At 69.2% G+C, this 56,803-nt stretch carries 54 protein-coding genes and 1 pseudogene (2 of these 55 cut by a window edge); 30 read left to right on the top strand and 25 right to left on the bottom strand.

Going from position 1 to position 56,803, the window contains the following annotated elements:
• The 6 genes from AC07FA_RS12220 to AC07FA_RS12195 all read left to right on the top strand — a co-directional run.
• Positions 1-373 carry the 3' portion of a copper chaperone PCu(A)C gene (locus AC07FA_RS12220; protein WP_479074988.1) on the top strand. 74 nt of this gene lie to the left of the window's left edge, so the window shows 373 of its 447 coding nt (coding positions 75-447); its start codon lies beyond the left edge, outside the window; its stop codon occupies positions 371-373.
• A gap of 14 nt (positions 374-387) precedes the next feature.
• The gene (locus tag AC07FA_RS12215; protein ID WP_479074986.1) at positions 388-2,343 is read left to right on the top strand and encodes a copper resistance CopC/CopD family protein; all 1,956 of its coding nucleotides are present in this window, start codon (positions 388-390) and stop codon (positions 2,341-2,343) included.
• A gap of 17 nt (positions 2,344-2,360) precedes the next feature.
• Positions 2,361-3,692 carry an iron uptake transporter deferrochelatase/peroxidase subunit gene (gene efeB / locus AC07FA_RS12210; protein WP_479075177.1) on the top strand — a complete coding sequence of 444 codons (1,332 nt, stop codon included), beginning with the start codon at positions 2,361-2,363 and terminating at the stop codon, positions 3,690-3,692.
• A gap of 63 nt (positions 3,693-3,755) precedes the next feature.
• Positions 3,756-4,691 (top strand): prephenate dehydratase, encoded by a 936-nt coding sequence (pheA, locus tag AC07FA_RS12205; protein WP_479074985.1) that lies wholly within the window; start codon positions 3,756-3,758, stop codon positions 4,689-4,691.
• Between the two features lie 627 nt (positions 4,692-5,318).
• Positions 5,319-6,596 carry a serine--tRNA ligase gene (serS, locus tag AC07FA_RS12200; RefSeq protein WP_479074983.1) on the top strand — a complete coding sequence of 426 codons (1,278 nt, stop codon included), beginning with the start codon at positions 5,319-5,321 and terminating at the stop codon, positions 6,594-6,596.
• On the top strand, positions 6,593-7,408 hold the full coding sequence (locus AC07FA_RS12195; protein ID WP_479074981.1) for an HAD family hydrolase: 816 nt from the start codon (positions 6,593-6,595) through the stop codon (positions 7,406-7,408). Before serS ends, AC07FA_RS12195 begins: the two co-directional genes overlap by 4 nt.
• Before the next feature lie 140 nt (positions 7,409-7,548).
• Here AC07FA_RS12195 and AC07FA_RS12190 read toward each other — a convergent pair whose 3' ends face one another.
• From AC07FA_RS12190 to AC07FA_RS12170, 5 genes are all read right to left on the bottom strand, one after another.
• Positions 7,549-8,229 (bottom strand): hypothetical protein, encoded by a 681-nt coding sequence (locus AC07FA_RS12190; RefSeq protein ID WP_479074979.1) that lies wholly within the window; start codon positions 8,227-8,229, stop codon positions 7,549-7,551.
• Positions 8,230-8,522: 293 nt separating this feature from the next.
• The gene (locus AC07FA_RS12185; RefSeq protein WP_479074977.1) at positions 8,523-9,242 is read right to left on the bottom strand and encodes an ABC transporter permease; all 720 of its coding nucleotides are present in this window, start codon (positions 9,240-9,242) and stop codon (positions 8,523-8,525) included.
• 30 nt (positions 9,243-9,272) lie between these two features.
• The gene (locus tag AC07FA_RS12180; RefSeq protein WP_479074975.1) at positions 9,273-10,184 is read right to left on the bottom strand and encodes an ABC transporter ATP-binding protein; all 912 of its coding nucleotides are present in this window, start codon (positions 10,182-10,184) and stop codon (positions 9,273-9,275) included.
• Positions 10,181-11,089: an ABC transporter permease gene (locus tag AC07FA_RS12175; RefSeq protein WP_479074974.1), complete on the bottom strand. Its 909-nt coding sequence runs from the start codon at positions 11,087-11,089 to the stop codon at positions 10,181-10,183. Before AC07FA_RS12175 ends, AC07FA_RS12180 begins: the two co-directional genes overlap by 4 nt.
• Positions 11,089-12,135: an ABC transporter ATP-binding protein gene (locus AC07FA_RS12170; protein ID WP_479074972.1), complete on the bottom strand. Its 1,047-nt coding sequence runs from the start codon at positions 12,133-12,135 to the stop codon at positions 11,089-11,091. Before AC07FA_RS12170 ends, AC07FA_RS12175 begins: the two co-directional genes overlap by 1 nt.
• A gap of 219 nt (positions 12,136-12,354) precedes the next feature.
• Here AC07FA_RS12170 and AC07FA_RS12165 point away from each other — a divergent pair, with 219 nt between their 5' ends.
• The 6 genes from AC07FA_RS12165 to AC07FA_RS12140 all read left to right on the top strand — a co-directional run bounded on the left by AC07FA_RS12165 (position 12,355) and on the right by AC07FA_RS12140 (position 18,592).
• Positions 12,355-13,206 carry a M24 family metallopeptidase gene (locus AC07FA_RS12165; protein WP_479074970.1) on the top strand — a complete coding sequence of 284 codons (852 nt, stop codon included), beginning with the start codon at positions 12,355-12,357 and terminating at the stop codon, positions 13,204-13,206.
• Positions 13,203-14,975, top strand: coding sequence for an SDR family oxidoreductase (locus tag AC07FA_RS12160; protein WP_479074969.1), 1,773 nt, complete (start codon positions 13,203-13,205; stop codon positions 14,973-14,975). The genes AC07FA_RS12165 and AC07FA_RS12160 overlap by 4 nt, the downstream gene beginning before the upstream one ends.
• Complete coding sequence (locus AC07FA_RS12155) at positions 14,972-15,925, top strand: MerR family transcriptional regulator (RefSeq protein ID WP_479074968.1); 954 nt, start codon at positions 14,972-14,974, stop codon at positions 15,923-15,925. Before AC07FA_RS12160 ends, AC07FA_RS12155 begins: the two co-directional genes overlap by 4 nt.
• Before the next feature lie 155 nt (positions 15,926-16,080).
• On the top strand, positions 16,081-16,623 hold the full coding sequence (locus tag AC07FA_RS12150) for an RNA 2'-phosphotransferase (protein WP_479074966.1): 543 nt from the start codon (positions 16,081-16,083) through the stop codon (positions 16,621-16,623).
• A 109-nt stretch (positions 16,624-16,732) separates the two neighbouring features.
• The gene (locus tag AC07FA_RS12145; RefSeq protein ID WP_479074965.1) at positions 16,733-17,629 is read left to right on the top strand and encodes an LLM class flavin-dependent oxidoreductase; all 897 of its coding nucleotides are present in this window, start codon (positions 16,733-16,735) and stop codon (positions 17,627-17,629) included.
• A gap of 117 nt (positions 17,630-17,746) precedes the next feature.
• Positions 17,747-18,592, top strand: coding sequence for a Cof-type HAD-IIB family hydrolase (locus AC07FA_RS12140; protein WP_479074964.1), 846 nt, complete (start codon positions 17,747-17,749; stop codon positions 18,590-18,592).
• Between the two features lie 39 nt (positions 18,593-18,631).
• Here the strand turns inward: AC07FA_RS12140 and AC07FA_RS12135 are convergent, their stop codons facing one another.
• From AC07FA_RS12135 to hisC, 6 genes are all read right to left on the bottom strand, one after another.
• Positions 18,632-19,774 carry a M23 family metallopeptidase gene (locus tag AC07FA_RS12135; protein WP_479075176.1) on the bottom strand — a complete coding sequence of 381 codons (1,143 nt, stop codon included), beginning with the start codon at positions 19,772-19,774 and terminating at the stop codon, positions 18,632-18,634.
• Positions 19,775-20,047: 273 nt separating this feature from the next.
• Positions 20,048-21,754, bottom strand: a complete 1,707-nt coding sequence (locus AC07FA_RS12130; protein WP_479074963.1) for a GAF domain-containing sensor histidine kinase — start codon at positions 21,752-21,754, stop codon at positions 20,048-20,050.
• Positions 21,755-21,860: 106 nt separating this feature from the next.
• Positions 21,861-25,376, bottom strand: coding sequence for a thiol reductant ABC exporter subunit CydD (gene cydD, locus AC07FA_RS12125; RefSeq protein WP_479074961.1), 3,516 nt, complete (start codon positions 25,374-25,376; stop codon positions 21,861-21,863).
• Positions 25,377-25,415: 39 nt separating this feature from the next.
• Positions 25,416-26,417, bottom strand: a complete 1,002-nt coding sequence (gene cydB / locus AC07FA_RS12120) for a cytochrome d ubiquinol oxidase subunit II (protein WP_479074960.1) — start codon at positions 26,415-26,417, stop codon at positions 25,416-25,418.
• Between the two features lie 20 nt (positions 26,418-26,437).
• Complete coding sequence (locus tag AC07FA_RS12115) at positions 26,438-27,949, bottom strand: cytochrome ubiquinol oxidase subunit I (protein ID WP_479074959.1); 1,512 nt, start codon at positions 27,947-27,949, stop codon at positions 26,438-26,440.
• Between the two features lie 297 nt (positions 27,950-28,246).
• Positions 28,247-29,326 (bottom strand): histidinol-phosphate transaminase, encoded by a 1,080-nt coding sequence (hisC, locus tag AC07FA_RS12110; protein ID WP_479074957.1) that lies wholly within the window; start codon positions 29,324-29,326, stop codon positions 28,247-28,249.
• A gap of 404 nt (positions 29,327-29,730) precedes the next feature.
• Between hisC and AC07FA_RS12105 the strand changes: the two genes are divergently transcribed.
• The 3 genes from AC07FA_RS12105 (at position 29,731) to AC07FA_RS12095 (ending at position 33,080) form a co-directional block, all read left to right on the top strand.
• A complete protein-coding gene (locus AC07FA_RS12105; protein ID WP_479074956.1) occupies positions 29,731-30,852 on the top strand; it encodes a LacI family DNA-binding transcriptional regulator in 1,122 nt (373 codons plus the stop codon).
• Positions 30,853-31,011: 159 nt separating this feature from the next.
• Positions 31,012-32,085: a metallophosphoesterase gene (locus tag AC07FA_RS12100; RefSeq protein WP_479075175.1), complete on the top strand. Its 1,074-nt coding sequence runs from the start codon at positions 31,012-31,014 to the stop codon at positions 32,083-32,085.
• Between the two features lie 182 nt (positions 32,086-32,267).
• The gene (locus tag AC07FA_RS12095; protein WP_479074955.1) at positions 32,268-33,080 is read left to right on the top strand and encodes a hypothetical protein; all 813 of its coding nucleotides are present in this window, start codon (positions 32,268-32,270) and stop codon (positions 33,078-33,080) included.
• Positions 33,081-33,126: 46 nt separating this feature from the next.
• On the opposite strand, the gene thiC is transcribed toward AC07FA_RS12095, so the two are convergent.
• Positions 33,127-34,929 (bottom strand): phosphomethylpyrimidine synthase ThiC, encoded by a 1,803-nt coding sequence (thiC, locus tag AC07FA_RS12090; protein ID WP_479074953.1) that lies wholly within the window; start codon positions 34,927-34,929, stop codon positions 33,127-33,129.
• 197 nt (positions 34,930-35,126) lie between these two features.
• On the opposite strand from thiC, the gene AC07FA_RS12085 reads away from it, so the two are divergent.
• On the top strand, positions 35,127-36,458 hold the full coding sequence (locus AC07FA_RS12085) for a YibE/F family protein (RefSeq protein WP_479074951.1): 1,332 nt from the start codon (positions 35,127-35,129) through the stop codon (positions 36,456-36,458).
• 14 nt (positions 36,459-36,472) lie between these two features.
• On the opposite strand, the gene AC07FA_RS12080 is transcribed toward AC07FA_RS12085, so the two are convergent.
• The 4 genes from AC07FA_RS12080 to AC07FA_RS12065 all read right to left on the bottom strand — a co-directional run bounded on the left by AC07FA_RS12080 (position 36,473) and on the right by AC07FA_RS12065 (position 38,678).
• Positions 36,473-36,910 carry an SsgA family sporulation/cell division regulator gene (locus AC07FA_RS12080; protein ID WP_383788776.1) on the bottom strand — a complete coding sequence of 146 codons (438 nt, stop codon included), beginning with the start codon at positions 36,908-36,910 and terminating at the stop codon, positions 36,473-36,475.
• Between the two features lie 101 nt (positions 36,911-37,011).
• Complete coding sequence (locus tag AC07FA_RS12075) at positions 37,012-37,782, bottom strand: IclR family transcriptional regulator (protein ID WP_479074949.1); 771 nt, start codon at positions 37,780-37,782, stop codon at positions 37,012-37,014.
• A gap of 239 nt (positions 37,783-38,021) precedes the next feature.
• Positions 38,022-38,234, bottom strand: coding sequence for a DUF5326 family protein (locus AC07FA_RS12070; RefSeq protein WP_479074948.1), 213 nt, complete (start codon positions 38,232-38,234; stop codon positions 38,022-38,024).
• 126 nt (positions 38,235-38,360) lie between these two features.
• Positions 38,361-38,678, bottom strand: coding sequence for a cupin domain-containing protein (locus tag AC07FA_RS12065; RefSeq protein WP_479074947.1), 318 nt, complete (start codon positions 38,676-38,678; stop codon positions 38,361-38,363).
• A 67-nt stretch (positions 38,679-38,745) separates the two neighbouring features.
• On the opposite strand from AC07FA_RS12065, the gene AC07FA_RS12060 reads away from it, so the two are divergent.
• From AC07FA_RS12060 to AC07FA_RS12020, 9 genes are all read left to right on the top strand, one after another.
• On the top strand, positions 38,746-39,123 hold the full coding sequence (locus tag AC07FA_RS12060) for a phage holin family protein (protein WP_479074946.1): 378 nt from the start codon (positions 38,746-38,748) through the stop codon (positions 39,121-39,123).
• 66 nt (positions 39,124-39,189) lie between these two features.
• Positions 39,190-40,314, top strand: a complete 1,125-nt coding sequence (locus AC07FA_RS12055) for a cystathionine gamma-lyase (protein WP_479074945.1) — start codon at positions 39,190-39,192, stop codon at positions 40,312-40,314.
• Positions 40,315-40,524: 210 nt separating this feature from the next.
• Positions 40,525-41,421 carry a LysR family transcriptional regulator gene (locus AC07FA_RS12050; RefSeq protein ID WP_479074943.1) on the top strand — a complete coding sequence of 299 codons (897 nt, stop codon included), beginning with the start codon at positions 40,525-40,527 and terminating at the stop codon, positions 41,419-41,421.
• 52 nt (positions 41,422-41,473) lie between these two features.
• Positions 41,474-41,953, top strand: a complete 480-nt coding sequence (locus AC07FA_RS12045; protein ID WP_383788794.1) for an NUDIX domain-containing protein — start codon at positions 41,474-41,476, stop codon at positions 41,951-41,953.
• Between the two features lie 221 nt (positions 41,954-42,174).
• Positions 42,175-42,702, top strand: a complete 528-nt coding sequence (locus AC07FA_RS12040) for a DUF2269 domain-containing protein (protein WP_479074942.1) — start codon at positions 42,175-42,177, stop codon at positions 42,700-42,702.
• Positions 42,703-42,707: 5 nt separating this feature from the next.
• Positions 42,708-43,595 carry a GNAT family N-acetyltransferase gene (locus AC07FA_RS12035; RefSeq protein ID WP_479074941.1) on the top strand — a complete coding sequence of 296 codons (888 nt, stop codon included), beginning with the start codon at positions 42,708-42,710 and terminating at the stop codon, positions 43,593-43,595.
• Positions 43,596-43,719: 124 nt separating this feature from the next.
• Positions 43,720-44,178 (top strand): MarR family winged helix-turn-helix transcriptional regulator, encoded by a 459-nt coding sequence (locus tag AC07FA_RS12030; RefSeq protein ID WP_479074940.1) that lies wholly within the window; start codon positions 43,720-43,722, stop codon positions 44,176-44,178.
• A gap of 28 nt (positions 44,179-44,206) precedes the next feature.
• Complete coding sequence (locus AC07FA_RS12025) at positions 44,207-44,659, top strand: GNAT family N-acetyltransferase (RefSeq protein ID WP_479074938.1); 453 nt, start codon at positions 44,207-44,209, stop codon at positions 44,657-44,659.
• Positions 44,660-44,789: 130 nt separating this feature from the next.
• Positions 44,790-45,953 (top strand): winged helix DNA-binding domain-containing protein, encoded by a 1,164-nt coding sequence (locus AC07FA_RS12020; RefSeq protein ID WP_479074936.1) that lies wholly within the window; start codon positions 44,790-44,792, stop codon positions 45,951-45,953.
• A 62-nt stretch (positions 45,954-46,015) separates the two neighbouring features.
• On the opposite strand, the gene AC07FA_RS12015 is transcribed toward AC07FA_RS12020, so the two are convergent.
• Together AC07FA_RS12015 and AC07FA_RS12010 are read right to left on the bottom strand one after the other, a co-directional pair.
• Positions 46,016-47,398 (bottom strand): serine hydrolase domain-containing protein, encoded by a 1,383-nt coding sequence (locus tag AC07FA_RS12015; protein WP_479074934.1) that lies wholly within the window; start codon positions 47,396-47,398, stop codon positions 46,016-46,018.
• A gap of 98 nt (positions 47,399-47,496) precedes the next feature.
• Positions 47,497-48,081 carry a dihydrofolate reductase family protein gene (locus AC07FA_RS12010; protein ID WP_479075174.1) on the bottom strand — a complete coding sequence of 195 codons (585 nt, stop codon included), beginning with the start codon at positions 48,079-48,081 and terminating at the stop codon, positions 47,497-47,499.
• A gap of 150 nt (positions 48,082-48,231) precedes the next feature.
• Between AC07FA_RS12010 and AC07FA_RS12005 the strand changes: the two genes are divergently transcribed.
• Positions 48,232-48,804, top strand: a complete 573-nt coding sequence (locus AC07FA_RS12005; protein WP_479074932.1) for a TetR/AcrR family transcriptional regulator — start codon at positions 48,232-48,234, stop codon at positions 48,802-48,804.
• Between the two features lie 142 nt (positions 48,805-48,946).
• The gene (locus AC07FA_RS12000) at positions 48,947-49,294 is read left to right on the top strand and encodes a DoxX family protein (RefSeq protein ID WP_479074930.1); all 348 of its coding nucleotides are present in this window, start codon (positions 48,947-48,949) and stop codon (positions 49,292-49,294) included.
• A 14-nt stretch (positions 49,295-49,308) separates the two neighbouring features.
• Here AC07FA_RS12000 and AC07FA_RS11995 read toward each other — a convergent pair whose 3' ends face one another.
• Positions 49,309-49,902: a BLIP family beta-lactamase inhibitor gene (locus tag AC07FA_RS11995; protein WP_479074928.1), complete on the bottom strand. Its 594-nt coding sequence runs from the start codon at positions 49,900-49,902 to the stop codon at positions 49,309-49,311.
• A gap of 143 nt (positions 49,903-50,045) precedes the next feature.
• Positions 50,046-50,402: a VOC family protein gene (locus tag AC07FA_RS11990; protein WP_479074926.1), complete on the bottom strand. Its 357-nt coding sequence runs from the start codon at positions 50,400-50,402 to the stop codon at positions 50,046-50,048.
• A gap of 809 nt (positions 50,403-51,211) precedes the next feature.
• On the opposite strand from AC07FA_RS11990, the pseudogene AC07FA_RS11985 reads away from it, so the two are divergent.
• Positions 51,212-51,325 (top strand): annotated as a pseudogene (locus tag AC07FA_RS11985) (zinc-binding dehydrogenase); the annotation flags it as partial.
• A gap of 65 nt (positions 51,326-51,390) precedes the next feature.
• Here the strand turns inward: AC07FA_RS11985 and dnaB are convergent.
• Positions 51,391-52,866: a replicative DNA helicase gene (dnaB, locus tag AC07FA_RS11980; protein ID WP_479074925.1), complete on the bottom strand. Its 1,476-nt coding sequence runs from the start codon at positions 52,864-52,866 to the stop codon at positions 51,391-51,393.
• Between the two features lie 459 nt (positions 52,867-53,325).
• On the opposite strand from dnaB, the gene AC07FA_RS11975 reads away from it, so the two are divergent.
• Complete coding sequence (locus AC07FA_RS11975; protein WP_479074923.1) at positions 53,326-54,663, top strand: MATE family efflux transporter; 1,338 nt, start codon at positions 53,326-53,328, stop codon at positions 54,661-54,663.
• 112 nt (positions 54,664-54,775) lie between these two features.
• Here the strand turns inward: AC07FA_RS11975 and rplI are convergent, their stop codons facing one another.
• The 4 genes from rplI to rpsF form a co-directional block, all read right to left on the bottom strand.
• Entirely contained in the window at positions 54,776-55,222 is a 447-nt protein-coding gene (gene rplI, locus AC07FA_RS11970; RefSeq protein ID WP_018553905.1) for a 50S ribosomal protein L9, read from the bottom strand.
• Positions 55,223-55,240: 18 nt separating this feature from the next.
• On the bottom strand, positions 55,241-55,477 hold the full coding sequence (gene rpsR / locus AC07FA_RS11965; protein WP_003967857.1) for a 30S ribosomal protein S18: 237 nt from the start codon (positions 55,475-55,477) through the stop codon (positions 55,241-55,243).
• Between the two features lie 43 nt (positions 55,478-55,520).
• A complete protein-coding gene (locus tag AC07FA_RS11960; protein WP_479074921.1) occupies positions 55,521-56,150 on the bottom strand; it encodes a single-stranded DNA-binding protein in 630 nt (209 codons plus the stop codon).
• Between the two features lie 74 nt (positions 56,151-56,224).
• Complete coding sequence (rpsF, locus tag AC07FA_RS11955) at positions 56,225-56,515, bottom strand: 30S ribosomal protein S6 (protein ID WP_006604399.1); 291 nt, start codon at positions 56,513-56,515, stop codon at positions 56,225-56,227.
• Between the two features lie 278 nt (positions 56,516-56,793).
• Between rpsF and AC07FA_RS11950 the strand changes: the two genes are divergently transcribed.
• Positions 56,794-56,803: the 5' portion of a hypothetical protein gene (locus AC07FA_RS11950; RefSeq protein ID WP_479074919.1), read on the top strand. The gene runs 305 nt beyond the window's last position; 10 of the gene's 315 nt are visible here — the first part of the coding sequence; its start codon is at positions 56,794-56,796; its stop codon lies off the right edge, out of view.

The raw sequence follows: 56,803 nt of genomic DNA, 5'->3' as shown, positions 1-56,803 counted from the left end.
CAACGAGCCGGAACTGAAGGTGATCGGCGCCTTCATGCCGCAGCCCATCAGCGACATGGCTGCCGGTTTCCTCGTCGTACAGAACAGCGGGGACGCCGCCGACCGCCTCACCTCCGTGACCAGTCCCCTGTCGGACAACGTCACGATCCACGAGACGAGGAACCAGACCATGCGCATGGTCAGTTCCTTCGAGGTTCCCGCGGGCGGCGAACTGGATCTTGAACGCGGTGGCAGCCACATCATGTTCATGAAGCTCAAGGAGCGGCCCAAGCAGGGCGAGACGGTCTCCCTGGAGCTGCACTTCGAGAAGGCCGGCCCCATCAAGGTCGACGTTCCCGTGAAGGAGACCACCCACAACCCGAAGAAGCAGTGAGGGACTGACACACCATGACAGCCACCGCCCCGCGCTTCGGGCCGCATCCGATACGCCGGCCGCTCGCCGCCTTCGCGCTCCTCGCCACGGTCCTCGGCCTGCTGTTCGGCCTGGTGCTGGCCGGCGCGAGCCCGGCGTCCGCGCACGCCGCCCTCACCGGCAGCGACCCGCAGGACGGGGCGGTGGTCGACACCGCGCCCAAGGAGGTCACCCTCACCTTCTCCGAACAGATCGCCGTGGGCGACGACTCGATCCGCGTCCTCGACCCCGACGGGCGACGGGCGGACACCGGTGCGCCACGCGAGGTCGGAAGCGGCGGCGCCGTGCAGTACGGCGTGCGGCTCCTCGCCGGTCTGCCCGACGGCACCTACACCGTGGCCTGGCAGGCCGTCTCCGCGGACAGCCACCCGGTATCCGGCGCCTTCACGTTCTCCGTGGGCGCTCCCTCGGAAACCACCGTCGCGCTGCCCTCGGGCGGGGCCGGCGGCGGACTGGTCGGCACGCTCTACGACATCGCGCGCTACGCCGCGTACGCCGGCTTCATCCTGCTGGCGGGCGGCTCGGCCTTCGTGCTCGCCTGCTGGCGGCGGGGGGCGGGCGAGCGCCCGCTGCAACGCCTCGTCGTGCGCGGCTGGATCACACTGACGGCCGCCACGCTCGCCATGCTGGTGCTGCGCAACCCGTACACCGGCTCCGGCAAGCTCTCGGACGCCTTCGATCTCAATGGTCTGCAAGCGGTACTCGACACCAAGCCGGGCGCCGCGCTGGTCTCCCGGCTGCTGCTGCTCGGCGCCGCCGCGCTCTTCGTCGCCGTCCTGTTCGGCGGGTACGCCAAGCGCGCGGACGAGACGGAGCAGAAGGACCTCACCTTCGGCCTCGCCATCGGCGGCACGGTCGTCGCCGCGGGCATCGCCGGAACCTGGGCCCTCGCGGAGCACGCGTCGACCGGCATTCAGCCGGGTATCGCCATGCCGGTCGACGTCCTGCATCTGCTGGCCGTCGCCGCCTGGCTGGGCGGTCTCGCCGCGCTGCTGGTCGCCCTGTACCGGACGCCCGCCGTCGAGAGCTCCGCCGTACGGCGCTTCTCCCGCGTGGCGTTCGCGAGCGTGGTCGTCCTCGCCGCCACCGGGATCTACCAGTCCTGGCGCCAGGTCGGCTCCTGGTCCGCGCTGACCGGCACCCGGTACGGGCAGCTCCTGCTCGTCAAGGTGGCCCTGGTGGCCGTCCTCGTCGGTGTCGCCTGGATCTCCCGCCGGTGGACCTCACGGCTGACGGAGAGCACGGCACCGGCCGAGGCCGTGGAGGCGTCGGACGCCGAGGAGGGGAGCGAGGACGCGAGCGAGGACGGTGAGCCCGTCGCGGTGGCGGCGGGGGCAGGCGCCGGGGACATCGCCCCCGGCCGTGCCGCCCAACTCGCCCGTCAGCGTGCCGCGCTGACGGCCACCAGGAAGAAGCGCGCCCGCGATGCCGACCCGGACCGTTCGGGCCTGCGCCGCTCGGTGCTCACGGAGGCCGGCATCGCCGTCGTCCTCCTCGCCGTGACGACCGTGCTCACTGCCACCGAGCCCGGGCGTACGGAGGAGGAGGCCTCCCGCAGCTCGGCCGCGGCGACCGTTCCCGCGGCCGGGACCCCGGTCCATCTGAGCCTGCCTTTCGACACCGGCGCCCCGGACGGCAAGGGAACCGTGCGGCTGGACATCGAGCCCGGCCGCATCGGCGCCAACCAGCTGCACATCTGGGTCGACGGCGAGAACGGCCGGCCTCTGGACGTCCCCGAGGTGAAGGTGGCCCTCACGCTGAAGTCCAAGGACATCGGCCCGCTGCCGGTCGTCCCCGACCACCTCGCCGATGGCCACTGGACGGCCGACGGCATCCAGGTCCCGATGGCGGGCGACTGGACGATCGCCGTGACCGTACGGACCTCGGACATCGACCAGACGACCATCGACAAGAACGTCAAGATCGGCTGAGCAGGTTGAGCAAGAACATGAAGGACGAGGCCCCGAAGGACGCGAGAAGCGGCTCCGGTACGGGTGGTGGTGCGGGTGCCACCGGGACCGTCTCCCGGCGGCGGCTGCTCGGCACCGCCGGAGCGGCCGGAGCGACCGGGCTCGTGCTGGGTGCGGCGGGCGGCGCCGCGGGCTACGCCGCCACCCGCCCCGACGAACCGGCGGCGCTGACCACCGTCGGGTCGACCCGGGCAATGTTTCACGGGAAACATCAACCGGGGATCACCACTCCGCTTCAGGCCCGTGGCCATCTGATCGCCTTCGACCTGGCGCCCGGCGCGGGACGCAAGGAGGCCGCCGCGCTGATGCGCCGCTGGTCGGCCACGGCCGAGCGGCTGATGGCGGGCCGGCCCGCCGGGGAGGGAGACGGTCACGACACCGGGATCGCGCTGGACGCCGGACCGTCCTCGCTGACGGTCACCTTCGGCTTCGGCCGGACCTTCTTCGAACGTACGGGCCTGACCGGCCGTCGGCCCCCCGGCCTCGACCCGCTGCCGCCGTTCTCCTCCGACCACCTCGACGCCAAGCGCTCCAACGGTGACCTCTGGATGCAGATCGGTGCCGATGACGCGCTCGTCGCCTTCCACGCGCTGCGCGCCCTCCAGAGGGAGGCCGCCACGACGGCCCGGGTGCGCTGGCAGATGAACGGCTTCAACCGCACCCCGGGCGCCACCGACCGGCCGAGGACCGCCCGGAATCTGATGGGTCAGATCGACGGCACCGGCAATCCGAAGCCGTCCGACAGCGATTTCGACCAGCGGATCTTCGTACCGTCGAACCCGGGGGCCGACAGCACCTCGCCCGACTCGGGTCCGGCGTTCGACTGGCTCGCGGGCGGCTCGTACGCCGTCGTCCGGCGCATCAGAATGCTCCTCGACGACTGGGAGAAACTCCCGGTGGAACGCCAGGAGCGGGTCATCGGGCGCCGCAAGGCGGACGGCGCCCCGCTCAGCGGCGGCAGCGAGACGACCGAGATGGACCTCGACAAGGCCGGACCCGACGGCCGCCTGGTGATCCCCGACAACGCCCATGCGCGGATCTCCTCTCCCGAGAAGAACGGCGGCGCGGCGATGCTGCGGCGCCCCTTCTCGTACCACGACGGCATCGCGGCGGACGGCACCCCGGACGCCGGGCTCCTCTTCATCTGCTGGCAGGCGGACCCCTTCCGGGGCTTCGTGCCGGTACAGCGCAAGCTCGACCGGGGCGATGCGCTCTCGCCGTTCATCCGGCACGAGGCGAGCGGCCTCTTCGCCGTACCGGGCGGCGCCGCGAAGGGCGAGTACGTGGGACAGCGGCTGCTGGAGTCCTGACCGCTGCCCGGTCGCATCCTGAGACGGCGCTGCCCCTCGCGCACGGCGCATTAGGGTGACCGTATGTCAGCCACGCGCTACGCCTATCTCGGTCCCGAAGGCACCTTCACCGAGGTCGCCCTCCGTACGCTCCCGGAAGCCGCCACCCGCGAGCTCGTCCCGATGGTCTCCGTACCGGCGGCCCTGGACGCGGTGCGCAGCGGCGAGGCGGCGGCAGCGCTCGTACCGATCGAGAACTCCGTCGAGGGCGGGATCACCGCGACGCTCGACGAGCTGACCACCGGCGAACCGCTCATGATCTACCGCGAGGTGCTGCTCTCCATCACCTTCGCGCTGCTCGTGCGTCCCGGGACCAAACTGACCGACATCAAGACGGTCACCGCTCACCCGGCCGCGCAGCCGCAGGTACGCAACTGGATGGCGGCCCACCTCCCGAAGGCCGTGTGGGAGTCGGCCGCGTCCAACGCGGACGGTGCGCGGCTGGTCCAGGAGGGGCGCTACGACGCCGCTTTCGCCGGAGAGTTCGCCGCGGCGACCTACGGCCTGGAACCGCTGGTGACGGAGATCCACGACGCCGAGAACGCCCAGACGCGCTTCGTCCTGGTGGGCCGCCCGGCCCGGCCGTCGGCGCCGACCGGTGCGGACAAGACCTCGGTGGTCATCTGGCTGGGTGACGACCACCCGGGGGCGCTGCTCGAACTGCTCCAGGAATTCGCGGTCCGCGGGGTCAACCTGATGCTGATCCAGTCCCGGCCGACCGGTGAGGGCATCGGCAACTACTGCTTCGCCGTGGACGCCGAAGGCCACATCGCGGACCGGCGGGTCGGTGAGGCTTTGATGGGGCTGAAGCGCATCTGCCCGAACGTGCGGTTCCTGGGTTCGTATCCGCGTGCCGGAGTGACGGCGGAGGACGTACGCGCGCTCCGCGCGGGGACCTCGGACACGGACTTCACCGAGGCGTCCGACTGGCTGGCCCGCAGCCAGGACGGCCGGGTCTGAGGCACAAACGCCGGCTGCGGCCGGTATGCGGCGGGGGTGCGGCTGGGGTGCCCTGTGCGTTGCTCACCGGTCCTACCTGCAGATTTTCATTTACCCACAGAGTTATCCACAGGCTCCCGTCTCGACCTGGGGACAAGTCGACACCGTAATGCGACATGGTCGACAAATCGGCTCAGTGGCATCAGATCGGTCCACAGGGCCACAGGTCGTCGTGTGTCACCCCAATTGCATTGATCAACTCTTTAGAGCACCGAATTCCCACCCGAATGAGTGTGTGAACTGTGTTTGAGCGGGGAATCCATGGCCCTTCATGTGGCTTTCGGAACGATCTCTTCCGGCATCCACAGATCTTCCTCACAGCCTGTGGATAACTAATTCGAACCGCGCCCGCCTGTGGACAACACCCCGCCTCCGCCCCCAACTTCCGCCCCCCGCAAGCCCGGTGCGTCAAGGAGTAAGGGCCGGTTGAACCCTTTTCGGGGGAATGGGCTCGTTTATTGACCCCCTCGGCCCCGCCCGGCCGGGCGATTCTCCTCCCAGGATTATCAATTCCGGCAATTCGGGCAAAGTGACACGCTCATCGATATCGGTTCGAGCGGGGGAACCCCACACCGGTAGCCTTGAGGGGTGATTGACCTTCGCCTGCTCCGTGAGGACCCCGACCGTGTTCGCGCCTCCCAGCGCGCCCGTGGAGAGGACGTCGCGCTCGTCGACGCCCTTCTCTCCGCCGACGAGCTGCGCAGGTCGTCCGGCGTCCGCTTCGACGAACTCCGCTCCGAGCAGAAGTCGCTCGGCAAGCTGATCCCCAAGGCAAGCCCGGACGAGCGTGCCGAGCTGCTGAAGAAGGCCGATCAGCTGAAGGCCGAAGTCAAGGCGGCCGACGCCGCTCAGGACGAGGCCGACGCCGAGGCCAAGCGGCTGCTCCTCCAGCTCGGCAACATCGTCCACGAGGACGTGCCCGTGGGCGGCGAGGAGGACTTCGTCGTCCTCGAGACGCACGGCACCATCCGTGACTTCGGAGCCGAGGGCTTCGCCCCGAAGGACCACCTGGAACTCGGCGAGTCGCTGGGCGCCATCGACATGGAACGCGGCGCCAAGGTGTCCGGCTCGCGCTTCTACTACCTGACGGGTGTCGGCGCGCTGCTGGAGCTCGCGCTGGTCAACGCCGCGATCGCGCAGGCCACCGAGGCCGGCTTCATCCCGATGCTGACGCCCGCCCTGGTCCGCCCGCGCGCCATGGAGGGCACCGGCTTCCTCGGCCAGGCCTCCGCGGACGTCTACCACCTGGAGAAGGACGACTTCTACCTCGTCGGCACCTCCGAGGTCCCCCTCGCCGCGTACCACATGGACGAGATCGTCGAGGCCGACAAGCTGCCGCTGCGGTACGCGGGCTTCTCGCCCTGCTTCCGCCGCGAGGCCGGCACGTACGGCAAGGACACCCGCGGAATCTTCCGCGTCCACCAGTTCGACAAGGTCGAGATGTTCTCGTACGTCGACCCGGCGGACGCCGAGGCCGAGCACCGGCGCCTCCTCGACTGGGAGAAGCAGTGGCTCACCGCGCTGGAGCTGCCCTTCCAGGTGATCGATGTCGCCTCGGGCGACCTGGGGGCCTCGGCCTCCCGGAAGTTCGACTGCGAGGCGTGGATTCCGACGCAGGGCAAGTACCGCGAGCTGACCTCCGCCTCGAACTGCGACGGCTTCCAGGCGCGCCGCCTCTCCGTCCGGATGCGCGACGGAAAGAAGGTCCAGCCGCTGGCCACACTGAACGGCACGCTCTGCGCCGTACCGCGCACGATCGTGGCGATCCTGGAGAACCACCAGCTGGCGGACGGTTCGGTGCGGGTGCCCGAGGTGCTGCGGCCGTACCTCGGCGGCCGTGAGGTCCTGGAGCCGGTCTCCAAGTGACGACCTTCCCGTACAAGCTCATCGCGACCGACCTCGACGGCACGCTGCTGCGTGACGACGGCACGGTCTCCGAGCGCACCCGCGAGGCGCTGGCCGCGGCCACCGCGGCCGGCGCGGCGCACATCATCGTCACCGGACGCGGGGTCCCGTGGACCCGGCACATCCTGGACGACCTGGGCTACGAGGGCCTCGCGGTCTGCGGCCAGGGCGCGCAGGTCTATCACGCGGGCGATCACAAGCTGCTGACCTCGCTCACCCTGGACCGGCAGCTCGCCGGTCTGGCGCTGTCCAAGATCGAGGCGGAGATCGGCCCGCTGGCGCTGGCCGCCAGCCGTGACGGGCTGGAGGGCGAGGTGCTGGTCGGGCCCGGTTACCAGGTGCAGGACGGGCCACTGCCCGCCGTCTTCGTGGACGACGCCGCCGAGATGTGGACCGCCCCGCTGAACAAGGTCTACATCCAGCATCCGGAGCTCGGCGACGACGCGCTGACGAAGGCCGCCCGGGAGGCGGTCGGCAGTCTGGTGGACGTGGTCATGGCGGGTCCGGGCGTGGTGGAGATCCTGCCGCTGGGGCTGAGCAAGGCGACGGGGCTGTCCCTGGCCGCCCGCCGGCTCGGCGTGAAGGCGGCGGACACGCTGGCCTTCGGCGACATGCCGAACGACATCCCGATGTTCGGCTGGGCGCAGCACGGTGTGGCGATGGCGAACGCGCACGACGATCTGAAGGCCGTGGCCCACGAGATCACCGCGTCGAACCAGCACGACGGCATCGCCGTGGTCCTGGAGGAACTCCTCAGGACGGGACGCTCCTGACGCACGGGGGAGCCGGCCGGCCCCGGCGGCCGGCGGCTTCCCACTGAGTCACCGCGGCGCACCACCCGTGCCCCCCGTCAACTCGCGGTCCGCACCCCTGGGGACGGACCGCGAGCAGCCGGGTGCCGGTCAGGAGCGGGTCAGCCGCGCAGGTCCTTGAGCTGCTGGGCGAGACCGTCCATGCGTGCGTCGATACGGCCGATGTCCTGGGAGACGTCCGAGAGCTTCACACTCATGGCGCCGACGACCTGGTACGTGGCGTCCAGCTTCCGGTCGAGGCTGTCGAGCCGCTCCGACATCCTGCCGAGCACCGGTCCGAGCTCCTGGAGCGCGCTGCCGACACCGGCGAGGCACCCCTCGATGCCGGTGACGCGCTGATCGAGCGAGCGGTACGCCACTCTCAGCTCCTCCTCGGCGTCGAGGAGATACGTACGCACGCATCGGGCGATGTCGCTGTCGCGAAGAAGCATGGCGACGTTGAGCACGGTTCTGCGGGTGTAGAGCCGCAGCCGTGAAGCCGCCTGTGGATAACTTTCCGGCGCCTCACCCTTCCATAGCGACAGCATGTCGCTATGGAAGGTGCGCAGCTCAGAGCCACGAATGACCCGCATCCCGTTCTCGATGAGCTCGGGCTGATGCCTGTCGGTCAACCTTCTGACCGAGGCTGTGGATACTTCGAAGTAGCGAGCGACATCCTCTGTGCGAACGTGAATTCCATCCGGGAGCATGACAAGACTCTTGATCTTGTCGAGGACGTCGACGCGCCCCATCCGCTCGACGCGCAGAGCGCGCGATTCGAGCAGGGCGACTTCCGTGGGCATGGTCATGCCTTTCGTGCGCGGGAACGGCGGGGGACAGCCCTGTCCCCGGGCGTCAGGGGTGGAGGACGCTCACGGTTGCCACTCACTCAATGACCGACCCGGCCGGCACTGCCTCACCGGTGTCGGCGATCCCCGCATTCACGAAAGCTCGACGCCACGGATTCCCACTGCCTCCACGCACCCTGGCCAACGAGCCGATAACCGTACAGTTACGCGTACCACTGTCCGTTCATAGGACACAGAACAACCCCCGCCCATCGGACGGGGGTTGCGCAGTTCCGGGATGGGCCGGCTCACTCCTCGCCGGCGAGCTTCAGCGCCCGCAGCTTCTGACCCGCGTACCAGGTGGCAGCCACCGTGATGCCCGCCAGCAGCACCGTCGCCAGCGGCAGTCCGACGTCCGAGGTGATGGCACCCTCCGCGCCCACCTTCTCGGCGACCGCGAGGGACCACTGCTGCACACTCAGCGTCCGCGCGCCCGGCACCAGACTGCCGAAGAGCGCTTCCCAGACGAGCGCGTAGACCAGACCGAAGACGACGGCGTGCCGGCTGACCGTACCGAGCAGCAGGAACAGCGCGCTGTACGCGATCGAGGCGACCAGCGCCGCGATCGTGTAGGCCACGGCGATCTGCTGGCCGTTGCCGTTGAGGACCAGGCCCGCGATCAGCGTCGGCAGTGCCGAGAACACCATCGTGACCGCGATGGCCACGATCAGCTTCGTGACGATGATCGTCGGACGCTTCACCGGCTTGGCCAGGAGGTAGACGATCGAGCCGTCATCGATCTCGGGCCCGATCGCCCCGGTACCCGCGATGACACCGATCAGCGGAACCATCGTGGCGATGGCGAAGCCGCCCAGCACGTTGGCGGCGACCTGGTCGTCCGCCCCCGCGAACGCCCGTACCGCCACGGCGATGACGACCAGCAGGACGGGCAGGATGAAGAGAATGGCAGCCCGGCGCCGGCCGAGCAGGGCCCGGTAGGTGAGCCGAGCGACTGTGGGGTCGTACATGACGCTTCACAGCTCCTTTCAGGCCACTACTCAGGCCGCTACGAGATAGGAAAAGACCGATTCGAGGGACTCGTCGGACGGCGAAACGGTCAGCAGCCGGATGCCGTGCTCGCGTGCCACCTTCGGCAGCAACGCGGTGAAGCGCCCGAAGTCGACGGCCTGGATGCGCAGGGCCTGTTCGCTCAGGTCGACCTCGATGCCCGCGGTGGACGGGTCGGCGATGAGCGCGGCAGCGAGGGCGCGGTCGTCGCTGGACCGTACGAGATAGCGGTGCGGCCGGTCCGTCATCAGCCGGCGGATGCGCCGGAAGTCTCCGGACGCGGCATGCCGGCCGGCCACGATCACCTCGATGTGCGAGGCCAGTTGCTCGACCTCTTCGAGGATGTGCGACGAGAACAGGACCGTACGGCCCTCCGCGCCCATGCGCCGCAGCAGCTCCATCAGCTGCATGCGCTGACGCGGGTCCATCCCGTTGAACGGCTCGTCGAGCAGCAGCACGGACGGCTCGTGGACCAGCGCGGACGCCATCTTCACGCGCTGGCGCATGCCCTTGCTGTACGTCGAGATCTTGCGGTCCTGCGCGTGCTCCATCTCGACGGTGGCCAGGGCCTTGCGCGCGGCCTCGTCGCCGAGCCCCTGCAACTCGGCGTTGGCGACGACGAACTCGCGGCCGGTCAGGAAGTCGTACATCCCCTCCCGCTCGGGGACGATACCGATCTCCTTGTAGACCGCCTCGTTGCGCCAGATCGTCCTGCCGTCGAGTGTGACCTTTCCGGTCGACGGGGCGAGGAACCCGGCCATCATGTTGATCAGCGTGGACTTTCCGGCACCGTTGGGGCCGAGCAGGCCCGTGACGCCCGGGCCCACCGTCATGCTGACGTCGTTGACGGCGACCACGTTGCCGAACCAGCGCGAGGTGTGGTCGATCTCGATGGTGGTCACAGCCCGACCTTCCGGTAGCGGCGCATCAGCACGGCGTACGAGCCGGCGACGAGCGCGAGAACAACGATCAGATACGCCACTCCGGCACCGGCTCCCGGGCCTTCCCCTCCGGGGAAGGCGGAGGTGGCTCCGAGGAACGCGGTCTGGACACCGTCGATCAGCGTGATCGGCGAGAAGAGCCCGAGCCACGGCACCGCGCCGTCCGACCCGGTCTCCCAGGCGATGGCCTGGACCGTGGAGACCGCCCCGTAGGAGATGGTCAGTACGGCGATCACCGCGGCGACACCGAAGCCTCGGCGCGGGGTGAGGGCGGCCATCACCAGACCGAGACCGGCGAACAGGACGGACAGCAGCGCCACCGACACCAGCCCCTGCCCGAATCCCTTGGTCTGAGCGGCGAAGTCGAACTTCGCGAGGAGCGAGCCCGCGTACAGGATGACGAGCGGTGTCGCGGTGAGGATGAAGAGCGCGGAGGCCATGGCCGCGTACTTGGCGACCACGTAGTCGCCGCGTTCGATCGGCCGGGAGAAGTAGAGCGGGATGCTCTTGAACCGCAGGTCCCTGGAGACGGACTGCGGTGCCTGTGCGGCGATGAACAGCCCGATCACCGCCTGGAGGTAGATCGCGAACGCCGTGTACTTGATGGGCAGTTTCGTCATGTTCGGGGTGGCGATGGCGACCGCCACGATGATCAGCGCGACCAGGCACATCACCCCGCACAGCAGCATCGGGAGCACCTTGGACTTCGCGGACCGGCCGAGCCCGAACGAGCCCCTGAGGGACTGCGAGAAGAGCGAGCGGCGCGCATAGGCGCGGCCCAGGCGCGGACCGTCGTAGGAGCGGTATCCGATGTTGTGGATGCGGGAGCTGTCGCCCCCGGTCACGACCCCGGTCTCGGTGCTCATCACGAACCGCTCCCCTTCTGCGTTGCGGCGCCGACGGACGCGGCATGTGCCACGCGGACCGCTTCCGGCGCCTCTTCGGTACGGAAGACCTCGGCGATGTGGTGGCGCCGCTGTTCCATCCGTACGAGGCCGAGTCCGAGCCCGGCGACGCTGTTACGGACGATGTCGTACGTCTCCTCGCCGGTCGCTTCGACCAGGAGGATGTGGCCCGCCCCGGGCAGTCCCTCCGCGTCGAGGCCGTCGAGGCCGACCAGCGTGACGCCGGCCCCCGTGAGGACCTCGCGCAGTGCGGCGGTGCCGTCCGGGTGGGTGTCGCTGTCGGTGACCTCGACCGCGAGGGTCGTGGTGCTCTGGGTGAAGTCGCTGGTGGAGCTCGATCGCAGCAGCGCGCCGCCGTCGACGACGACCACGTGGTCACAGGTGCGCTCGAGTTCGCCCAGGAGGTGGGAGGTGACGAGCACGGAGATGCCGAAGTCGGTGTAGATGCGGCGGATCAGGCCGAGCATGTCGTCGCGGCCGACCGGGTCCAGGCCGTTGGTCGGCTCGTCGAGCAGGACCAGCTGCGGGTCGTGGACGAGGGCCTGGGCCAGCTTCACGCGTTGTTTCATGCCGGTCGAGTAGCCGCCGATGGGCCGGTAGCGCTCCTCGTACAGACCGACGTGGCGCAGCGTGTCGGCGGTGCGCTCGCGCGCCGCCGTGGGAGGCAGTCCGGACATCCTGGCCATGTGCACGACGAACTCGGTCGCCGAGACGTCGGGCGGCAGGCAGTCGTGCTCGGGCATGTATCCGACGCGCTCCCGGATGGCGGCGCCACTGGTGGCGACGTCGAGCCCGAGCACCGCGGCCCGGCCTTCGGTGGCGGGGGACAGACCCAGCAGGATCTTGATCAGTGTGGACTTGCCGGCCCCGTTGGAACCCACCAGGCCGGTTACACCGGGTCCGATGTCCAGGGTGAGCCGGTCAAGTGCGGTCACCCGGGGGAACCGCTTGCTCAGGCTTTCGGTCACGATCACAGTCACGTCTTCGAAGGTAGTGGCGTGGACCACAGCGGTCGTCAGACCTGGCGGCTGTATCGGCCTCAGACTCCAGGCGTACGGACCCGTAGGGGGACCCCACAAGGGAGGACCTCAGAGGTCCGGGCGGAATCGCTCCCGAAGTTGTCCACAGGTCCCGGCCCACCTCTTGACGCAGCCGCCGGACATTGTCACATTCATCAGTGTCAGGTTACGGGCACGTACGGCACACGTCAGGGAACGGACGGTCGCATGGCCTCGGCAGTGAAGGACGAGAAGGCCCCGGAACTGCGGGGGTTCAGAGAGGTACAGCGCCTCGCCTACGACTGCGCGGAGGCGGTCGCCGCTCAGCTCAGGCCGGGGGTGACGGAGCGCGAGGCGGCGCGGATGCAGCGCGACTGGCTGCGGGAGCGCGGTGTGCGGGACTGGTTCCATCTCCCGTTCGCCTGGTTCGGGGACCGCACGGCCTTCGCCGGCTTCAAGGTGCCGCTGCAGTTCTTCCCGACCAGCCGGAAGCTGGAGCCGGGAATGCCGTTCATCCTCGACATGGCCCCGGTCCACAAGGGCTTCACCGCGGACATCGGCTACTCCGGCTGCCTCGGGCTCAGCCCGCTGCACGACCGGCTGCTGGCCGATCTGGAGGCCCACCGCGAGCTCATTCTGCGCGAGGTCCGTGAGCGACGCTCCCTGCGCGAGATCTACGAGGACGTGGACCGCCTGATGAGCAGGCAGGGGTACGCGAACAGGCACCGGGCGTATCCCTTCGGCGTCATCGCCCACAAGGTCGACCGTGTGACCGAACGGCGCTGGTCACCCCATGTCTTCGGGTTCGGCACCCAGTCGCTCAAGGGGCTCGCGAGCGACGCCCTGCACGGCCACCGGGACGGCTGGTCACCGCTGTGGAGCCCGTACCGCTTCTCCGACCACCCGCCGCAGCCCGGGCTGTGGGCGGTCGAACCCCACCTCGGTTTCCGGGGTACGGGCGCGAAGTTCGAGGAGATCCTTGTCGTCACCGACTCCAAGGACCCCGAACAGAGCGCGTTCTGGCTCGACGACGACCTGCCGCACGTGCGGCGCTGGGCAGAGGAGAAGGTGGCGGCGTGAAGCTGCGTGAAGCGCGCGAGCGCTGGGTCCGTACGGGCGGAATCGAGCTGTGCGTCGCCGAGTTGGGCGACGCCTCCCGGCCCACGGTCGTGCTGGTGCACGGCTACCCGGACAGCAAGGAGGTCTGGTCGGAGGTGGCATCGCGCCTGGCCGAGGAGTGGCACGTCGTGCTCTACGACGTACGCGGCCACGGCAGGTCGACGGCGCCCTCCCCCCTGCGGGGCGGATTCACGCTGGAGAAGCTCACGGACGACTTCCTGGCCGTCGCGGACGCGGTGAGCCCGGACCTGCCGGTGCATGTGGTGGGGCACGACTGGGGTTCGGTGCAGGCGTGGGAGTTCGCCACGGTCAAGCGGACCGAGGGGCGCATCGCCTCCTTCACCTCCATGTCCGGCCCTTCGCTCGACCACTTCGGTCACTGGATCAAGCAGCGCGTGAGCCGGCCCACGCCGCGCCGGGTGGGCCAGCTGATGGGGCAGGGCGCCAAGTCCTGGTACGTGTACATGCTGCACACCCCGGTCCTGCCGGAGCTCGCCTGGCGGGGGCCGCTCGGCAAGCAGTGGCCGCGGATACTCCAGCGCATGGAGAAGGTGCCCGCGGGCGACTACCCGACTCCGTCGCTGCCCCAGGACGCCGCGCACGGGGCCTGGCTCTACCGTGACAACGTCCGCTCCAGGCTGCGCAGGCCCCGGGCCGACGCGTACGCCCACGTTCCGGTCCAACTGATCACTCCGACCGACGACTTCTTCCTCTCCGAGTCGCTCTACGACCAGTTGGAGCTGTGGGCGCCGCAGTTGGTACGCCGGTCGTTGCCGGCCAAGCACTGGGTTCCGCGCACCAGGCCGGACCAGCTGTCCGCCTGGATCAGCGACTTCGTCGCGGCCAACGAGACGGCCCGGCACGACGGTCTGCCGGTCCAGGGTCCGGCGGCGACCGGGGCCTACGCCGACCGGTTCGGCGGGCAATTGGTCCTGGTGACCGGGGCGGCCGCAGGCATCGGGCGTGCCACGGCCTTCGCGTTCGCCGAGGCGGGTGCCAGGGTGGTGGCGGTGGACCGTGACGGGGAGGGTGCGGCCCGGACGGCGGAGATGGCCCTGCTCATCGGCTCTCCGGCCGCCTGGGGCGAGACGGTCGACGTCAGCGACGAGCAGGCGATGGAGAAGCTCGCCGAAAAGGTCGCCCGCGAGTACGGCGTCGTCGACGTGCTGGTCAACAACGCGGGGATAGGTCTGTCGGGCTCGTTCCTGGAAACGACGAGCGAGGACTGGAAGAACGTCCTCGACGTCAATCTGTGGGGGGTCATTCACGGCTGCCGGATCTTCGGCAGGCAGATGGCCGAACGGGGCCAGGGCGGCCATATCGTCAACACGGCTTCCGCGGCGGCCTACCAGCCCTCGCGGGCCCTGCCCGCGTACAGCACGTCCAAGGCGGCCGTGCTGATGCTGAGCGAGTGCCTGCGGGCGGAGCTGGCCGAGAAGTCCATCGGGGTCAGCGCGATCTGCCCTGGCATCGTCAACACCAACATCACGGCGACCACGCGGTTCGCCGGCGCGGACGCGGCGGAGGAGAAGCGCCTCCGGAACCGGACCAGCAGGCTCTACGGGCTCCGGAACTACCCGCCGGAGAAGGTCGCCGACGCGATCCTCAAGGCCGTGGTGCGTAATCAGGCCGTCGTACCGGTCACCCCGGAGGCCCGGGGTGCCCGGCTGCTGTCCCGGCTGAGCCCCGGGGTGCTGCGCGGTATCGCCCGCCTGAAGCCGCCGCTGTGACCGGCGGCGAAAGCGGGCCGCCGGCCCCGGAGAGCCGGCCCGAGGCCGAGTACCGGATCGAGGACCTGGCCCATGCCAGCGGCGCCACGGTCCGCACCATCCGCGCCTACCAGGACCGGGGTCTGCTGCCGACGCCGGAGCGGCGCGGCCGGGCCAACGTCTACCGGCACACGCACCTGGCCCGGTTGCGGCAGATCGCGGATCTCCTGGACCGCGGCTACACCCTGGCCAGCATCAAGGAGTTGCTGGAGGCATGGGACGCGGGACGCGGTCTGGGCGGAGTGCTCGGTCTCGTCGCCGAAGTGCACGGTCCGTGGACCGATGAGGAGGCCGGCCGGATCACCCGCGCCGAGCTGGACCTGCGATTCGGCTCCACACCGGACGAAGCGGCCGTCGACGAGGCGGTGGCTCTCGGCGTACTGGAGCGGGTCCCCGGCAGGGAGGACGAGTTCCTGGTCCCGAGCCCGCAAGAGCTGGCAGTGGCAGCCGAGTTGTACGCGGCCGGGGTTCCGCTCTCGGCAATCTCCGCTCATCTCAGGGAGCTTCGGGGTCAGGTCGAGCACATCGCCTCCCGTTTCCTCGAGTTCACCACCGAGCACGTCTTCGCCCGTTACCTCGGTCATCGCCCGCCGACGGACGCGGACGCGGCGGAAGCGGCTTCGATGGTGCGACGGCTCCGCCCGCTCGCGCAGCAGACCGTCGACGCCGAACTCGCACGGGCGATGCGGTTGTTCGCCACCCGGCACCTGCACCACCATCTGGGTTCCGAGGAGCCCCTGACCGATGACGACATGCCACGACCCGTGCTCCTGCCCGCTGAGACAATGCGCGCTGTGCAGGAGCTCGTTGGTGCGGACCGAGTTGAGGCGTTCGTCGCGGCCGCCGCTCAACGGGAGGTACAGAAAAGAACATTGGACTCGCTTGCGGCATCTCACGCAAAAGGTGAGTAAGTTGATCAAATAGCTTATTTCGCGAGGGACTTGTCCACAGAATCGCCAAAGTGCCTGTGGATAACCGCAGTTGGCTGTGGATCAAACCTGCGTGCTGTGATTACTCCGGAAGAAATCAGATGCGCCGGGATGCGCGTCATGGGCACCCTGACCGCATGGACGAGAAACGCACCGTCAAGGTGTCCAAGTACCTGTCACGCCACCTCAGACACCAGCCGGAGCGCATCGGCCTCACGCTCGACGCCGAGGGCTGGGTTCCGGTCGACGACCTTCTGCGGGCGGCTGCCCGTCAGGGGTTCGCCCTCACTCGCGGCGAGCTCGACCAGGTCGTCGCGGCCAACGACAAACAACGCTTCACCGTGGACGGCGACCGCATCCGCGCGAACCAGGGGCATACCGTCCCCGTGGACCTCGGGCTGCCCCCGGCCGAGCCGCCCGCGTACCTCTACCACGGCACCGTCGCCCGAGCCCTGGACTCGATCCGCGCCGAAGGGCTGCGCCCCATGGACCGCCATCATGTGCACCTGTCACCGGACCGCGAGACCGCGACCAGGGTCGGCGCCCGTCGAGGCCGGCCCATCGTGCTGTCGGTGGACGCGGCGGCGATGCACCGGGCCGGCCACGTCTTTCACGTCAGTGCCAACGGGGTCTGGCTCACCGACGCCGTACCGCCGGAGTACCTGCGTACGCGCGACTGAACGAGGGACCGGCCGCGTCCCTTTCCAGCGTGGCCCCGTGCGTGCGGGGCGGCGACCTCGCACCGACCCCTGCGCCGTATCAGGATGACTCGGCCGTATGGTCGCATGTATGCATTTGAGCACCCTCATCCTGCCCATCCACCGCTGGAGCGAAGGCCGAAAGGTCTGGCAGCGGGCCGAAGAGCTGGGTTTCCACGCCGCGTACACCTACGACCATCTGGCCTGGCGGACCTTCCGTGACGGGCCGTGGTTCGGTGCCATCCCGACCCTGACCGCCGCGGCGGCCGCCACCGAGCGGATGCGTCTCGGCACGCTCATCACCTCACCCAACTTCCGGCACCCGGTGACGCTCGCCAAGGACCTCATCACGCTCGACGACGTCTCCGACGGCCGTATCACCCTCGGGATCGGCGCCGGCGGCAACGGCTTCGACGCCACCACGCTGCGCCGGGCCGACGAGGCCCCCTGGACCCCGCGCGAACGTGCGGACCACTTCGGCGAATTCGTCCCGCTCCTCGACCAGCTGCTGCGTGAGCCCTCGGTCACGCACGAGGGCGCGTTCTACACGGCCAACGAGGCCCGCAACATTCCCGGCTGCGTCCAGCGCCCCCGGCTCCCCTTCGCGATCGCCGCCACCGGCCCGCGCGGGCAGAAACTCGCCGCGCGGTACGGCGAGGGGTGGGTGACCACCGGTGATCCGAAGCTGTACGAGACGGGGACGCCGGAGCAGTCCGTGGCTGCCCTGCGCCGGCAGCTGGACGGGCTCGCCGCGGCGGGCGCCGAGGTGGGCCGGGACGTCGCGGAGCTGGACAAGATCCTCCTCACCGGCTTCACCCCGGACCGCCCGCTGGACTCCTTCGACGCGTTCGTGGACTTCGCGGGGAGCCACTTCGAGCTGGGGTTCACAGAGATCGTGCTCCACTGGCCGGTCCCCGGCTCCGATTTCGCCGCCGACGAGAAGGTCTTCGAACGGATCGCCACCGAAGGCCTGGCCCAGCTCGGCTGAGTCCCGTTCACGCGACCCCCGGCACATGCCGCGGGCATGTTCACAGTTCAGAGGCGCGCGCACTCACATGTGCGCCCCTCTGCACGCCCGTGCACTCTCGTACGGGAGAATGACCCCGTGACCTCAGCTACCGACTCGCCTCTGCCTGCCGTAACCCGGCTGATCGCCACCGACCTGGACGGCACACTGCTGCGTGACGACAAGACCCTGTCGGACCGCACGGTCGCCGCCCTCGCGGCGGCCGAGGAGGCCGGCATCGAGGTCTTCTTCGTCACCGGCCGCCCCGCCCGGTGGATGGATGTCGTCAGCGACCACGTCCACGGTCACGGCATGGCGATCTGCGCGAACGGCGCGGCCGTCGTCGATCTGCGTGCCGGTGGCGAGCCGCTCATGGCCCGGCCGCTGGAGCGTGACGCCGCACTCGCGGCGGTCCGTACGCTCCGCGAGGTCGCCCCGGGCACCTCGTTCGCCGTCGAGTTCACCACCGGCATCCACTACGAACCGGCCTATCCGCCGTTCCACCTGGACCCGGGTGCCACCGTCGCCGTCGCCGAGAAGCTGCTCCAGGCGGAGTCTCCGAGTTCCGGCGCACCGGTGCTGAAGCTCCTGGCCCACCATGCCGAACTGGCTCCCGACGAGTTCCTCGCGCTGGCCCGTACCGCCGCCGGTGACCTGGCCTCCTTCACCCGGTCCAGCCCCACGGCCCTCCTGGAGGTCAGCGGACTCGGTGTCTCCAAGGCCAGCACCCTCGCGCTCTGCTGTACCGAACGCGGCATCGATCCCGCCGAGGTGGTCGCCTTCGGCGACATGCCCAACGACGTGGAGATGCTCGGCTGGGCGGGCGCCTCGTACGCGATGGGCAACGCCCACCCCGCCGCGTTGGCCGCCGCTTCCGGCACCACCCTCACGAACAACGAGGACGGCGTCGCCGTCGTCATCGAGCGGATTCTCGCCACCCGCTGACCATCGGTCACGGACCGGCGGCCCCCGCCGGGCGGCCGGTCAGAGCGTCACCCCGCGCTCACCCAGCCAACGCACCGGATCGACGCCCGACCCGAGAAGAGGCGTGAGCCGCACCTCGAAATGGAGGTGCGGTCCCGTCGAGTTGCCGCTCGTGCCCGACTGGCCGATCCACTGACCCGCCCCGACCCGCTCCCCCTGGTCCACCGTGACACCCGCCAGATGCGCGTACTGCGTGTAGTAGCCGCCCGGGTGCGCCACCACGACCTGGACGCCGAACGCGCCGCCGCAGGAGACCGAGACCACCCGGCCCTCGCCGACCGAGCGCACCGGGGTGCCGATGTCCACGGCGAAGTCCTGCCCGGTGTGCCGCCTCGCCCAGTGCTCACCGACGCTGTCGAACCCCGCCGACAGTGCGTACTTCTCCACCGGCGCCACCCAGCTCGGCCCGGCGTCAAACCCGCCCGGCTGCTCGACCCGTACGGCGCCCGCGCACTTCCCCGCCGCGACGCTGCTGTCCGCCTCGCCCTGGAGCCGCTGCTGCGCCGATGCCAGCGTGACCGCGATGCCGCGTTTGACCTCCGCCAGCCGTACGAGGTCGGTGTCCAGGGTGTGCCAGGCGGATCTGGCCCTGCGCTCTCCGTCGGCCAGCGCGCGTTCGGCGTGCTGAGCACGTTCCAGCAGGCGCGTCACGGCTCTGTCGGCCTGCCAGGCCAGCTGGCGGCCTCGCAGCAGTTCCTGCGGATCGTCGGCGAGCAGCAGTTGCGCGGTGTACGAGAGTCCGACGCCGCCGGTCCGGTACTCGGAACGGGCGACCCGGCCGAGGTCCGCGTGGATCGCCACGAGAGCGTGCCGCTGCCCGGCGAGGAGCCTGTCGAGGCGCACGGCCTTCTCCCGCTGCGCGACCGACGCGCGTCTGCCGTTCTCGTACGTCTCGGTGGCCCGCGCCGCCTCTTGGTACAACCGGGCGACCGCGGCCCCCGTACTCAGCCCGGACAGATCGAACGGCGGGCCGGGCTGCGGGGCGGGCGGTGGTGCGGCCGGTGGTGCGGGCGGTGGACCGGGCGGCCCGTCGGCGTCGCCCCGGTGCTCCGCAGCCACCCCACCCGCTACGGCCATCGCGTCCCGCCCGGGCGCCACCGAGAGGGCGGCCAGGGCCGACAGCGCACACAGCAGCACGACCAGCCGGTCGCGCCGCCGACGGCCGGCTCTCGTCCGGCCGTACGTCCGGCCATCTCTCCGGCCGTATGCCTGACGGCATTCCGGACGGCACTCCTGGCGGCACTCCTGGCAGGATTTCTGGCGGCTTCTCCGGCGACAGCGACACAGCACAGCGGAACGCATTCCCGGATCGTCACCCCGCCCGGCCCGGAATCCCGGGAACCCGAGGTGTCGTACCGCCAACCGGCCTACCCCCGGCGGAGGGCCGGACCACCGGCCCCGCCCCGGGGCACGACGTCAGAGCGGGGCCTCCCACACCACCGTCGTGCCGCCCCCGTCCTCCCCGATTCCGGGGCCGAACCAGCTCGCGCCGCCCAGGGACTCCGCACGGCGTGCGAGGTTGCGCAGACCGCTGCGCCGCCCGCCCTCCGGGATGCCCACGCCGTCGTCGGCGACCGAGAGACGTACGCCTTCGCGCCCGTCCGGCAGTGTGACGGTGGCGTCGACGACCACGTCGATCAGGGAGGCACCGGCATGCCGGAAGGCGTTGGACAGTGCCTCGCGCAGGGCCGCGATGAGGTTCTTCCCGGTGAGTTCACCGACGAGTGAATCGACCGGGCCGACGAAGTGGTGCGACGGCTTGAAGCCCAGCGGAACGGCGGCCATGTTGATCTCGCGCAGAACCCGGGTGCGCAGACCCGAAGGAGCCTCGGCGGGTTCCTGCTGGAGCGCGAAGATGGCCGTCCGGATCTCCTGGATCGTCACGTCGAGCTCGTCGACGGCCCGCCCGACTCCGGTCTGCACCTCGGGCACCACCGACCCGCGCTGAGCGCTCTCCAGCATCATTCCGGTGGCGAACAGCCGCTGGATGACGAGGTCGTGGAGGTCACGGGCGATCCGGTCCCGGTCCTCGTACACCGCGAGCCGCTCGCGGTCGCGCTGCGCCTCCGCCATCATCAGCGCGAGAGCGGCCTGCGATGCGAACTGGGTGGCGAGCGTCCGCTCCGCCTCCGTGAAGGGGCGTTCGCCCCGGCCGCGCGGAGTGGCGAGTGCCCCGAGAACCCGGCCACCGCTGTGCAGGGGGAGCAGCATGGTCGGGCCGAACTGGTCGGCCAGCCTCGTGACCATGCGTCCGTCGGAGCCCGAGTCGTCCACGAAGACGGCCTGGCCGTCGAGGAGCATCGCCACGACGGGGCTCTCCGGCGGAACGATGATTCCCAGCGAGGCGGACGGGTGCTCGGCGGAGACCGCGACGATCTCCAGCCCGCCCTCCGGTGTCGGCAGCAGCACGATCCCCGCCGCGGAATCGGCGAGACGACGGGCCTGTTCCGCGACGACCGACAGCGCGTCGTCGGCGTCACCGCCCGACAGGAGCGCGGTCGTGACGGCCACCGAGCCGTCGATCCACCGTTCGCGCTGCCGCGCCGCCTCGTACAGCCGGGCGTTGCCGATGGCGATCCCGGCCTCCGTGGCGAGCACCCGCACCATGTGCAGGTCGTAGTCGTTGAACTCGGCCCCGCCGTGCTTCTCCGCCAGATAGAGATTGCCGAAGATCTCGCCCTGTACACGGATCGGGACCCCGAGGAACGTGCCCATCCGCGGATGTCCGGGCGGAAATCCGGCGGACCTCGGATCGGCGGCCAGATCGGCCAGCCGGAGCGGTACGGGATCGTGGATCAGCGCGCCGAGGAGCCCCTTGTGCCCGTCGGGCCGGCGTCCGATCTCCCGGGCCACGTCCTCCGGAACCCCGTAGGTGACGAAGTCGGACAGGCCCTCCCCCGTGTCGTCGACGACACCGATGGCGGCGTAGCGGGCGCCGGCCAGCTCGGCGGCGGTCTCGCAGATGCGGTCGAGGGTGGAGTGCAGTTCCAGGCCCGTGCCGACCGAACGCATGGCCTCCAGCAGCTGCGGGACGCGGGCCGTCAGTTCGGTGGAGAGGCCCCGCAGGCTGCGCGTCGCCCGGGTCGCGGCTTCGAGTGAGTCCTTCGGGTCCGGCTCTGCCATGCTCTGAGCCTAATTAGTCCCATTTAGTGAGGAAAGTCGGGCGGCGCCGTCAGGACGGGCCCCGACCGGGGCCCGTCCCGCTCGCGGCCCCTCCCCGACCCCTCTGTCAGGCGGGCACACTCTCCCTCTCCCGCTCCAGCATCCGGCGCAAAGGCCCGTCCACACCCGCGAGATCGGCGTACGCACCGCGCTGCACCACGCGGCCCGCGTCCAGCACGAGCACCTCGTCGACGGCGTCGAGACCCTCCAGCCGGTGGGTGATCAGGACCGTCGTACGGCCCTGGGTGGCGGCCAGCAGATCCGCGGTCAGGGCGTCGGCCGTCGCCAGATCGAGGTGCTCCGCGGGCTCGTCCAGCACCAGGACGGGGAAGTCGGCGAGGAGCGCGCGGGCCAGCGCGAGCCGCTGGCGCTGACCGCCCGAGAGCCGGGCGCCGTGTTCACCCACCAGGGTGTCGAGCCCGTCGGGCAGCGAGTCCGCCCAGTCCAGCAGCCGGGCCTGCGCGAGCGCGTCCCGCAGTTCACCGTCCGTCGCTCCGGTACGGGCGAGGCGCAGGTTCTCGCGGATGGAGCTGTCGAAGACATGGGCGTCCTGGGCACACAGCCCCACGAACGTCCGGACGGTGTCGCCGTCCAGTTCGCACGCCTCGACACCGCCGATCCGGTACGTCCCGGCCCGTGCGTCCAGGAAGCGCAGGAGGACCTGGGCGAGCGTCGACTTGCCCGAGCCCGAGGGGCCGACGACCGCGACGCGCCTGCCGGGCACGAGCGTGAGATCGACGGACTCCAGGGCGTCCCGCCGCGCTCCCGCGTACCGCGCGGACAGCCCTCGTACCTCCAGCGGGAACGGCGAAGCGGGCGCGTCAGCGGGGGTGACGGGCTCGCGTACCGGCTCCGGGGCGTCCAGCACCTCGTACACCCGCTCCGCGCTGCGCTTCACGCGCCGGCGGTACTGCACGGCGAGCGGCAGACCCGTCACCGCCTCGAACGCCGCCAGCGGGGTCAGCACCACCACCGCGAGTTCCACGCCCGCCAGCCGTCCGTCGTACACCGCCGGGAGGGCGACGAGAGCGGCGCCGACCACCGTGAGGCCGCAGATCAAGGCGGAGAGACCGCCGCCGAGCGCGGTCGCGGTCGCCGCGCGGGAGGCGATCCGGGTCAGGACACCGTCCGCCTCGCGCGCCTGGCGGCTGCGGGCGGCCAGCGCCCCGGCGACCGTCAGTTCGGCCGTACCGCTGAGCAGATCGGTGACCCTGGTGGCCAGCATGGCCCGCGCGGGCGCCAGTTGGCGCTCCACGTGACGGGCACACGCGCCACTGACCAGAGGAAAGCCCACCCCGGCGAGGAGAAGGCCGGCGGCGAGCACGAGGCCCGCCTCGGGAAGCAGCCAGCCGGTGAATCCGGCAGCCGCGGTACCGACGAAGACTGCGGTCCCCGCGGGCAGCAGCCAGCGCAGCCAGTAGTCCTGCAACGCGTCCACATCGGCCACCAGGCGCGACAGCAGGTCACCGCGTCGCGTCGTACGCAGCCCGGCCGGCGCGATCCGCTCCAGGCCCCGGTACACGGCGACCCGCAGCTCCGCGAGCATCCTGAGCACCGCGTCGTGCGAGACGAGGCGTTCGGCGTACCGGAAGACGGCGCGGCCGATCCCGAAAGCGCGGGTCGCGGTGACGGCGACCATCAGATAGAGCACCGGCGGCTGTTCGGAGGCACGGGAGATCAGCCACCCCGACACGGCCATCAGCCCGACGGCCGAGCCCACGGCGAGGCTGCCCAGCAGCAGGGCCAGACCCAGCTTCCCGTGCTGCGCGCCGGCGGCCTCCCGGACCCGGGCCAGGACGCGCCCCGGCCGCGGGGCGGTGTCCTTGAAGACCTCGGGTTCCTGCGTCTCGTCCGGCTCGCCGACGGGTGCGAGCGACGGTCCGCCGGGCCGGGGCACGGTCGGGCGCCCGGCCTTGCCGTCCGGCGTCGCGGCGGCGCGGCCCGGAGCTTCCCGCGGCTCCAGGGTCACCACCCGGTCGGCGACCGACAGCAGCGCCGGGCGGTGGACGACGAGGAGTACGGTCCGTCCCGCCGCCAGTCTCCGTACCGCCTCGACGATCCCCGCCTCCGTCTCGCTGTCCAGGCTCGCGGTCGGCTCGTCGAGCAGGAGCAGCGGCCGGTCGGCGAGGAACGCGCGGGCGAGAGCGAGCCGCTGCCGCTGCCCCGCCGAGAGCCCGGCGCCGTCCTCACCGAGCGGCGTCAGCGCGCCATCCGGGAGGCCCGCGACGAAGTCGGACGCGCCCGCGTCCCGCAGCGCCGCCGCCACCGCTTCGTCGTCGGCGTCCGGACGGGCCAGTCGTACGTTCTCGGCGATCGTGCCGGCGAAGAGGTGCGGGCGCTGCGGCACCCAGGCGATCCGTTCGCGCCAGCGTTCCGGGGAGAGGTCGGCCAGATCGGTCCCGCCGACCCGTACATGTCCCTCGTCGGGCGCGGTGAAGCCCAGCACCACATGGAGGAGCGTGGACTTGCCGACTCCGCTGGGGCCGACGAGGGCGACGGTCTCACCCGGCTCCACCACCAGGGAGGCGTCGTGCAGCGACGGTTCGGTACGGCCGGCATGGCGGACCGTCACCCCGTCGAGTTCCAGCCTCGGCGTCGCGGGGACGTCCTGGGTGCCGGCTGCCCCGAGCTCGGTCTCCAGGACCGAGAAGATCTCCTCGGCGGCCGAGAGCCCCTCCGCGGCCGCGTGGTACTGCGCCCCGACCTGCCGGATGGGCAGATACGCCTCCGGCGCCAGGATGAGGATCACCAGGCCGGTGTAGAGGTCCAGTTCGCCGTGGACGAGCCGCATCCCGATGGTCACGGCGACCAGCGCCACCGACAGGGTCGCCAGGATTTCCAGGGCGAAGGACGACAGGAACGCGATCCGCAGGGTCCGCAGGGTGGCCTGCCGGTACTGCGAGGTGATGGTGCGGATCGACTCGGCCTGCGCCTTGGCGCGTCCGAAGACCTTCAGTGTCGGAAGTCCGGCGACCACATCAAGGAAGTGCCCGGAGAGCCGTGAGAGCAGCCGCCACTGGCGGTCCATCCGGGACTGGGTGGCCCAGCCGATCAGGATCATGAAGAGCGGGATGAGCGGGAGCGTGACCACGATGATCGCGGCGGAGACCCAGTCCTCGGTGACGATCCTGGCCAGGACCGCGACCGGCACCACCACCGCGAGCCCCAGCTGCGGAAGGTAGCGCGCGAAGTAGTCGTCGAGCGCGTCGACGCCGCGGGTGGCGAGCGCCACCAAGGAGCCCGTGCGCTGCCCGCTCAGCCAGTCGGGGCCGAGCTGCGCGGCCCGCTCCATGAGCCGGCCGCGCAGCTCGGACTTGACCGCCGCACCGGCCCGGTACGCGGCCAGTTCGGTGAGCCAGGCCACCAGGGCCCGGCCCACCGCGACCCCGGCGAGCAGCAGCAGGGGCGTGCGGAGTCCGGTAAGGGACAGCCCTTCCTCGAACCCGCCCACCACCACTTCGGCGATGAGCATCGCCTGGGCGACCACCAGCGCCGCCCCGACGAGCCCGAGTGCCACCACAGCAGCCAGGAAGAACCGGGTGGCCCGGGCGTAACGGAGCAGACGCGGGTCGATCGGTTTCACGTGAAACAGCCCCCAGAGAGCTCGCTGCGGCCGGTGCGGTCAGTGCGCATCGGGGATGTGCTGGGTACCGATGCGCTTGCGGAACACCCAGTAGGTCCAGCTCTGGTAGAGCAGGACGAGGGGAGTGGCGATGGCCGCGCACCAGGTCATGATCTTCAAGGTGTACGGGGTGGACGAGGCGTTGGTGACCGTGAGGTTCCAGGCGTCGTTCAGCGAGGACGGCATGACGTTCGGGAAGAGCGTCAGGAACAGCATGGCGATCGCCGCCACGATGGTCAGCCCCGAGAACGCGAACGACCAGCCCTCGCGTCCCGCCGCGATGGCACCGATCGCGGCGACCAGCGCCACGGCCGCGACGATCGCGGCCAGCAGACTCCAGCCGTCACCGTTGTCGATCTGGGTCCAGATCAGGAAGACCAGCGCGAGGACGGCGGTGGCCGGCCCCAGCTTGAGCGCCAGCTTGCGGGCCCGTACCCGGATGTCCCCGTCCGTCTTGAGCCCGGCGAACACCGTGCCGTGGAAGGTGAAGAGGAAGAGCGTGACCAGTCCGCCGAGGATGGCGTACGGGTTGAGCAGGTCCCAGAGGTTGCCGACGTACTCCATATCGGCATCGATCTTCACGCCGCGCACGATGTTGCCGAAGGCCACGCCCCAGAGCACGGCCGGGATCAGCGAGGTCCAGAAGATCGCGTGTTCCCAGTTGGTCTGCCACCTGTCCTCGGGGCGCTTCGACCGGTATTCGAAGGCGACTCCGCGCACGATCAGACAGAGCAGGATGATCAGCAGCGGCAGGTAGAAGCCGGAGAAGAGCGTGGCGTACCACTCGGGGAAGGCGGCGAAGGTCGCGCCGCCCGCGGTGAGCAGCCAGACCTCGTTGCCGTCCCAGACGGGTCCGATCGTGTTGATCAGCACCCGGCGTTCCTTGCGGTCGCGGGCCAGCACCTTGGTGAGGACCCCGATACCGAAGTCGAATCCCTCCAGGAAGAAGTAGCCGATCCAGAGGACGGCGATGAGTACGAACCAGACGTTGTGGAGTTCCATCTCTCAGCTCCTCTGCTCTCTCAGTAGGAGAAGGCCATCGGGCGGTCGGCGTCCTGGTCGTCGTGACCGCCGATCTTGGTGGGCGGGTTGAGGTCGGACTCACTGAGTTCCGGCGGTCCCGCCTTGATGTACTTCACGAGCAACTTGACCTCGATCACGGCGAGCACCGCGTAGAGCAGGGTGAAGAGGATCATCGAGGCGAGCACCTCGCCCTGCGAGGTGCCAGGGGAGACTGCGTTGCGGGTCTGGAGCACGCCGTAGACGACCCAGGGCTGACGCCCCATCTCGGTGAAGATCCAGCCCCAGGAGTTGGCGATCAGCGGGAAGAGCAGGGTCCACAGGGCGACGAGCCAGTAGAGCCTGGTGAGCTTCGGGCTCAGCGCCTTGTTCCTGAACAGGACCAGATTCGGCACCTCGTCCTCACCGGTCCTCATCGCCGGCGGCAGCAGGAACCTCTTCCGCGTCAGCCACAGTCCGAGCATGCCGAGGCCGAAGGACGCCATGCCGAAGCCGATCATCCAGCGGAAGCTCCAGAAGGCGACCGGGATGTTGGGGCGGTAGTCACCGGGGCCGTAACGTTCCTGCTCGGCCTTGTTGATGTCGTTGATGCCAGGGACGTACGAGTTGAAGTCGTCGTCGGCGAGGAAGGACAGTATCCCGGGGATCGAGATCTCCACGGTGTTGTGGCCCTGGCTGACGTCCCCGTACGCGAAGATCGAGAACGGGGCGGAGTACTGCCCGTCCCACAGCGCCTCGGCAGCGGCCATCTTCATCGGCTGCTGCTTGAACATCACCTTGCCCAGCATGTCGCCGCTGACGGCGGTCAACATGCCGGCGATCACGACGGTGACGAGCCCGAGCCGCAGGGACGTCCGCATCACCGGGATGTGCTTCTTGCGTGCCAGGTGGAACGCGGCGATGCCGACCATGAACGCGCCACCGACGAGGAAGGCCGCCGTGATGGTGTGGAAGAACTGGGTGAGCGCGGTGTTCTGCGTGAGCACGCGCCAGAAGTCGGTGAGCTCCGCTCGGCCGCGTTCCTCGTTGATGCGGTAGCCGACCGGGTGCTGCATCCAGGAGTTGGCCGCCAGGATGAAGTACGCGGAGAGGATGGTGCCGATGGAGACCATCCACATGCAGGCGAGGTGGATCTTCTTCGGCAGCTTGTCCCAGCCGAAGATCCACAGCCCGATGAAGGTGGATTCGAAGAAGAACGCGATCAGCGCCTCGAAGGCGAGCGGGGCACCGAAGATGTCGCCGACGAAGCGGGAGTAGTCCGACCAGTTCATGCCGAACTGGAACTCCTGGACGATGCCGGTGACGACACCCATGGCGATGTTGATCAGGAAGAGCTTCCCCCAGAACTTCGTCGCTCTGAGGTACTTCTCGTTGCTCGTCCGCACCCAGGCGGTCTGCAGGCCGGCGGTGAGCGCGGCGAGGGGGATCGTCAGAGGGACGAACAGGAAGTGGTAGACGGTCGTAATGCCGAATTGCCATCGCGCCAGGGTTTCCGGCGCCAGAGCTAGGTCCACGTCGTCGTTCTCCTTACGGGGCCGTGTTCACAGGGGCACTTTGCCCCTCTTGTCCCACTGATCGTGGGAGGAACCGGGACACGCTTGTGAACGCGTTCACATTCACAAGCATTATGGCGCACACACTTTTGAGGGACACGCTCGGGGGGTCGTTTCAGGCCGTCCGGGGCACCTCCCGGCCCCGGGCAGCACGGTGGCCCCGGACCTCGGCAATCGAGGTCCGGGGCCACCGGAACAGACGGGGCGTGACGGCCACGGCCTACGGAAGGCTCCGCGCCGTGCGGTCACGCCCGTCGCTCACCACTCGTTGCGGTACGACTCCGTCACCTTGAGGAACACGTCGTTGGCCTCGGACTCCCCGATCGTCACCCGCACTCCCTCGCCCGCGAACGGCCGGACCACCACGCCGGCCCGCTCGCACGCCGCCGCGAAGTCGGCCGTACGGTCCCCGAGCCGCAGCCAGACGAAGTTGGCCTGCGACTCCGGAACGGTCCAGCCCTGCCGCACCAGCTCCTCGTACACCCGGGCGCGCTCGCAGACGAGCGAGCCGACCCGGCCCATCAGCTCGTCCTCGGCGCGGAGCGAGGCGATGGCCGCGTCCTGGGCGACCTGGCTGACCCCGAAGGGGACGGCCGTCTTCCGCAGCGCCGCAGCGACCGGCTCATGGGCCACCGCGAAGCCGACCCGCAGGCCGGCCAGGCCGTATGCCTTGGAGAAGGTCCGCAGCACCGCGACATTGGGCCGGTCCCGGTAGATCTCGATGCCGTCCGGCACCTCGACGTCCCGGATGAACTCCTTGTACGCCTCGTCGAGCACCACCAGCACATCGCTCGGCACCCGGTCCAGGAACCGCTCCAGCTCGGCCCTGCGGACCACCGTGCCGGTCGGGTTGTTGGGGTTGCAGACGAAGATCAGGCGCGTCCGGTCGGTGATCGCGTCCGCCATCGCGTCCAGATCGTGCACATCACCGTCGGTCAGCGGCACCTTCACCGAGGTCGCACCGCTGACCTGCGTGATGATCGGGTACGCCTCGAAGGAGCGCCAGGCGTAGATGACCTCGTCCCCCGGGCCGGACGTGGCCTGGAGCAGCTGCTGAGCCACCCCGACCGAGCCGGTACCGGTGGCCAGGTGCGAGAGAGGCACACCGAATCGGTCGGCCAGCTCGTTCATCAGGCCGGTACAGGCCATGTCCGGGTAACGGTTGAAGTTCGCGGCAGCGGCGAGCGCGGACTCCATCACGCCCGGCAGCGGCGGGAACGGATTCTCGTTCGAGGAAAGCTTGAAGGCGACCGGTCCGTCGGCCGCCGCCGGCCTGCCCGGCACATAGGCGGGCACGCCGTCCAGCTCGGCGCGCAGCTTGGGGCTCGTATCGCTCACCGCAGGTCCTCCTCGACCATCCGTGCACATCAATACTGCTCACCTTATGAGGATTGGGCGCCGCTGCGAATGGCCGGAGCCGGGATTCGTCCCCTGTGCCGGGAAGGGGACGGAATGGTCCCGCCCGAGTCGGCCCCGGCGAGGGGGAGCGTTTCTCCTTCCGCCGCGCGCCGGTGGCTCACTCCGTGGCGCGCATCCCTCGAAGAGGTGAGTTGAGACCTCTTCGAGACATCGGCCATTTAGCAGGCCCATCCTCTTCGGCACATGACACACTTGCGCCTAACCGGCCAACTCCCTTGATTTCCAAGGCATTTAGCATCTAACGATCATGCAGAAACGTGCCTGTCAACGGATGAATATGCGACCGGCCCAACCACCCGTCCGAGCCCTACTATCGGCTCGCCATGACAGCAGCAGGGAAGCACCAGGTGAGCCGGACAGACACGCCCCGGCGCAACGGCCGGCAAGGACGGGCGGGTATCCGGGATGTAGCCGCCGCGGCCGGGGTCTCCATCACGACCGTCTCCGACGCGCTCAACGGCAAGGGCAGGCTCCCGGACGCCACCCGCCGCCATGTCCGCGAGGTCGCCGAGCGTCTGGGCTACCGCCCGTCCGCCGCGGCCCGAACCCTCCGTACGGGCAAGTCGGGGCTGATCGGCCTGACCGTGACCACGTACGGGGATGAACCTTTCACCTTCACCGAATTCGCGTACTTCGCGGAGATGGCGAGGGCCGCCACCTCCGCGGCGCTCGCCCGCGGCTACGCCCTCGTCATCCTCCCCGCCACCTCCCGCCACAGCACCGTCGACGTCTGGTCGAACGTCGCCCTGGACGGCACCGTCGTCATCGACCCCTCCGACCAGGACCCGGTCGTCACCGAACTCGTGCGCCAGGGCGTGCCCGTCGTCTCGGACGGCCGCCCGGCCGGATCGCTTCCGGTCACCGCCTGGGTCGACAACGACCACCGGGCCGCCGTCCTGGACCTCCTCGACCATCTCGCCGCCGCCGGAGCCCGCCGCATCGGCCTGCTGACCGGCACCACCACCGACACGTACACCCGGCTCTCCACCACCGCCTACCTCCACTGGTGCGAGCGCGTGGGCCAGGACCCGGTGTACGAGTCCTATCCGGCCCACGACCCGTGCGCGGGCGCGGTGGCGGCCGACCGCCTCCTGGCCCGCCCGGACCGGCCCGACGCCGTGTACGGGCTCTTCGACCCCAACGGGACGGATCTGCTGGCGGCCGCCCGCCGGTACGGTCTGCGCGTCCCCGAGGACCTGCTGCTGGTCTGCTGCAGCGAATCCACCGTGTACGCCAGCACCGAACCGCCCATCACGACGCTCTCCCTGAAGCCGCGCAGAATCGGCACAGCCGTCGTCCAGCTCCTCATCGACGCCATCGAGGGCGTCGAACACGACGGACCGCTCGAACAGGTAATACCGACAGAGCTCATCGTCCGGACCTCGTCCCAGCGCCGCCCGCCGCGCACCACGGTCAGCGCCCCGCGCTCCCCAGCCGGGGACTGATCCCAACAATCCGGACCAATCGACCGGTGAACCGTACGTGCGCGCGGATTCACCACCCCTGGTGCGTCACACAGCACGATCCGCATTCCTATGATGGGCGCACGACACCGCGGACCACCTCTACCAGGCAGGGCCCGTCAGGTGTACGGCGGCGCGACGGTGGTGGAGGGGTCGATGACTCAGGGGGCCGGTCAGGAACCCGTGGTGCGGACGGCGACGTTGCGTGACTTTCGCGTACCGCCGTATGCGCAGACGCCCATGCCCCCGCCCTCGCCGCATCCCGGCAGCGTGGCGATGGACGACGAACCGCCGGAGGGCTACACGCCCACCGAGCGCGATCTGCCGGTGATCAGGCGCGAGGACACCGTCGAGGTGCGCCCCCTGCCCGAGCAGCGGCCGGCCGCCGACGCGGGACGCGGTCCGCTCTACGTCGTCGGCGACGTCCACGGCTATCTGGACGAGCTCCTCACCGCCCTCGCCGAGCAGGGCCTCATCGACGCCGACGGCGCCTGGGCGGCGGGCAACGCCCGGCTCTGGTTCCTCGGCGACTTCACGGACCGCGGTCCGGACGGCATCGGCGTCATCGACCTCGTGATGCGGCTCTCCGCCGAGGCCGCCGCGGCCGGCGGCTACTGCAAGGCCCTGATGGGCAATCACGAGCTGCTGCTCATCGGCGCCAAGCGGTTCGGCGACACCCCGGTGAACTCCGGTGCGGGCACCGCGACCTTCCAGGCGGCCTGGCTGCTCAACGGCGGCCAGAAGACCGATATGGACCGGCTCCAGGACGTCCACCTCCAGTGGATGTCGCGGCTCGACGCGGTCGTCGAGGAGGACGGGCATCTGCTGATGCACTCCGACACGACGGCGTACCTCGACTACGGCTCCACCATCGAGGACGTCAACGACACGGTGCACGCCATCCTCACGCGTAACGACGCCGACGAGTGCTGGGACGTCTTCCGCAAGCTCACCAAGCGGTTCGCCTTCCGCGACGAGGGCGGCGCCGACGCCGTCCGCGAGCTGATGGCGACCTACGGCGGGCAGCGCGTCGTACATGGTCACAGCCCCATTCCGTACCTGCTCGGCGAGGTCGGTTCGGAGGACGGCGAGGACAGCGCACGTCCCGTCGTGGACGGCCCGCACGTGTACGCGGACGGGCTCGCCATCGCCATGGACGGCGGAGTGACCATGGCCGGAAAGCTACTGGTGGTCCAACTCCCCCTGCATGGATGAAGCAGGCCGGGGAAGAGGCATCCACGACCTGACCACTCCGATCGCCGGGCCTATTTACGGAAACCCCCTGTCACCCCGTGCCGTGGGCGCTCTACCATCGGCGTATCAGTCGCAGGCTCTCCTCCGTTTCCGCCCAATTGCCCGGTCCACGCGGTCAGTCAGGCCCTACGGAGCATCGGGGGATGCACATGAAAAGCGCTCCGCACCTGCTGGCCGAGGACCGCCCCGAGTACGAGCGGATTCTCGATGACGCGCTGCGTCATGCCCATGAACACCCTGCCCTGGACGGAGTCGGCGACCGGCTCAATCCGGAACAGCTACGCACCATGGCGCTGAACGCCACCGCTCTGATCACCGCGGCCGCCGGCACCGAGTACGAGCACTACGTGAAGGCCCGCGGGGAGCTGCGCGGCGCCGACGGTGATCCGGCCCCCGGCTCCGTGCCGGACGAGACGAAGGGGCCGGGCGCCGGCATCGGCGCCGTCGTCACGGCCCTGGCACCGGTCCTCGCCGGTACCGCCGCCCTGATCTTCCTGCTCGTCGGCTATCTGCTCCAGGCGCTCGGCCCGGACCTCGCGTTCGCCGCCAGCATGGTCACCGCGGGCTGGTTCTTCGGCGCGGTCGCCGCGGCGGCCACCCTGGTCGCCGCCGTCGGACTGCTCATCACGGCCCTGCGCAACGGCGCCACCTCGCTGCCCGCCGAGGACCCGGAGGAGGAGCTGCCGGAGGATGTGGCACGCGCCAGAGAGGCGTGGCGCCATGCCCTGCTGGAGCGCGGCATCCTGCCGTTCCTGCGGGACGCACTCGCCGACCCCACCGCGGGCCCCGCCTCCCGCACGCCGCACCGCTCCCCGAACCGCATTCCGAAGATCGGCTACAGCAGACCGGACTTCTCGGGACCGTCCGACGGGCCGTCGGCCGGCCCACGTCCGACCTTCACCAGCCCCGACTTCACCAGTCCGGACTTCGGCGGCCCCGAGCACCAGCCGGAGTGACCGCGACGCCGGGGCCACCCGCACCCCGGCGCCGCCGCCCGTCCGGTCAGTCGACGACCGGCAGATAGACCCGGTTGCCGGCCGCGGCGAACTCCTTCGACTTCTCCGCCATGCCCACCTCGATCTCCGTCTGCGAGCCACCGTGCTCGCGCCGGATGTCCTGCGAGATCTTCATCGAGCAGAACTTCGGACCGCACATCGAGCAGAAGTGGGCCGTCTTCGCAGGCTCGGCCGGGAGCGTCTCGTCGTGGAACTCCCGTGCCGTGACCGGGTCGAGCGCCAGGTTGAACTGGTCCTCCCAGCGGAACTCGAACCGCGCGTCCGACAACGCGTCGTCCCAGTCCTGCGCTCCCGGGTGCCCCTTGGCCAGGTCCGCCGCGTGCGCCGCGATCTTGTACGTGATGACACCGGTCTTCACGTCGTCCCGGTTGGGCAGGCCCAGGTGCTCCTTGGGCGTGACGTAACAGAGCATCGCCGTGCCCCACCAGGCGATCATCGCGGCGCCGATCCCCGAGGTGATGTGGTCGTACGCCGGGGCGACATCCGTGGTCAGCGGGCCGAGCGTGTAGAACGGCGCCTCCTCGCAGATCTCCTGCTGGAGGTCGATGTTCTCCTTGATCTTGTGCATCGGGACGTGGCCCGGGCCCTCGATCATCGTCTGGACGCCGTAGCGCTTGGCAACGGTGTTCAGCTCGCCCAGAGTGCGCAGTTCGGCGAACTGCGCCTCGTCGTTGGCGTCGGCGATCGAACCGGGCCGCAGCCCGTCGCCCAGCGAGTACGTCACGTCGTACGTCGCGAGGATCTCGCAGAGTTCCTCGAAGTTCTCGTAGAGGAACGACTCCTTGTGGTGCGCGAGGCACCAGGCGGCCATGATCGAGCCGCCGCGCGAGACGATGCCGGTCTTGCGGCGCGCGGTCATCGGCACGTACGGCAGGCGCACACCGGCGTGCACCGTCATGTAGTCGACGCCCTGCTCGGCCTGCTCGATGACGGTGTCCTTGTAGATCTCCCAGGTCAGTTCCTCGGCCCTGCCGTCGACCTTTTCGAGGGCCTGGTAGAGCGGCACGGTGCCGATCGGTACGGGAGAGTTGCGCAGCACCCACTCACGGGTGGTGTGGATATTGCGGCCGGTGGAGAGGTCCATGACCGTGTCGGCGCCCCACTTGGTCGCCCAGGTCATCTTGTCCACCTCCTCCTCGATGGAGGAGGTGACCGCGGAGTTGCCGATGTTCGCGTTGACCTTCACCAGGAACCGCTTGCCGATGATCATCGGCTCGATCTCCGGGTGGTTGACGTTGACCGGCATGACGGCCCGGCCCGCGGCGATCTCCTCGCGTACGACCTCGGGCTCGACGTTCTCCCGGATCGCGACGTACTCCATCTCCGGCGTGATCTCACCGCGCCGGGCGTACGCGAGCTGGGTGACGGGCCGTCCGTCGCGGCTGCGACGCGGCTGACGCGGACGGCCGGGGAAGACCGCGTCGAGGTTGCGCAGCCCGCCGCGCGGCGAGGTGTGCTTGAGCCCGTCGTCCTCGGGGCGGCCGGGGCGCCCGGCGTACTCCTCGGTGTCCCCGCGGGCGATGATCCAGTTCTCCCGCAGCGGAGTGAGTCCGCGTCGGACGTCGGTGTCGATGGTGGGATCGGTGTACGGCCCCGACGTGTCGTACAGCGTCACGTCCTTGCCGTTGGTGAGGTGCACCTGACGGACCGGCACCCGGAGGTCCGGGCGCGAGCCCTGGACGTACCCCTTGTGCCAGCCGATGGACTTCCCGGCCTCGTCGTTCGATGCGTCCTGCGCGTTGTGCGCGTTCTGCGTCGAGGCAGGCGTGCGTGCGTCCGCTGTGGTCATGAGACCTACTCCCTACGCCGGCATTACCCGGTAACAGGTTCGGCGGTCGGCGCAGCCTGTCCCGTACCGGTGTACGGAGGTCAGCGCCCTCTCAGCCCGGTGCTCCGAGCTCCCGCGTGTGCAAAGGTGCCACCACGCTAGCGTTCTTCATGGCGTGCTGAATAGGGGGCCCCACCCGTTCTTGCGATGATCGCCCGGTGACCTCCTCCCAAAGCGATCCCGAACAGCAGGGCCACTCGCACGGCCACTCGCACAGCCATGGCCCTGCCGCCCCCGTCTCCCAGCATCTGCGCAAGGTCATCGCGGCGGTGCTGATTCCGTTCGCCGCGGCGGTCCTTGTCGGGCTCGTGGCGTTCTGGCCGGGCGGCGCACCCGACCACGAGCGCACAGGTGTCGGCTTCGACCGGCAGACCGAGTCCGGCACGGTGGTCCAGGTCGACATGGTGGACTGCGCGGACGTCAACGCCGCGCAGGTACCGGCGACCGGTGACACCTCGACGCCCTCGGGGCGCGAGGCGGTCAACGAGCAGACGGGGGAATGCAAGAAGGCCACGATCGAGGTGACCAGCGGCAAGGACAAGGGCCGGACCTTCGCCGAGATCGTCCAGCCCGATGCCCCGAGGCAACTGCGTGAGGGTCAGGGCGTGGTCGTGGCGTACGCGCCCGACGCGCCCCGTGATCTCCAGTACTCGGTGACCGACGTGAACCGGAAGCTCCCGATGGCGCTGCTGGCCGGGATCTTCGCACTGGCCGTGGTGGCGGTGGGCAGGATGCGCGGCGTGATGGCGCTGGTCGCGCTCGCTGTCTCGTTCGCCGTGCTGACCCTCTTCATCCTGCCGGCGATTCTCCAGGGATCGAACCCCCTGGTCGTGGCGGTGATCGGGGCGAGCGCCATCATGCTGGCGGCGCTCTACATGTGCCACGGACTGACCGCGCGCACGTCCGTGGCCGTCATCGGCACGCTCATCTCACTGCTGCTGATCGGCCTGCTCGGCTCGCTCTTCATCGGCTGGGCGAGCCTGTCCGGCAACACCGACGACAACACCGGTCTCATCCACGGCCTGTATCCGGACATCGACATGAGCGGTCTGTTGCTGGCCGGCGTCATCATCGGTTCGCTCGGTGTGCTCGACGACGTGACCGTCACCCAGACATCGGCGGTCTGGGAACTGCACCAGGCGGACCCGACGATGGGGGCCCGGAAGCTCTACAAGGCGGGGATCAGGATCGGCCGCGATCACATCGCCTCGGTCGTCAACACGCTCGTCCTCGCCTACGCGGGGGCCGCGCTGCCCCTGCTGCTGCTCTTCTCCATCGCCCAGAGCAGCATGGGGACGGTGGCCAACAGCGAACTGGTGGCGGTGGAGATCGTCCGGACGCTGGTCGGCTCGATCGGGCTGGTCGCCTCTGTGCCGGTGACGACCGCGCTCGCGGCGCTGGTGGTCTCCGCGGACCGCACAGGGTCCGGCGCGGAAGCCGGAGCTCCTGCACCCGTACGGACCGGGAGAGGGCGTCGTCGCAAGGTGTAGCGGCGGGCACCTCTTCAGCCGGCGTTCTGCTCCTCGGCGAGAATCCGTCCCAGTGCCTCTTCGAGGTTGCCCTCGAAGTCACTCAGCGTGTGCTCCTGACCCAGTGGGACCAGTTTGTCCGTCCGGTCGAGAAACGCCACCAGAGGCGCCGTGCCGGCCCGGAAGAGGGCACGGTCCTCTCCCACCTGGAGCCGGATGTGTACATCGGAAAGCCCTTCGGGCTCGGTGGGACCGATGTGCACATCGCCGTCACCGCTGGGACTGTTGAGACCGTCGAGCAGCAGCTCACGGCCAAAAGCCCAGGTGACAGGGGCGTCGCCTGGGAGGTGGAAGGTCATCCGGATCGCGTAAGGATCAGCAACCTCGTACCGGAGCTCCACCGGAATACGGAAAGAGAGCTCCTCGGAAACGAGGAAGCTCATCATGACCTCTGCTTGAACCGACTCGCGCATCGTTTAACCCCGCGGTAGATGAAACTGGCCAGGAATGATCCCCGGTGGCCCTATTGACGCCATCGTGGTGCACGCGCTAGCAGATCACAAGGAGTGATTTTTCAGATACTGATAGAGAGCACAAGCGAACGCAAGAGGTCTGCGACTTCGTTCCGTAGTTGCTCGATCGCTGGGAGCAATCGCTCCTGTTGGTCGAGGGGCAAAGAAATGGCCATCGCCGCGACGGTGGTGCCCACCGTGATCGGGATGGCCGCGCAGATCGTTCCCATGGCATATTCCTGTCGCTCAATGACAGGCTCCATGCGTTCAGTTGATCGCAATCGCTCAAGAAGCGACTCCCGATCTCGCACAGAGTGACGAGTCAGGGGCTGCACCGGGTGACGGTCGAGGTGGTCCCCGCGGGCGGTCTCGTCGAGCTGTCTCAGCAGGCACTGGCCGATCGCATGGGCGTGGCCGGTCTCGGCGAACGCGGCCCATTCGTCGACGGCGGGATTGGCCGGGGTGTCCGCGACCGCGATGAGCTCGATCTCACCCTCGCGGTAGATGGCGCAGTACACCGGCACACCGATGACGTCACGCCATCGCGTGAGCGAATCGGTCATGGCGCTGCGACGATTCTGCACGGCACCACCGTCGATCAGCCGCTCGGCGGCGTCCCCGAAGCGGAAGACGCCGTTCTCCCGGCGCAGATAGCCCTCATGGGTCAGGGTGCGCAACAGGTGGTACGCGGTCGGAAGCGGAAGTCCGGCTTCCCGAGCGAGCTGCTTGGCGGGCGCCCCGTCGCGATGGGTGCCCACAGCCTCCAGCAGCCTCAATGCCCGCTGCACCGAACCGATCAACGTCGGTACAGCGGTATTCGTTGCTGTGGTCACAGGTCACCCCCAGGCATGGTGACGGGCGTTCAGCCCTCCCGTGGGGGCCGCCCCCACGGACTGCCACGAACCTGGGTCCGGAGACCGGACTGACGTACAAACCAATGGTCAACGCGGTGACGGACGGTTACTTCCCAGGTGGCGGCAGCGATTCGCCACTGTATCGGCACCGTACGTCCGAAATGGGTTTTCGTCCGGGACTTAGCTCAGCTGGCCTAATCGCCCCGCGACGACCGTCACTACCAGTCACGTCCCGAGGAGGACGAGGACGTGAACTTCCGTACGACGAAGACCAGACCACCGACCAGAACGGCGAATACCAGCACCTTGAAGAGCAGGCCGATGACGAAGCCCACCACGCTGGCGATCAGGCCGCCGAACACGACGATCGCGATGACGGGCACCGCGACCCACTTCACCCACCAGGGCATCCCCGCGAATATCTCCCGCACCGCCATCGTCCTTACCTCGTCTCCCTGAGTTCCTGCTTCGATGCTAGAGCCGCGGGGGTGGCCGGCGGGCCCTCCCGATCCCTTGAACTCCCCTGATCGATCCCCTAGGGAGTCCCCGGGACCTACTCAGCTCTCCGGGGGAGAGAAGACCACCATGACCCGCAGATCCTCGGTGATGTGGTGGAACTTGTGGGCCACTCCCGCCGGTACGTAGACGACGCTGCCCCTGCCCACCTGCGTCGTCTCCATGCCGACCGTGATCGCCGCACGGCCGCTCACGACGAAGTAGACCTCGTCCTGCTGATGGGGCTGCTGCGGGTCGAGCTGGCCCGCGTCCAGCGCGTAGAGACCGACCGACATATTGCGTTCCCGCACGAACTGGAGGTACGCGCCGTCGTTGGCGGCCCGCTCCGCCTCCAGTTCGTCCAGCCTGAATGCCTTCATCGCCCGTCCGCCCCTTGTTCCGCACTGCCGGTATCGGCCACCGATCATGTCTGCCACGATCAGACACATGAAGAATTTCGTAGTCAAGACGATCGCCAACGCGGGTGCGCTGGCCGTGGCCATCTGGCTGCTCAGTGACATCACGCTGACCGGCCACGACACCTGGAACAAGGTGCTCACGCTGGTCCTGGTCGCGCTTCTCTTCGGCCTGGTGAACTTTGTCGTCAAGCCGGTGGTGCAGCTGCTGACACTCCCGCTGTTCATCCTGACGCTGGGGCTGATCACACTGGTGGTCAATGCCCTGATGCTGATGCTGACCTCATGGCTGGCCGATCTGTTCGATCTGAGCTTCCACGTCGAAGGCTTCTGGACCGCCGTCCTCGGTGGTCTGATCATCTCGGTCGTCTCCTGGGCGCTGAACGTCGTGCTCCCCGACGAGGACTGATCCGGGCCTTCTGAAACAGTGCAGGCCGGACCGGTGACAGACCGGGGAGAGAAGCGAGGGAGCAGCATGAGCACCATGGGCGACGGGACACGGGCGGTGCGGGCCGGGCTGCCCGACCCCGCGCAGTACGAACCCACCCTGCCCGGCCCGGTATTCGCCGCGCACTTCCATCTGTCCGGAGAGCCGGTTGGCCCGTACACCTACGGCCGCGAGACCAACCCGACGTGGACCCATCTGGAACGCGCCATCAGCGAGCTGGAGGCGCCCGGGGAGCCGGTCGAGACCACGGTGTTCGCCTCCGGAATGGCGGCGATCACGGCCGTCCTGCTGTCGCAGACCCGCACGGGCGACGTGGTGGTGCTGCCGGACGACGGTTATCAGGCGCTGCCGCTGGTCCGCGAGCAGCTGGAGGCGTACGGCATCGAGGTGCGGACCGCGCCGACCGGCGGCGACGCCCAGCTGGCGGTCCTGGAAGGGGCCAAGCTGCTCTGGATCGAGACCCCGTCCAACCCCGGCCTCGACGTCTGTGACGTGCGGCGGCTCGTGGAGGCCGCGCACCTGGCGGGCGCCCTGGTCGCCGTCGACAACACGCTGGCCACCCCGATCGGTCAGCGTCCGCTGGAGCTGGGCGCCGACTTCTCGGTGGCCAGTGACACCAAGGGCATGACGGGGCACGGCGACCTCCTGCTCGGCCACGTGACCTGCCGCGATCCCCAGCTGACGGCAGGTGTACGGCGCTGGCGCAAGGTCGTCGGCGCGATTCCCGGGCCGATGGAGGCATGGCTCGCACATCGTTCGCTGTCCACGCTCCAGCTGCGGATCGACCGGCAGTGCGCGACCGCCCTCACCCTCGCCGAGGCTCTGAGCAAGCGCGCCGATGTCAGCGGTCTGCGATACCCGGGCCTGCCGGCCGATCCCTCGTACCCGAACGCGGTGCGGCAGATGCGGCGCTTCGGCTCGGTGGTGTCGTTCGTGCTGGCCGACCGGGAGACGGCGGAACGCTTCCTTGCCGGGCTGCGGCTGGTCGACGACGCGACGAGCTTCGGTGGCGTACGTTCCACCGCCGAACGCCGGGCCCGCTGGGGAGGGGACGCCGTGCCCGAGGGCTTCATCCGCTTCTCGGTCGGCGCCGAGGACCCCGAGGACCTGCTCGCCGACGTGGCACGCGCGCTCGACGAGGCATCCCGGTAACAGCCCTGCTCAGCAGGGGTGTCCGCTGATACGGGCGGCCCGAGCCTCCCCCCTCGTGGCTCGGACCGCCCCGGTTCCACGCGCGAAGAACCACTTCCACAAGGCTAGTTGACTCAGCGTCAGTGTCCAATCACAGTAGCGACAGCGGCCTATCGACATATTTATGGTTGTCCGGGTCCGAAGCGTCGCGAGCGTGGGAGGAGGCGGGTCATGGACCTGGCCCTGCTGCGCACCTTCGTCACCGTGCACCGGGCGGGGTCGTTCACCCGGGCCGCCGCCCTGCTCGGCTTGTCGCAGCCCGCCGTCACCTCGCAGATACGGACCCTGGAACGTCAGCTCGGCCGCCCCCTCTTTCTGCGCCGCGCCCGTGGTGTCACCCCGACCAGCATCGGCGACGAGCTGGCGCACCGGGCCGCTCCCCATCTGGACGCCCTGGTGGAGATCGCCGAGACCGGACTCGACGAGGAGGCGGGCGTACGGACGCTTCACCTGGCCGGACCACCGGAGTTCACCTCCGTACGCGCCCTGCCCGCGCTCACTCCGCTGCTCTCGCAGGGACTCACGCTGCGCAGCTCGTTCAGTGCGAACGCCGAGGAGACGATGGAGGGGCTGGCCGCCGGCCATCACGATCTGGCGATCACGACGGCCCGGCCGCGCGGCGGGCTGCTCACCTCGACAACCCTCTGCGACGAGGAACACGTCCTGGTGGCGGCGCCGCGCTGGGCCGGCCGCCTGGGGCCCGGGACGCTCCGGCACAAGGGGCCGGTGGTGCTGGAACAGCTGCCGGTGGTCGAGGTGCACGAGAGCCTGCCCTTCGTCTCCCGCTACTGGGCCGCCGTGTTCGACAGCCGGCCCGCGGCGTCCGCGACCGTGATCACTCCGGATCTGCGGGCGGTCCTGGAGTGCGCCGCGGCGGGTGCCGGGCTCGCCGTACTGCCGCGGTATCTGTGCGAACAGGCGCTGGAGCGGGGCGAGGTCGTGGCGCTGCTCGATCCTCCGGTGCCGCCCCTGCGCACGTACTTCCTCGCCGCGCGTACCGGCACACTCGCACTGCCGCACATCGCGCGGGCGCACGAGTGGCTGGTGCGCGCTGCGGTCGACTGGTGACCGGTGGGCCCGGGGGAGTTTCAGATCGGGTCCCACGGGCCACTCTCTTGCCATGACCGAACGTCCTGTGGTCAAGCGCACCGCACGTGCCATCCTGCTCGACGGCGACGACCTCATCCTCATCAAGCGCACCAAGCCAGGGGTTGATCCGTACTGGCTCACGCCGGGTGGCGGGGTCGAGCCCGAGGACACCACCGTCGTCGACGCCCTGCACCGCGAGGTCGACGAAGAACTCGGCGCCAAGATCACCGATGTCGTGCCCTGCTTCGTGGACACCGTGGAACACATCGCGGGCGGAGGGGTGAAGGGCGTCAAGGTCCAGCACTTCTTCGTCTGCCGACTGGAGTCGATGGACCCCTCACGGCGGCACGGACCGGAGATCGACGACCCCTGTGGGGAGTATGAGATCGTACGGGTGCCCTTCAGCCGGATCGGAATCGCCGCGGTCCATCTCGTACCGCTGTCGCTGCGGCACTACCTCGACGGAAACATCGAAGGCGTCCGGGCGATGCACGCCTCCGACCTGGGCTGACCCGGCGTCGGCAGCCGGGCGTCGAGGCGGACAGTTGCTCAGGCGCCGGGTGTCCATCGCTGCCGGGAACAGGGCGCGCAGATGCGGATACCGGATGCGCGCTTCCTGCCTCACGGCTCTCCGGGCGGCACTCCCGGGTGCCCGCGTACGCCGAGGCACGTACGTGCGGATACTCCCGCTGTCAGACGACCGATCGCTGGGCGCTTGACAGCGTGTTTCACGTGAAACCACTCAACCGACGCACCCGCAGAAGTCTCCTCGTCTCCCATGTCGCGGTCTCCGTGAGCTGGCTGGGCCTCACCGTCGGCCTGCTGACTCTCGGGCTCGCCGCCTTGCTCACGGATGACACCGCCACCGCTCAGGCCGCCACCCGGGCCATGAAGATCTTCGGCGACTGGCTGGTCGTACCGGTCGCCCTCCTGTCACTCCTCACCGGTCTGGTGCTGGCACTCGGCACCCCGTGGGGGCTGGCGAGGCATCGGTGGGTCTGGGCGAAATTCTGGATCACCCTGGTCACCACAGGTCTGTCGATCTTCTCGCTGCGCCCGGGGATCAACGAGGCCGCGGCAGGCGGCGCCATCGACGCCGATCTGGTGGTCGGCCCAGCGGTGGCCACAGCCACCTATCTGTTCGTCACAGCCGTCTCGGTACTCAAGCCCTGGGGACTGACCCAGCGGGGCCGGCGCCTGCGCGTCTCGGCCAGATCCGCTAAAGCGGTGGACGAACGATCATCGCATCGGACAGCCTGACCCCTATGCACAGCCCACAGCCTCGCCCGCTCGCCGAACTGCCCATCCGGCGCCTCACCCGGGCAGACCTCGTCCCTTGCGCCGACCTCTGCGAGGACCGTGGATGGTCGCGCGACGAGCACCGGTGGGGCCTGCTCCTCTCCGCCGGTACGGGCTACGGCATCGATGACCCCGACGGTAAGGGCCTGGCCGCGGTCTGTGTGGTGACGTCGAACGGAGCGGAACTCGCCTCCATCGGCATGGTGCTCGTCGCCGGCCGGTACGCACGGCAGGGGCTCGGCCGACGGCTGATGCGGTACGTGATCGAGTCGTCGGGGGAGACTCCGCTCTCGTTGTACGCCACCACCGAGGGGCAGCCGCTCTACGAGCAGCTGGGCTTCGCCGTGGTGGGCCGGGCCAGCCGTATCGCCGGTCATTTCCGGCCGATGGACGGCGAGCGTGACGAGTCCCCCGGCGCCCTCCCGGCGACCATCCGCCCGGCGACGGCCGACGATCTCCAGAGCATCCTCCGCCTGGACGCCGATACGTTCGGCGCCGACCGGACCCACATCATCACGCGCCTGCCGGCCTTCTCCGACCGGCTGCTCGTCGCGGAGGACGGTGGCGCGCTCGTCGGGTACGCGGCGTTCTGGCCGAGTGGGAACGTCCATTCCATCGGCCCGCTGGTCGCCCGCGACACCGCCACCGCCAAGGCCCTCGTCAGCGCGCTCGCCGCGTCGACGGACCGCCCCCTGCGCGCCGATATCGACGCACGGCACCAGGAACTGCTCGACTGGCTCGGCGAGCACGGCATGGAGCGGGGCTCCAGCACCGCGATCATGATCTATGGAAGCGCGGCACCTCCGGGCGACTGGACCCGCCGGTTCGCCCCGCTGACGGTCGCGACGGGCTGAGGCGGCCCGCGTAGGTGATGGACCCGAGGATCATGGTCATTGCAGACGCTGGCTAATTGCATGCGCGGGCTATTGCGAATGTCCCCTATCCTGGAGGCACGCAGCTCCACACGGAGGAGAGACCATGACCGCGACAGACCCCGCCCTGACCGCCCTCTCCCAGGGCTGGTGCGCGCTCTCCCTGCTCCACGGGAAGATCGAGGCCCGCATCGAGCGGGCCCTGCAGGCGGGCCACGGCCTGAGCGTGCGGGAGTATTCGCTCCTCGACGTCCTGAGCCGGCAGCACAGCGGTCGTGGTGGTCATCTCCAGATGAAGCAGGTCGCGGACGCCGTCGTGCTGAGCCAGAGCGCCACCACCCGCCTGGTCACCCGGCTCGAGGATCGCGGCCTGCTGACCCGGTATCTCTGCGACACCGACCGTCGCGGCATCTACACCGATGTCACCGCCGCCGGACTGGCCCTGCTCGCGGAGGCCCGGCCGACCAATGACACCGCGCTGCGGGCCGCCCTCGACGAAGCCGCGCTGAATCCCGAGCTGGCTCCGCTCGTCACCGCGGTGGAACAGCTGAAGGTTCCCGCGTAACCCCTGCTAGCTGCGTATTCTGCGGAATATGAACGATCTTGCAATACGTCCTGCGGCGCTCTCCGACATCCCTGCCGTCGTGGCCATGCTGGCCGACGACCCCCTCGGCGCACAGCGGGAGTCGCCGGACGATCTCACCCCGTACACCACGGCGTTCCAGCGCCTTGCCGATGATCCGAACCAGCACCTTGTCGTCGCGGTGCGCGAGGAACGGGTCGTCGGGACACTCCAGCTGACGATCATCCCCGGCCTGTCCCGGCGCGGCTCGACACGTTCGATGATCGAGGGCGTCCGCGTCCATGCCGACGAACGGGGCAGCGGGCTCGGTACCCAGATGATCCAGTGGGCCGTGGACGAATCGCGGCGCCAGGATTGCCAGCTGGTCCAGCTGACGTCCGATGCCACCCGCACCGACGCGCGGCGCTTCTACGAGCGCCTCGGCTTCACCGCCAGTCACCTGGGATTCAAGCTCACGCTCTGAACTTGTTCTTCAGGGGTGCGTACTGGCTGGGGGACGCCACCCGCGCTCACGGTTCGCCATGAAGTGATTATTTGCCTGGAGCGCGCCGCCACGTGGTGACGTCGCCGTTTCGGACCCCCTGGAGGCCGTGGTGCACCACATCACAGACGAGCAGCGCCGGATCAGACTCGGCCGACGTCACCGGCTCGCGCCGTCGGCGCGGGCCGACTCCGTAGGAGCAGTGGCTGACGCCGTCGTCGCCCTGCATGCCACCGACGCCGCCACCGTCTTCCTCTCGGTCTGCGCACGGCTCTCACAGGCCGGCGTCGAGCCGGTGGAACAGGCTCTCTACGGGGACGTCTCGCTGGTCCGGCTGCTCTCCATGCGCAACACCCTCTTCACCGTCTCCAGGGAGCTCGCTCCCTACGTCGACGCGTCGAACGCACGGGCCGTGGCGGTCAAGGAACGTCGCACCCTCCTCAAGCACTTCGCGGAGGACGCCGGCGGGCTGGACGAGGACTGGCTGGCCGAGGCCGAGCGGGAGGTCCTCGCCGTGCTGACGGCGCGCGGCCGGGCCATCGGCAGCGAACTGTCCGCCGCGGTACCGGCTCTCCGTACGAAGATCACCGTCTTCCCGGGCAAGAAGTACGAGACGGTCCAGGGCGTCGCCTCCCGGATCATCCGCATCATGGCCGCCGAAGGGCACATCCGGCGGGACCGGCCCCGTGGCTCCTGGACGTCCAGCCAGTTCCGCTGGACGGCATCGGAGCCCTGGCCCGCCCTTCCTCCGGCTGAGGCACAGGCAGAGCTGGCCCTGCGCTGGCTCCGTTCGTACGGGCCCGCGACCGAGGCCGACCTCAAGTGGTGGACCGGCTGGGGCCTGGGACAGGCCCGGAAGGCACTCGCGGCGGCCGGGGCCGAGGAGGTACGGCTCGACGGCGGGGCCATCGCGTGGGTCGCGCCCGGGGACACCTCCCCCGAACCCGCCCCGGAACCCTGGGCCGCGCTGCTGCCGGCTCTCGACCCCAGCGCGATGGGCTGGGCCGACCGGGGCTTTCACCTTCCCTCCGAGCACCGTGCCGCCCTCTTCGACCGAGCCGGCAACATCGGCCCGACGGTCTGGTGGAACGGCAGGATCGTCGGTGGCTGGGCCCAGCGCGCCGACGGGGAACCCGTCTGGCGCCTGCTGTCCGACGTCGGCCGGGACGCCTCCACCGCCATCGCGGCAGAGGCGTCCCGGATGACGGAGTGGGTGGGCGAGACCCGTATCACTCCGCGCTTCCGCACCCCGCTGGAGCGCGAACTGACCACCTGAGCCATGGCATGGCGCTTCAGACGGTGTTTCACGTGAAACGAAGCGACGGCTACGCGAGTCGCTCAGAGGGCGAGTCCCCGCCAGCCCTCCGCGTCCACACCGCCGGGAACCGCTGCGGTCGGCTCGTACGGTTCGCGCGTGAAGACGAACGACCCCAGGTCGAGATGGTCCACTGCACCCTCGCCGTTCCGTACGACGCGAAGCGTTTCCCCCGCGTAGTACCCGTCGAGCCCTGTCCACGTACCGTCGGACCGGGACCGGAAGCGGGCACCACGGCCGGCGCCCCGCAGGGGCTGGAGCTCCACGTCCCGGTCTGCTGCCAGCTTCAGGACGTAGGCGTGCGTCCCCCAGTACCAAGGGCCCGTGAGGGCCAGGAGCTCGGTGTCCACCTCGGGCAGGGGCCGCCACGGCGCCGGGATACGAGGCTCCGCGTCGGCGACGATCCGCACGAGGTCGGCGGCGACCGTCGCGATGAGCGGCCCGGAGGTGGCGTTGGTGAGCGCGACCGCGGCCACGTCATCCTCCACACAGAACCACAAGGCGGCCAGGAACCCGGGCAGCGAGCCGGTGTGCCCGACGAGCGTTCGGCCGTCCCTGCGCACGATCTGGAGCCCGAGACCATAGGTGCCGTCCCAGTCGCCCGCCGGGGGCGTGGCCGCCGGTACCCGCATCTCCCGCACCGTCTCCGCGCTGAGAACCTTCTCGTGCCCCTCGGCGAGGAACGCCGCGAAGCGGAGAAGGTCGGCGGTGGTCGACCAGAGCTGACCGGCCGGGGCCATCAGGCCGAGATCCTCGACCGGTTCGGGGAGCATGACGTCCGCCCAGGGGTGCACGGCCCAGCCGCCCGCGTGTGGAGCCATCGGCTGCGTACTCGTACGGTGCATCCCCAGCGGCTCCAGGAGCTCCCGGCGCAGCACCTCCCCCCACGGGGCGTCTCGTACCGCCTCGATCAACGCACCGAGCAAGGTGTAGCCGGGGTTGGAGTAGTGGTGGCCCCTGCCTGCCGTCTGGGTCTTCGGATGGTCGCCGAGGACGTCGGCAAGCTCGGGACGCGCACTCCCCGGTGTCCGCTCCCACCACGGCGCGGGCGACTCGGCGGCCAGACCCGCGCTGTGGCCGAGAAGCTGGAAGACGGTCACGTCACCCACCCCGGTGCCGGGCAGGTGCTTCTCCAGCGGGTCGTCCAGATCGAGCAGTCCCTCGTCACGCAACCGGAGCACCAGAACGGCGGTGAACGTCTTCGTGAGGGAGCCGATCCTGAACTGGGTATCCGCGTCGGGATCGTGGCCCTCGACGCAGCTGCGCGAACCGTTCCAGACGGTCTGCCCGCCCCGCTGCACCGCCGCCACGAACGAGGGCGTACGGCCTTCGGCCTGCGCTGTGGCGATGCGGTGCAGCAAGGCACGTCGCGTACTCGGGAGCAACTCTTCATTGGGGGAGGTCATGGTCAAGAACTACCCGGGCGGCAGTCGTCTGGCGAGCCGATTTCGCGGGGCGCAGAAGGGCCGTCCGACCGGGCCCGGCACGAGACCTGGCCAGGAGGTCAGCGCTTGCGGCTGTAGGTCCTGACCAACGCCCCGTTGTCGAAGGTACGCACGGCGTCGAGCGTGAACTCGATCGCCTCGAAGTCGGAACCGAACATCGGCATTCCGGAGCCGTACACCAGCGGATAGGTCTTGATCACGAGCTCGTCGATCTCGTCGATCAGCTCTCCCGCCACCTGGGAGCCACCGCAGAGCCAGATCCCCAAGTCACCGCTCTCGGCCTTGAGTTCCCGGACACGGCCGACCAGGTCCTCGGAGATCAGCTCCACGTTCGCGTCCGGAGATTCCTTCAGCGTGCGGGAGGCGACGAACTCGCGGAGCTGGGCGTACGGGCTGGTGATGTTGGTGTCCAGCGCCAGCTGGTAGCTGGCGCGACCCTGAATCACGGTGTCGAACCGCTGGCTCTTCGCGTCATGGAACCCCAGAGCCTCCCGCCCCGCAGCCGGAACGGTCTCCGGATACTCCGACTTGAGGAAGGCGAGGAACTCCTCGCTGACGAAGCGGTACATCGATGTCGCGTCGCCACTCGGGTCCCCGATGAAACCGTCGATCGAGCAGGCGATGAAGTAGGTGAGCTTGCGCAAGTGGTCCCCGTTCCACGTAGGCCATCCGGCCATTGAGCATGTCTGTCATCGCGGCGCCGTTGTCCCCCGCCGCAACCACGTCGCCTATAGTGCTTCACCTGTAGTGGTTGCGCAAGGCCCTTTTGAGGGCGACCCGACGGGAGATGCCCCATGGCCAGGAATCCGGAACGCAGAACAGCACTCACCGACGCCGCAATCGAGGTACTGGCGCACGAAGGAGCCCGCGGACTCACGTTCCGCGCCGTGGACGCCCAGGCAGGTGTACCTGTGGGCACGTCCTCCAACTACTTCGCCAACCGGGACGACCTGTTCATGCAGGCGGGCGCGCGTATCAACAGCCGCATGACGCCGGACCCCGCCACGGTCGAAGAAGCGCTGCGCCCCGCGCCCTCACGAGAGCTGGTCACGTCCCTGATGCGATGGCTGGTCCAGCGCATGACGGATGACCGCATCGGCTATCTGGCCATGCTCGAACTGCGCCTGGAAGCCACCCGCCGGCCGGCCCTCCGCGTCCAGCTGACGCAGACGGTGCGCGCGGAGTTCGACGCGAGCGCCGACTTCCACCGGGACGCGGGCCTGCCCGGCGACCACGAGACGTTCCGTGTGCTCTACCTGGCCATGACCGGCGTACTCCTGGAGCACTTCACCCTGCCCGGGATGCTGTCCGACACCGCACTCGACGACCTGGTGGAGAGCGTGGTCACGCAGATCGTGCCCGGCTGACGCCCTCCATCGCCCGCCCCTCAGGAGTGCGCGGAGATTGATGTCGGCCGCCGGTCACATTCCCTCGTCGCGCCGGGTCATAGCTGTGACGGACCCGAAACCCGGCCGGCGCACCCGGCCACCCCCGATGGGAGCACTCCTGATGTCCACCACCTACGTCGTCGTCACTGTCCTGGCCGCCGCCATGGCCGGCTTCTCGGCCGCCTCGGTCTTCCTCCGCGCCCAGTGGGTGGTGCAGCCGCTGGCCGACTACGGCGTCCCCCGGTCGTGGTGGGTCTGGCTCGGTGTGGCCAAGGCCGCGGGCGCGGCGGGCCTCCTGGCCGGCCTGCTCGTGCCGGCCATCGGCGTCCTGGCCGGCGTCGGCCTGGTGCTGTACTTCACCGGCGCCGTCGTCACCGTGATCCGGGCGCGCTCGTACGCCCACATCCCGTTCCCGCTGGTGTACATGGCCCCGGTGGTCGGCGCGCTGGCCCTGGGCATCAGCGCCTGACGGGCCCGGCCTGCTCAGCGGCTGTCGAGGCGGGACGAGTAGGACTTGCTCGTCAGCTGGCCGTCGGTGAAGTAGAAATTGATCGTCGGGTAGGACTCGTTGACGGTGCCCGTGCACTGGATCATGGTGTTCCACCCGCTGGACGACGGGTAGTTGGGGCGCTCGACCCAGATGTCGGTGCACGCCGTACCAGCGATGACGGCGTTGACCTCGGCCAGCGTGTCACCCACGGCGAAGTCCTGCTCGTACTGGACCTTGGTCATGGTCCGGGGCAGATCGTAGGTGTACCAGGCATAGGCGAATTCGAAGCTCTTCTCCTTCTTGAACAGCTGGCCGGCGGCGTTGAAACTGAAATCAGCCGTATGGTCGACGAACTGGTTCATCCCCCAGCACGTCAGCACAGTGGTCCCGCCGGAGCAGTGCGGCTGCGTGCCGATGACGGCCTTGACCTGCTGCATGGTCATACCGAAGGTGACAGCGTCGTACTTGGCGGCGGTGAGGTAGTTCTCATGCGGATCGGGCTTGGGGTTGGCCGATGATGCCGCCGCGGTGGAACCGGCCATGGCGGCCGCGACAAGGGCGACGGTGGCGAGACGACGAAGACGCATCTGCATGCTCCTGACGGAAGGGCGCGACCGTCCGTGTGCGGCTCGGCCGGAGTGACCACAGGACCCGGGACGGTCCCACGGCATCCTCGGGCCTGGGCCTCTCACCGTTCTCTCTGCGCGGTATCCGGCGGCCCTGGCTTCCCTCACTCACGACGCCGCCGGCCAAGGACACAGAACTCGTTGCCTTCAGGGTCTGCCAATACGACCCACGGCTGGTCACCCTGGCCAATATCGACCCGCCGTGCGCCAAGAGCCAACAGACGAGCCACCTCGGCGTCCTGATCATCAGGCCTGAAGTCGAGGTGCAGCCGGTTCTTCACCGTCTTGCCCTCCTCCACCCGGGCGAAGAGCAGCCCCGGCAGGCGATCCGGCTCCGGGCGAATCTCGAACTCTTCAGCGGAGGAGCCGACCACGACCCAGCCAAGCACCTCGGCCCACCACTGCCCCAAGGCCACCGGATCCAGCGAGTCGACATTCACCTGCTCCCATTCCAAGCTCATCCGCCGAGCCTAGATCGGATGCGCCGCGCAGTCTCGCGTTACGGGGCCGGCTGGGCCGGTTGCTTGGCCAACGCTTCTCTCACCTGTCTCAGGCCATGTAACGGCGTCTGCGTCTCAATGCCCATGGCATTTCCTCGAAGCAGTGTCAGACCCGTGCTGGAAGATCCAAGCCATGCTGATAGCGACGAACGAAGCAGGGCGAGTGGTGAGGCGTCCCTCGAAACCGGTGATAGGGACAATGCTCGCCAACCTCCGCCGCGGCAAACAACATCGGCTCGCAGTTCACAAGCGGAGAGGCTCCGCAGCTCGGCTGATCAGGCTCCTCGAAGGTGCGGAGATCACGATGCTGCCGACGAACCTGATCTGTTGGAGCTTCTCCACTGTGGCTCATAGCTGGGGGCTGAATCCCGCAGATCGGTCGAGCAGGAATGGAGGACCCGTCGGCATGGGATCCCAGCCTTGGCTCCGTGCTTCCCGAATACTCGCAACGACGTGAGCCGGCCGGATGGGCCCAGCCTCAACACCCAGCCAATTACTGGGATGGGCCTGACCGCTGGTGACGATCAAGGTCGTGGCCGGCTGGTCCATGTTGGCGACCTCGACCGCATAGGTCATTGGTCTCCAGCAAAGACCCTGCATGTAAGAGGGCTTCCTGCGGATCCGCCAGCGGTAATCGATCCCGTCAACGGATATGCGCCGGGACCCCTTCCTGTTCAGCGTCATCGTGCCCCCCTCTCCTGCCCCGGACTGCAGTGCTTCGCGCTCGACTGGCGCGTGCCCGACGTCCCCGAAGCCACCGCCCGGGACGCCGGGGCCGGCTCCACATCCCGGTCGAGAAGTCGTACTCGCTGGCCGAGGCCGCGGCGGCCCACATCGACAGCCAGGCCGGTCACACGCGCGGGCGCCGGGTCCTGGTCATCTGAACCGCTTCCGGCGCGGTCACACGGCACGGCACGTCGAATTCCTTACAGCGCCACACGGTTGTTGATCAGGTCTGGGCCATGTCCACGAAACGCGAATAGTGGCCCTGGAAGGCCACGGTGATCGTCGCCGTCGGGCCGTTTCGGTGCTTGGCCACGATCAGGTCGGCCTCGCCCGCACGCGGTGACTCCTTCTCGTACGCGTCCTCGCGGTGCAGCAGAATCACCATGTCGGCGTCCTGCTCGATGGAACCGGACTCACGCAGGTCGGAGACCATCGGCTTCTTGTCCGTACGCTGCTCGGGGCCACGGTTCAGCTGGGAGAGCGCGATCACCGGCAGTTCCAGCTCCTTGGCCAGCAGCTTCAGGTTTCGGGACATGTCCGAGACCTCCTGCTGGCGGCTCTCGGCCCGCTTGGAGCCGCCGGACTGCATCAGCTGCAAGTAGTCGATCACCACGAGCTTGAGGTCGTTGCGCTGCTTGAGGCGCCGGCACTTCGCCCGGATCTCCATCATGGAGAGGTTCGGCGAGTCGTCGATGTAGAGCGGGGCCGCCGAGACGTCCGGCATGCGGCGGGCCAGCCGCGTCCAGTCCTCGTCCGTCATCGTGCCGGAGCGCATGTGGTGCAGCGCCACCCGGGCTTCGGCCGACAGGAGGCGCATAGCGATTTCGTTGCGGCCCATTTCCAGGGAGAAGATCACGCTCGGCAGGTTGCTCTTGATCGAGCACGCCCGCGCGAAGTCCAGGGCCAGTGTCGACTTACCCATGGCGGGACGGGCCGCGATCACGATCATCTGACCGGGGTGCAGGCCGTTCGTGAGGGCGTCGAGGTCGGTGAAGCCGGTCGGTACGCCGGTCATCTCACCGCTGCGTGAGCCGATCGCCTCGATCTCGTCGAGAGCACCCTCCATGATGTCGCCCAGCGGCAGATAGTCCTCGCTGGTGCGCTGCTCCGTGACGGCGTAGATCTCGGCCTGGGCGGAGTTGACGATCTCGTCGACGTCCCCGTCGGCCGCGTATCCCATCTGCGTGATCTTCGTGCCCGCCTCGACGAGACGGCGCAGTACGGCCCGCTCGTGGACGATCTCCGCGTAGTACGAGGCGTTCGCCGCGGTCGGCACGGACTGGACGAGGGTGTGCAGATACGGGGCTCCGCCGACCTTGGTGATCTCGCCGCGTTTGACCAGCTCGGCCGCCACGGTGATCGGGTCGGCCGGCTCGCCCTTGGCGTAGAGGTCGAGGATCGCGGTGTAGACGGTTTCGTGGGCCGGGCGGTAGAAGTCGTGGCCCTTGATGATCTCCACGACGTCGGCGATGGCGTCCTTGGACAGCAGCATGCCGCCCAGAACCGACTGCTCGGCGTCCAGGTCCTGCGGAGGCACGCGCTCGAAACCGGGAGAGCCACCGCCCCAGCTGTCCTCACGGCCCCGGTCGTGCTGTTCGTCGCGCCCCTTGCCGTCACCGCGGCGCTTACGGGATACGGGCAGACGGTCACTGGGACCGGTGTCGGCCCAGGGGTCGTCCAAAGGCTCGGGGATACTCACCCGGCCACCTCCTCCCGTCCGCTTCGCGGACCTAGCCGTGCCACTCTTTCTTACGGCACGGCACCGACAAACAAGACGCCCGACTCCGGTTGCGGCGCGAAGAGTTCTGCGGGGTTCCAAGGCCATGACGGAGTGCGGGCGCCGGACCACGGTAGGCCGCTCCGCACCGTCAGCCAATCTGGTTATCCACAGGGCATGTGGACGACGGGCCAGATGCTGTGGAGAACTCCGCAGATCCTGTGCACGGAGCGGGGGACAGCACTGTGGACAAACTCATACCGCGACCCGCACCACGGCGCTGACCTGGCCTTTCTCCATCCACTGGCTGTGGGGGAGAAATTCTTTTGCCCTCAGATCAAGATCACGGCAAACGGTGCACAGCAGAACTCCGGACGGTGACGAAAGTAAGGAGTGCAATGCCATTGCATCTCTTACCTGTGGAAGATTAGATTGACCCTCATGACCAAGGCCCCCGCGACGTCCTCGCTCAGCCGCCGACGGCACGACCGGGAGATCATCGCCCTCGCCGTTCCGGCCTTCGGCGCACTCGTCGCCGAGCCCCTTTTCGTCATGGTGGACAGCGCCATCGTCGGCCATCTCGGAACACCCCAGCTGGCCGGACTGGGCGTCGCCGCCGCCCTGCTGATGACAGCGGTGAGCGTTTTCGTCTTCCTCGCCTACGCGACCACGGCGGCAGTCGCCCGCCGGGTCGGTGCGGGAGATCTGCCGTCCGCGATCCGCCAGGGCATGGACGGAATCTGGCTGGCGCTGCTGCTCGGCGCCGCGGTCGTCACCGTCGCGCTCCCCTCGGCCCCCTGGCTCGTCGATGTGTTCGGCGCATCCGACACCGCGGCTCCCTACGCGACCACGTATCTGCGGATCTCCAGCCTCGGTATCCCCGCCATGCTGGTCGTCCTCGCGGCAACCGGTGTACTGCGCGGTCTCCAGGACACCAGGACCCCGCTCTACGTCGCCATCGGCGGCTTCGCCGCCAACGGCGCTCTCAACGTGGCCCTCGTCTACGGCGCCGGCCTCGGTATCGCAGGGTCCGCCTGGGGGACCGTGATCGCCCAGGTCGGCATGGCCGCCGCCTATCTCGTCGTGGTCGTACGAGGGGCCAAGCGTCACGGCGCTTCCCTGCGCCCCGATGCCGCGGGCATCAGAGCCAGCGCCCAAGCAGGTGTGCCCCTGCTGGTCCGTACGCTGTCGCTGCGTTCCGTCCTGATGATCGCCACCGCTGTCGCGGCCCGTCTGGGCGACACCGATATCGCGGCCCACCAGATCATCCTTTCGCTGTGGAGCCTCACAGCCTTCGCCCTCGATGCCATCGCCATCGCCGGCCAGGCCATCATCGGCCGCTACCTCGGGGCGAACGACGCCAAGGGCGCGCGCGAGGCCTGCCGCCGCATGGTCCAGTGGGGAATCATGTCCGGGGTGGTCCTCGGCGTACTGATCGTGCTGGCGCGGCCCCTGTTCATCCCGCTGTTCACCAGCGACCCGTCGGTGCAGGACACACTGCTGCCCGCCCTGCTGGTGGTGGCCCTCTCCCAGCCGATCGCCGGAGTGGTCTTCATCCTGGACGGCGTGCTGATGGGCGCCGGAGACGGTCGCTATCTCGCCTGGGCGATGCTGCTGACTCTGGCGGTCTTCGCTCCGGTCGCCCTTCTTATCCCCACCTTCGGCGGTGGTCTCACGGCTCTGTGGTGGGCGATGACCTTGATGATGACGGTCCGGCTGGCGACCCTCTGGCTGCGCGCCCGCTCGGGACGGTGGATTGTCACCGGCGCGACGCGCTGAACGACTCTCACGTTTCACGTGAAACAGACCTATGGGCGAACGGGCCCGGGAACGACGAAGGGCCGCACCCCATGGGGTGCGGCCCTTCACCTAGCTCTACTGAGCTGTGCCCTTAGGCAGCAACGACCTCGATGCCGAGCTTCGCAGCGACCTCGGGGTGCAGACGCACGGACACCTGGTGTCCGCCAAGCGTCTTGATCGCCGAGCCGAGCTCAACGCGACGCTTGTCGACGTCCGGACCACCGGCGGCCTTGATCGCCGAGGCGATGTCGGCCGGGGTGACGGAGCCGAAGAGGCGGCCGGCGTCGCCGGAGCGAACAGCCAGACGCACCTTGACGGCCTCGAGCTTGGCCTTGATCTCGTTGGCCTGCTCGATCGTCGCGATCTCGTGGATCTTGCGGGCGCGGCGGATCTGCGCCACGTCCTTCTCGCCACCCTTGGTCCAGCGAATGGCAAAGCCACGCGGAACCAGGTAGTTACGGGCGTACCCGTCCTTGACGTCAACGACGTCGCCTGCAGCACCGAGGCCGGAGACCTCGTGGGTGAGGATGATCTTCATGATTCGGTCACCCTCCCCTTATCGCGCGGTGGACGTGTAGGGCAGCAGCGCCATCTCACGGCTGTTCTTGACTGCCGTGGCGACGTCACGCTGGTGCTGCGTGCAGTTGCCGGTAACGCGGCGGGCACGGATCTTGCCGCGGTCGGAAATGAACTTCCGCAGCATGTTCGTGTCCTTGTAGTCCACGTACTGGGTCTTGTCCTTGCAGAACGCGCAGACCTTCTTCTTAGGCTTGCGCACAGGCGGCTTCGCCATGGTGTTTCTCCTGTGTGATCAAGAAGTGGGGGTACGAGCTGCCCTAGAAGGGCGGCTCGTCCGAGTAGCCGCCGCCGGAACCAGCAGATCCGCCGGAGCCGCCGGAGCTTCCGCCCCAGCTGCCTCCGCCGCCCTGCTGAGCCCCGCCTTGCTGGCCGCCTGCCGGCGCACCGGTGGCCCACGGGTCGTCGGCGGGAGCACCGCCGCCACCCTGCTGGCCGCCGGCACCGGGACCGCCGCCCCAGTTGCCGCCGCCCTGCTGGCCACCGCCGTATCCACCCTGGCCGCCCTGGCCCTGGCCACCGCGACCCGTGGTCTTGGTGACCTTCGCCGTGGCGCTCTTCAGGCTGGGGCCGACTTCCTCGACGTCCAGCTCGTAGACCGTGCGCTTGACGCCCTCACGGTCCTCGTAGGACCGCTGCTTCAGCCGGCCCTGCACGACGACGCGCATGCCTCGCTGGAGCGACTCCGCGACGTTCTCCGCCGCCTGACGCCAGACCGAGCAGGTGAGGAACAGGCCCTCACCGTCCTTCCACTCATTGGTCTGACGGTCGAAGATGCGGGGAGTGGACGCGACACGGAACTTCGCGACCGCCGCACCGGACGGGGTGAAGCGCAGCTCGGGGTCGTCGACGAGATTGCCGACGACCGTGATGACGGTCTCGCCTGCCATGGGTGAACCTCTCGGCGGGGATTGCTTCTGGCTGCTTGCTGCTACTCGAACCCGATGACCGCTGAGCTAGAAGCTCAGTGGGTCTCGGGGCGGAGGACCTTGGTCCGGAGGACCGACTCGTTCAGGTTCATCTGTCGGTCGAGCTCCTTGACGACTGCGGGCTCGGCCTGCAGGTCGATGACCGAGTAGATGCCCTCAGGCTTCTTCTTGATCTCGTAAGAGAGACGACGACGGCCCCAGGTGTCGACCTTCTCAACCTTTCCGTTGCCCTCGCGGACGACGGAGAGGAAGTTCTCGATCAACGGGGAGACTGCGCGCTCCTCGAGATCGGGGTCGAGGATGACCATCACCTCGTAGTGACGCATGTGGAACCCACCTCCTTTGGACTCAGCGGCCACGGTCGTTCCGTGGCAGGAGGGTCGTGATGCGTAAGCACTTGTGTCTCCGAGTAGAACAGCCGCCACTGACAACGCCCTCCATGGAGAGGGAGCTGCCGAGCCGGCTCGGGGCAGACACAGGTGCAGACCGTCCAGACTACCCGCAGAGGGGCTTCCGGTTGAAATCCGGTGCTCAGGAGACGCAATCTGTACACATCGGGTGTGAGCGGCGCTACAGTGCGCCGCCTTCAGCCAGGAGGTACTCCATGGCACACG

The organism is Streptomyces sp. NPDC045968, from assembly GCF_056430475.1.
The sequence above is the reverse complement of the archived record's forward strand: the minus strand, read 5'-3'. Positions and strand labels throughout refer to the sequence as shown.

Bases quoted from the DNA above. Each gene is read 5' to 3' on its own strand.
- AC07FA_RS12045 (WP_383788794.1), top strand. From the start codon at position 41,474: ATGACCGAACGTCCTGTGGTCAAGCGCACCGCACGTGCCATCCTGCTC.
- AC07FA_RS12215 (WP_479074986.1), top strand. From the start codon at position 388: ATGACAGCCACCGCCCCGCGCTTCGGGCCGCATCCGATACGCCGGCCG.
- AC07FA_RS12165 (WP_479074970.1), top strand. From the start codon at position 12,355: ATGGCCTCGGCAGTGAAGGACGAGAAGGCCCCGGAACTGCGGGGGTTC.
- AC07FA_RS12035 (WP_479074941.1), top strand. From the start codon at position 42,708: ATGCACAGCCCACAGCCTCGCCCGCTCGCCGAACTGCCCATCCGGCGC.
- AC07FA_RS12185 (WP_479074977.1), bottom strand. From the start codon at position 9,242: ATGTACGACCCCACAGTCGCTCGGCTCACCTACCGGGCCCTGCTCGGC.
- rplI (WP_018553905.1), bottom strand. From the start codon at position 55,222: ATGAAGATCATCCTCACCCACGAGGTCTCCGGCCTCGGTGCTGCAGGC.
- AC07FA_RS12055 (WP_479074945.1), top strand. From the start codon at position 39,190: ATGAGCACCATGGGCGACGGGACACGGGCGGTGCGGGCCGGGCTGCCC.
- AC07FA_RS12025 (WP_479074938.1), top strand. From the start codon at position 44,207: ATGAACGATCTTGCAATACGTCCTGCGGCGCTCTCCGACATCCCTGCC.
- AC07FA_RS11990 (WP_479074926.1), bottom strand. From the start codon at position 50,402: ATGAGCTTGGAATGGGAGCAGGTGAATGTCGACTCGCTGGATCCGGTG.
- cydB (WP_479074960.1), bottom strand. From the start codon at position 26,417: ATGGAACTCCACAACGTCTGGTTCGTACTCATCGCCGTCCTCTGGATC.
- AC07FA_RS11975 (WP_479074923.1), top strand. From the start codon at position 53,326: ATGACCAAGGCCCCCGCGACGTCCTCGCTCAGCCGCCGACGGCACGAC.
- AC07FA_RS11960 (WP_479074921.1), bottom strand. From the start codon at position 56,150: ATGGCAGGCGAGACCGTCATCACGGTCGTCGGCAATCTCGTCGACGAC.
- AC07FA_RS12030 (WP_479074940.1), top strand. From the start codon at position 43,720: ATGACCGCGACAGACCCCGCCCTGACCGCCCTCTCCCAGGGCTGGTGC.
- AC07FA_RS11995 (WP_479074928.1), bottom strand. From the start codon at position 49,902: ATGCGTCTTCGTCGTCTCGCCACCGTCGCCCTTGTCGCGGCCGCCATG.
- pheA (WP_479074985.1), top strand. From the start codon at position 3,756: ATGTCAGCCACGCGCTACGCCTATCTCGGTCCCGAAGGCACCTTCACC.
- AC07FA_RS12080 (WP_383788776.1), bottom strand. From the start codon at position 36,910: ATGCGCGAGTCGGTTCAAGCAGAGGTCATGATGAGCTTCCTCGTTTCC.
- AC07FA_RS12050 (WP_479074943.1), top strand. From the start codon at position 40,525: ATGGACCTGGCCCTGCTGCGCACCTTCGTCACCGTGCACCGGGCGGGG.
- AC07FA_RS12190 (WP_479074979.1), bottom strand. From the start codon at position 8,229: ATGCCCACGGAAGTCGCCCTGCTCGAATCGCGCGCTCTGCGCGTCGAG.
- rpsF (WP_006604399.1), bottom strand. From the start codon at position 56,515: ATGCGTCACTACGAGGTGATGGTCATCCTCGACCCCGATCTCGAGGAG.
- AC07FA_RS12130 (WP_479074963.1), bottom strand. From the start codon at position 21,754: ATGGCAGAGCCGGACCCGAAGGACTCACTCGAAGCCGCGACCCGGGCG.
- rpsR (WP_003967857.1), bottom strand. From the start codon at position 55,477: ATGGCGAAGCCGCCTGTGCGCAAGCCTAAGAAGAAGGTCTGCGCGTTC.
- efeB (WP_479075177.1), top strand. From the start codon at position 2,361: ATGAAGGACGAGGCCCCGAAGGACGCGAGAAGCGGCTCCGGTACGGGT.
- AC07FA_RS12175 (WP_479074974.1), bottom strand. From the start codon at position 11,089: ATGAGCACCGAGACCGGGGTCGTGACCGGGGGCGACAGCTCCCGCATC.
- AC07FA_RS12060 (WP_479074946.1), top strand. From the start codon at position 38,746: ATGAAGAATTTCGTAGTCAAGACGATCGCCAACGCGGGTGCGCTGGCC.
- AC07FA_RS12000 (WP_479074930.1), top strand. From the start codon at position 48,947: ATGTCCACCACCTACGTCGTCGTCACTGTCCTGGCCGCCGCCATGGCC.
- AC07FA_RS12095 (WP_479074955.1), top strand. From the start codon at position 32,268: ATGCACATGAAAAGCGCTCCGCACCTGCTGGCCGAGGACCGCCCCGAG.
- AC07FA_RS12105 (WP_479074956.1), top strand. From the start codon at position 29,731: ATGACAGCAGCAGGGAAGCACCAGGTGAGCCGGACAGACACGCCCCGG.
- AC07FA_RS12065 (WP_479074947.1), bottom strand. From the start codon at position 38,678: ATGAAGGCATTCAGGCTGGACGAACTGGAGGCGGAGCGGGCCGCCAAC.
- AC07FA_RS12015 (WP_479074934.1), bottom strand. From the start codon at position 47,398: ATGACCTCCCCCAATGAAGAGTTGCTCCCGAGTACGCGACGTGCCTTG.
- AC07FA_RS12005 (WP_479074932.1), top strand. From the start codon at position 48,232: ATGGCCAGGAATCCGGAACGCAGAACAGCACTCACCGACGCCGCAATC.
- thiC (WP_479074953.1), bottom strand. From the start codon at position 34,929: ATGACCACAGCGGACGCACGCACGCCTGCCTCGACGCAGAACGCGCAC.
- AC07FA_RS12150 (WP_479074966.1), top strand. From the start codon at position 16,081: ATGGACGAGAAACGCACCGTCAAGGTGTCCAAGTACCTGTCACGCCAC.
- AC07FA_RS12145 (WP_479074965.1), top strand. From the start codon at position 16,733: ATGCATTTGAGCACCCTCATCCTGCCCATCCACCGCTGGAGCGAAGGC.